The 55,103-nt window shown below is 70.5% G+C and carries 52 protein-coding genes and 1 pseudogene (1 of these 53 running past the window's edge); 31 read left to right on the top strand and 22 right to left on the bottom strand.

The window, feature by feature from the left end; translation table 11 throughout:
- The 4 genes from pnp to BXA03_RS18155 all read right to left on the bottom strand — a co-directional run.
- Positions 1 to 1,587, bottom strand: a 1,587-nt coding sequence (pnp, locus tag BXA03_RS18140; RefSeq protein WP_076510463.1) for a polyribonucleotide nucleotidyltransferase, incomplete at its 3' end; no start/stop codon positions are given.
- Between the two features lie 206 nt (positions 1,588 to 1,793).
- Complete coding sequence (rpsO, locus tag BXA03_RS18145) at positions 1,794 to 2,060, bottom strand: 30S ribosomal protein S15 (protein ID WP_017756937.1); 267 nt, start codon at positions 2,058 to 2,060, stop codon at positions 1,794 to 1,796.
- Between the two features lie 140 nt (positions 2,061 to 2,200).
- Entirely contained in the window at positions 2,201 to 3,364 is a 1,164-nt protein-coding gene (locus tag BXA03_RS18150) for a pyridoxal phosphate-dependent aminotransferase (RefSeq protein WP_076510465.1), read from the bottom strand.
- A 14-nt stretch (positions 3,365 to 3,378) separates the two neighbouring features.
- Positions 3,379 to 4,662 (bottom strand): branched-chain amino acid ABC transporter substrate-binding protein, encoded by a 1,284-nt coding sequence (locus tag BXA03_RS18155; protein WP_076510466.1) that lies wholly within the window; start codon positions 4,660 to 4,662, stop codon positions 3,379 to 3,381.
- Between the two features lie 126 nt (positions 4,663 to 4,788).
- Between BXA03_RS18155 and BXA03_RS18160 the strand changes: the two genes are divergently transcribed.
- Entirely contained in the window at positions 4,789 to 5,163 is a 375-nt protein-coding gene (locus BXA03_RS18160; protein WP_076510468.1) for an Hsp20/alpha crystallin family protein, read from the top strand.
- 98 nt (positions 5,164 to 5,261) lie between these two features.
- Here BXA03_RS18160 and BXA03_RS18165 read toward each other — a convergent pair whose 3' ends face one another.
- From BXA03_RS18165 to ptsP, 4 genes are all read right to left on the bottom strand, one after another.
- Positions 5,262 to 6,104 (bottom strand): shikimate 5-dehydrogenase, encoded by an 843-nt coding sequence (locus BXA03_RS18165; RefSeq protein WP_234983735.1) that lies wholly within the window; start codon positions 6,102 to 6,104, stop codon positions 5,262 to 5,264.
- A gap of 108 nt (positions 6,105 to 6,212) precedes the next feature.
- The gene (locus BXA03_RS18170; protein ID WP_076510470.1) at positions 6,213 to 7,991 is read right to left on the bottom strand and encodes a PTS fructose-like transporter subunit IIB; all 1,779 of its coding nucleotides are present in this window, start codon (positions 7,989 to 7,991) and stop codon (positions 6,213 to 6,215) included.
- Positions 7,992 to 8,077: 86 nt separating this feature from the next.
- Entirely contained in the window at positions 8,078 to 9,046 is a 969-nt protein-coding gene (locus tag BXA03_RS18175; RefSeq protein WP_083716170.1) for a 1-phosphofructokinase family hexose kinase, read from the bottom strand.
- Positions 9,043 to 11,601 (bottom strand): phosphoenolpyruvate--protein phosphotransferase, encoded by a 2,559-nt coding sequence (ptsP, locus tag BXA03_RS18180; RefSeq protein WP_076510472.1) that lies wholly within the window; start codon positions 11,599 to 11,601, stop codon positions 9,043 to 9,045. Before ptsP ends, BXA03_RS18175 begins: the two co-directional genes overlap by 4 nt.
- A gap of 187 nt (positions 11,602 to 11,788) precedes the next feature.
- On the opposite strand from ptsP, the gene BXA03_RS18185 reads away from it, so the two are divergent.
- On the top strand, positions 11,789 to 12,856 hold the full coding sequence (locus tag BXA03_RS18185; protein WP_076510474.1) for a LacI family DNA-binding transcriptional regulator: 1,068 nt from the start codon (positions 11,789 to 11,791) through the stop codon (positions 12,854 to 12,856).
- Here BXA03_RS18185 and tsaD read toward each other — a convergent pair.
- Positions 12,795 to 13,856, bottom strand: a complete 1,062-nt coding sequence (tsaD, locus tag BXA03_RS18190; protein ID WP_076510476.1) for a tRNA (adenosine(37)-N6)-threonylcarbamoyltransferase complex transferase subunit TsaD — start codon at positions 13,854 to 13,856, stop codon at positions 12,795 to 12,797. The genes BXA03_RS18185 and tsaD overlap by 62 nt on opposite strands.
- A 167-nt stretch (positions 13,857 to 14,023) precedes the next feature.
- Here tsaD and BXA03_RS18195 point away from each other — a divergent pair, with 167 nt between their 5' ends.
- The 13 genes and pseudogenes from BXA03_RS18195 to BXA03_RS18255 all read left to right on the top strand — a co-directional run bounded on the left by BXA03_RS18195 (position 14,024) and on the right by BXA03_RS18255 (position 28,870).
- Positions 14,024 to 15,283, top strand: coding sequence for a nitrate regulatory protein (locus BXA03_RS18195; protein WP_076510764.1), 1,260 nt, complete (start codon positions 14,024 to 14,026; stop codon positions 15,281 to 15,283).
- 420 nt (positions 15,284 to 15,703) lie between these two features.
- On the top strand, positions 15,704 to 16,951 hold the full coding sequence (locus BXA03_RS18200) for a CmpA/NrtA family ABC transporter substrate-binding protein (RefSeq protein WP_076510478.1): 1,248 nt from the start codon (positions 15,704 to 15,706) through the stop codon (positions 16,949 to 16,951).
- A gap of 34 nt (positions 16,952 to 16,985) precedes the next feature.
- Positions 16,986 to 17,930: a nitrate ABC transporter permease gene (ntrB, locus tag BXA03_RS18205; protein WP_076510480.1), complete on the top strand. Its 945-nt coding sequence runs from the start codon at positions 16,986 to 16,988 to the stop codon at positions 17,928 to 17,930.
- A complete protein-coding gene (locus tag BXA03_RS18210; RefSeq protein ID WP_076510482.1) occupies positions 17,927 to 18,766 on the top strand; it encodes an ABC transporter ATP-binding protein in 840 nt (279 codons plus the stop codon). The genes ntrB and BXA03_RS18210 overlap by 4 nt, the downstream gene beginning before the upstream one ends.
- Positions 18,767 to 18,804: 38 nt before the next feature.
- Positions 18,805 to 20,007 (top strand): annotated as a pseudogene (locus BXA03_RS18215) (NAD(P)/FAD-dependent oxidoreductase); the annotation flags it as partial.
- A gap of 119 nt (positions 20,008 to 20,126) precedes the next feature.
- Positions 20,127 to 22,961, top strand: a complete 2,835-nt coding sequence (locus BXA03_RS18220; protein ID WP_076510486.1) for a nitrate reductase — start codon at positions 20,127 to 20,129, stop codon at positions 22,959 to 22,961.
- Between the two features lie 47 nt (positions 22,962 to 23,008).
- Positions 23,009 to 23,917, top strand: a complete 909-nt coding sequence (gene ybiB / locus BXA03_RS18225; RefSeq protein WP_076510488.1) for a DNA-binding protein YbiB — start codon at positions 23,009 to 23,011, stop codon at positions 23,915 to 23,917.
- Positions 23,914 to 24,726, top strand: coding sequence for a uroporphyrinogen-III C-methyltransferase (gene cobA / locus BXA03_RS18230; RefSeq protein WP_076510490.1), 813 nt, complete (start codon positions 23,914 to 23,916; stop codon positions 24,724 to 24,726). Before ybiB ends, cobA begins: the two co-directional genes overlap by 4 nt.
- A 177-nt stretch (positions 24,727 to 24,903) precedes the next feature.
- The gene (locus tag BXA03_RS18235) at positions 24,904 to 26,037 is read left to right on the top strand and encodes a sterol desaturase family protein (RefSeq protein WP_076510492.1); all 1,134 of its coding nucleotides are present in this window, start codon (positions 24,904 to 24,906) and stop codon (positions 26,035 to 26,037) included.
- 28 nt (positions 26,038 to 26,065) lie between these two features.
- The gene (locus tag BXA03_RS18240) at positions 26,066 to 27,286 is read left to right on the top strand and encodes a BaiN/RdsA family NAD(P)/FAD-dependent oxidoreductase (RefSeq protein WP_076510494.1); all 1,221 of its coding nucleotides are present in this window, start codon (positions 26,066 to 26,068) and stop codon (positions 27,284 to 27,286) included.
- Positions 27,287 to 27,539: 253 nt separating this feature from the next.
- The gene (gene rpsU, locus BXA03_RS18245) at positions 27,540 to 27,752 is read left to right on the top strand and encodes a 30S ribosomal protein S21 (RefSeq protein ID WP_017760239.1); all 213 of its coding nucleotides are present in this window, start codon (positions 27,540 to 27,542) and stop codon (positions 27,750 to 27,752) included.
- A 202-nt stretch (positions 27,753 to 27,954) separates the two neighbouring features.
- Positions 27,955 to 28,401, top strand: coding sequence for a GatB/YqeY domain-containing protein (locus BXA03_RS18250; RefSeq protein ID WP_076510496.1), 447 nt, complete (start codon positions 27,955 to 27,957; stop codon positions 28,399 to 28,401).
- 4 nt (positions 28,402 to 28,405) lie between these two features.
- Positions 28,406 to 28,870 (top strand): NUDIX domain-containing protein, encoded by a 465-nt coding sequence (locus BXA03_RS18255; RefSeq protein ID WP_076510498.1) that lies wholly within the window; start codon positions 28,406 to 28,408, stop codon positions 28,868 to 28,870.
- Positions 28,871 to 28,945: 75 nt separating this feature from the next.
- Here BXA03_RS18255 and pmbA read toward each other — a convergent pair whose 3' ends face one another.
- Positions 28,946 to 30,316, bottom strand: coding sequence for a metalloprotease PmbA (pmbA, locus tag BXA03_RS18260; RefSeq protein WP_076510500.1), 1,371 nt, complete (start codon positions 30,314 to 30,316; stop codon positions 28,946 to 28,948).
- Positions 30,317 to 30,377: 61 nt separating this feature from the next.
- On the opposite strand from pmbA, the gene yjgA reads away from it, so the two are divergent.
- On the top strand, positions 30,378 to 31,034 hold the full coding sequence (gene yjgA / locus BXA03_RS18265) for a ribosome biogenesis factor YjgA (RefSeq protein ID WP_076510502.1): 657 nt from the start codon (positions 30,378 to 30,380) through the stop codon (positions 31,032 to 31,034).
- The gene (gene mog / locus BXA03_RS18270) at positions 31,034 to 31,633 is read left to right on the top strand and encodes a molybdopterin adenylyltransferase (RefSeq protein ID WP_076510504.1); all 600 of its coding nucleotides are present in this window, start codon (positions 31,034 to 31,036) and stop codon (positions 31,631 to 31,633) included. Before yjgA ends, mog begins: the two co-directional genes overlap by 1 nt.
- Before the next feature lie 48 nt (positions 31,634 to 31,681).
- Here the strand turns inward: mog and BXA03_RS18275 are convergent, their stop codons facing one another.
- Positions 31,682 to 32,338: a glutathione S-transferase gene (locus BXA03_RS18275; protein ID WP_076510506.1), complete on the bottom strand. Its 657-nt coding sequence runs from the start codon at positions 32,336 to 32,338 to the stop codon at positions 31,682 to 31,684.
- A 118-nt stretch (positions 32,339 to 32,456) separates the two neighbouring features.
- Between BXA03_RS18275 and BXA03_RS18280 the strand changes: the two genes are divergently transcribed.
- Complete coding sequence (locus tag BXA03_RS18280; protein ID WP_076510508.1) at positions 32,457 to 33,683, top strand: polyhydroxyalkanoate depolymerase; 1,227 nt, start codon at positions 32,457 to 32,459, stop codon at positions 33,681 to 33,683.
- 82 nt (positions 33,684 to 33,765) lie between these two features.
- Here BXA03_RS18280 and BXA03_RS18285 read toward each other — a convergent pair whose 3' ends face one another.
- Positions 33,766 to 34,233 carry a CBS domain-containing protein gene (locus BXA03_RS18285; protein WP_076510510.1) on the bottom strand — a complete coding sequence of 156 codons (468 nt, stop codon included), beginning with the start codon at positions 34,231 to 34,233 and terminating at the stop codon, positions 33,766 to 33,768.
- 158 nt (positions 34,234 to 34,391) lie between these two features.
- Between BXA03_RS18285 and BXA03_RS18290 the strand changes: the two genes are divergently transcribed.
- Positions 34,392 to 35,702: an O-acetylhomoserine aminocarboxypropyltransferase gene (locus BXA03_RS18290; protein ID WP_076510512.1), complete on the top strand. Its 1,311-nt coding sequence runs from the start codon at positions 34,392 to 34,394 to the stop codon at positions 35,700 to 35,702.
- A 1-nt stretch (position 35,703) separates the two neighbouring features.
- Entirely contained in the window at positions 35,704 to 36,507 is an 804-nt protein-coding gene (locus tag BXA03_RS18295; protein WP_076510513.1) for an alpha/beta fold hydrolase, read from the top strand.
- On the opposite strand, the gene BXA03_RS18300 is transcribed toward BXA03_RS18295, so the two are convergent.
- The 4 genes from BXA03_RS18300 to BXA03_RS18315 form a co-directional block, all read right to left on the bottom strand.
- Entirely contained in the window at positions 36,500 to 36,913 is a 414-nt protein-coding gene (locus BXA03_RS18300; protein ID WP_076510515.1) for a YgiW/YdeI family stress tolerance OB fold protein, read from the bottom strand. The two genes, BXA03_RS18295 and BXA03_RS18300, sit on opposite strands and share 8 nt — an antisense overlap.
- Positions 36,914 to 37,057: 144 nt before the next feature.
- On the bottom strand, positions 37,058 to 38,416 hold the full coding sequence (locus BXA03_RS18305) for an ATP-binding protein (protein ID WP_076510516.1): 1,359 nt from the start codon (positions 38,414 to 38,416) through the stop codon (positions 37,058 to 37,060).
- Positions 38,413 to 39,072, bottom strand: a complete 660-nt coding sequence (locus BXA03_RS18310) for a response regulator transcription factor (RefSeq protein ID WP_076510518.1) — start codon at positions 39,070 to 39,072, stop codon at positions 38,413 to 38,415. Before BXA03_RS18310 ends, BXA03_RS18305 begins: the two co-directional genes overlap by 4 nt.
- Positions 39,073 to 39,115: 43 nt before the next feature.
- Positions 39,116 to 39,526 (bottom strand): thioredoxin family protein, encoded by a 411-nt coding sequence (locus BXA03_RS18315; RefSeq protein ID WP_076510519.1) that lies wholly within the window; start codon positions 39,524 to 39,526, stop codon positions 39,116 to 39,118.
- Between the two features lie 54 nt (positions 39,527 to 39,580).
- On the opposite strand from BXA03_RS18315, the gene BXA03_RS18320 reads away from it, so the two are divergent.
- Positions 39,581 to 39,934 (top strand): Mpo1-like protein, encoded by a 354-nt coding sequence (locus tag BXA03_RS18320; RefSeq protein WP_076510521.1) that lies wholly within the window; start codon positions 39,581 to 39,583, stop codon positions 39,932 to 39,934.
- 49 nt (positions 39,935 to 39,983) lie between these two features.
- Here the strand turns inward: BXA03_RS18320 and BXA03_RS18325 are convergent, their stop codons facing one another.
- The gene (locus BXA03_RS18325) at positions 39,984 to 41,258 is read right to left on the bottom strand and encodes a YihY family inner membrane protein (protein WP_076510766.1); all 1,275 of its coding nucleotides are present in this window, start codon (positions 41,256 to 41,258) and stop codon (positions 39,984 to 39,986) included.
- On the opposite strand from BXA03_RS18325, the gene BXA03_RS18330 reads away from it, so the two are divergent.
- Genes BXA03_RS18330 through BXA03_RS18355 form a run of 6 tightly spaced genes read left to right on the top strand, consistent with a single transcriptional unit; the run spans position 41,245 to position 46,264 of the window.
- A complete protein-coding gene (locus tag BXA03_RS18330) occupies positions 41,245 to 41,727 on the top strand; it encodes a DUF2069 domain-containing protein (RefSeq protein WP_234983737.1) in 483 nt (160 codons plus the stop codon). The genes BXA03_RS18325 and BXA03_RS18330 overlap by 14 nt on opposite strands.
- A 4-nt stretch (positions 41,728 to 41,731) precedes the next feature.
- Positions 41,732 to 43,162, top strand: a complete 1,431-nt coding sequence (locus BXA03_RS18335) for an FAD-binding oxidoreductase (protein WP_076510522.1) — start codon at positions 41,732 to 41,734, stop codon at positions 43,160 to 43,162.
- A 34-nt stretch (positions 43,163 to 43,196) separates the two neighbouring features.
- Positions 43,197 to 43,982 carry a tRNA-uridine aminocarboxypropyltransferase gene (locus tag BXA03_RS18340; protein WP_076510524.1) on the top strand — a complete coding sequence of 262 codons (786 nt, stop codon included), beginning with the start codon at positions 43,197 to 43,199 and terminating at the stop codon, positions 43,980 to 43,982.
- Between the two features lie 26 nt (positions 43,983 to 44,008).
- Entirely contained in the window at positions 44,009 to 44,830 is an 822-nt protein-coding gene (locus BXA03_RS18345; RefSeq protein WP_076510525.1) for a thymidylate synthase, read from the top strand.
- Between the two features lie 13 nt (positions 44,831 to 44,843).
- Positions 44,844 to 45,344: a dihydrofolate reductase gene (locus BXA03_RS18350; RefSeq protein WP_076510527.1), complete on the top strand. Its 501-nt coding sequence runs from the start codon at positions 44,844 to 44,846 to the stop codon at positions 45,342 to 45,344.
- A 29-nt stretch (positions 45,345 to 45,373) separates the two neighbouring features.
- The gene (locus BXA03_RS18355; RefSeq protein ID WP_076510529.1) at positions 45,374 to 46,264 is read left to right on the top strand and encodes a LysR family transcriptional regulator; all 891 of its coding nucleotides are present in this window, start codon (positions 45,374 to 45,376) and stop codon (positions 46,262 to 46,264) included.
- A gap of 76 nt (positions 46,265 to 46,340) precedes the next feature.
- Here the strand turns inward: BXA03_RS18355 and BXA03_RS18360 are convergent, their stop codons facing one another.
- Entirely contained in the window at positions 46,341 to 47,114 is a 774-nt protein-coding gene (locus tag BXA03_RS18360; RefSeq protein WP_076510531.1) for a cysteate racemase, read from the bottom strand.
- Positions 47,115 to 47,233: 119 nt separating this feature from the next.
- Here BXA03_RS18360 and BXA03_RS18365 point away from each other — a divergent pair, with 119 nt between their 5' ends.
- A complete protein-coding gene (locus tag BXA03_RS18365) occupies positions 47,234 to 47,779 on the top strand; it encodes a nucleoside 2-deoxyribosyltransferase (protein ID WP_234983738.1) in 546 nt (181 codons plus the stop codon).
- A complete protein-coding gene (locus BXA03_RS18370; RefSeq protein WP_076510535.1) occupies positions 47,776 to 49,581 on the top strand; it encodes a sensor domain-containing diguanylate cyclase in 1,806 nt (601 codons plus the stop codon). Before BXA03_RS18365 ends, BXA03_RS18370 begins: the two co-directional genes overlap by 4 nt.
- Before the next feature lie 82 nt (positions 49,582 to 49,663).
- Here the strand turns inward: BXA03_RS18370 and BXA03_RS18375 are convergent, their stop codons facing one another.
- Together BXA03_RS18375 and phaC are read right to left on the bottom strand one after the other, a co-directional pair.
- Positions 49,664 to 50,842 (bottom strand): acetyl-CoA C-acetyltransferase, encoded by a 1,179-nt coding sequence (locus BXA03_RS18375; RefSeq protein WP_076510536.1) that lies wholly within the window; start codon positions 50,840 to 50,842, stop codon positions 49,664 to 49,666.
- 43 nt (positions 50,843 to 50,885) lie between these two features.
- Positions 50,886 to 52,619, bottom strand: coding sequence for a class I poly(R)-hydroxyalkanoic acid synthase (phaC, locus tag BXA03_RS18380; protein ID WP_076510538.1), 1,734 nt, complete (start codon positions 52,617 to 52,619; stop codon positions 50,886 to 50,888).
- 141 nt (positions 52,620 to 52,760) lie between these two features.
- On the opposite strand from phaC, the gene BXA03_RS18385 reads away from it, so the two are divergent.
- Positions 52,761 to 53,024, top strand: coding sequence for a hypothetical protein (locus tag BXA03_RS18385; RefSeq protein ID WP_076510770.1), 264 nt, complete (start codon positions 52,761 to 52,763; stop codon positions 53,022 to 53,024).
- Here BXA03_RS18385 and pgeF read toward each other — a convergent pair.
- The gene (gene pgeF / locus BXA03_RS18390) at positions 52,953 to 53,705 is read right to left on the bottom strand and encodes a peptidoglycan editing factor PgeF (protein ID WP_076510539.1); all 753 of its coding nucleotides are present in this window, start codon (positions 53,703 to 53,705) and stop codon (positions 52,953 to 52,955) included. The genes BXA03_RS18385 and pgeF overlap by 72 nt on opposite strands.
- A gap of 28 nt (positions 53,706 to 53,733) precedes the next feature.
- Positions 53,734 to 54,372, bottom strand: coding sequence for a maleylacetoacetate isomerase (gene maiA, locus BXA03_RS18395; RefSeq protein WP_076510772.1), 639 nt, complete (start codon positions 54,370 to 54,372; stop codon positions 53,734 to 53,736).
- Between the two features lie 79 nt (positions 54,373 to 54,451).
- On the opposite strand from maiA, the gene BXA03_RS18400 reads away from it, so the two are divergent.
- A protein-coding gene (locus BXA03_RS18400; protein ID WP_076510541.1) for a fumarylacetoacetate hydrolase family protein crosses the window boundary here: on the top strand, positions 54,452 to 55,103 show its 5' portion. 53 nt of this gene lie beyond the right edge of the window; the window shows 652 of its 705 coding nt (coding positions 1-652); the start codon lies at positions 54,452 to 54,454; its stop codon lies off the right edge, out of view.

Genomic DNA, 55,103 nt, shown 5'->3' on the forward strand with positions numbered 1-55,103 from the left:
CAGGGCGACCTGCATGATTTCCTTGGTGATGCCCTGGATCTTGATGTCCATCTGCAGGGCCGTGATGCCGTTGGTCGTGCCGGCCACCTTGAAGTCCATGTCGCCCAGATGATCTTCATCGCCCAGGATGTCGGTCAGCACGGCGAACTTGTTGCCGTCCTTGATCAGGCCCATGGCGATGCCGGCCACGTGCGCCTTCAGCGGCACGCCGGCGTCCATCATCGACAGGCAGCCGCCGCACACCGAGGCCATCGACGAGGAGCCGTTGGATTCGGTGATCTCGCTGACCACGCGGATGGTGTAGGGGAACTCGTCCTTCTGCGGCAGCACGGCCACCAGGGCGCGCTTGGCCAGACGGCCGTGGCCCACTTCGCGACGCTTGGTGGAGCCCATGCGGCCCACTTCGCCGGTGGCGAAAGGAGGCATGTTGTAGTGGAACAGGAAGCGGTCCTCGAACTCGCCGGCCAGCGCGTCGATGCGCTGCGCGTCGCGCTCGGTGCCCAGGGTGGTCACGACCAGCGCCTGCGTCTCGCCGCGGGTGAACAGGGCCGAGCCGTGCGTACGGGGCAGCACGCTGTTGCGGATCTCGATGGGGCGCACGGTGCGCGTGTCGCGGCCGTCGATGCGGGGCTCGCCCTGCAGGATCTGGCTGCGCACGATGTTGGCTTCGATCGCGAACAGCAGGTCGCTGACCTTGCCGGCATCGAATTCGGCGCCATCGGCCTTCAGCGCTTCGAAGACGCTGGCATTGGCTTCACGCAGGGCCTGCGTGCGGGCCTGCTTGCTGCGGATCTGGTAGACGGCGCGCAGCTTCTCTTCGGCCAGGCCCTTGATCTTGGATTCGAAGGCGTCGTCCTTGGCTTCGGGGGCCCAGGTGCCGTTCTCGGTCCACAACGGCTTGCCGGCTTCGCGGGTCAGCTGGTGGATGGCCTCGATGGCGATCTTGCCCTGCTCGTGGCCGAAGACCACGGCGCCCAGCATGATCTCTTCGGACAGTTGCAGCGCTTCGGATTCGACCATCAGCACGGCGGCTTCGGTGCCGGCGACCACCAGGTCCATCTGCGAGTCGGCACGGGCGGTCTTGCCCGGGTTCAGCACATACTGGCCGTTGATGTAGCCCACGCGCGCGGCGCCGATGGGGCCGCTGAACGGAATGCCCGAGACCGACAGGGCGGCGCTCACGGCGATCATGGCGGCGATGTCGGCGTCGACTTCGGGGTTGAGCGACAGCGTGTGGATGACCACGTGCACTTCGTTCAGGAAGCCTTCGGGGAACAGCGGGCGGATCGGGCGGTCGATCAGGCGGCTGGTCAGCGTCTCGAGTTCGCTGGGCTTGGCTTCGCGCTTGAAGAAGCTGCCGGGGATCTTGCCCGCGGCGTAGGTCTTCTCGATGTAGTCGACGGTCAGCGGGAAGAAGTCCTGGCCGGGCTTGGCCGACTTGGAGGCGACGACGGTGGCAAGCACCACGGTGCCGTCGATGTCCACCAGCACGGCGCCGGTGGCCTGGCGGGCGATCTCGCCGGTTTCCATGACGACGGTCTTGTCGCCCCACTGGAAGCTCTTGGTGACTTTGTTGAAGAGGCTCATGCTCTGCTCCTTGGGTGATGCGGTGCTGGCGTCGAGGCCGGCCCGCGGGTGGCGGAGTGCAGGTGCGGAACACGATGCCATTCCAGCGGGGCCCTTGCGCAAGGGGCCTGTTGGAATGACACAGCTTCGATCCGTTCTGCGGTCTCCGAAGTTAAAAACGCCTGAGCTAGCGGGCTAACTCAGGCGTTCGTGCGATGCGAAGCGGCTTACTTGCGCAGGCCCAGCTTGGCGATCAGGGCGGTGTAGCGCTCGGCGTCCTTGGACTTCAGGTAGTCCAGCAGCTTGCGGCGGCGGCTCACCATGCGCAGCAGGCCGCGGCGACCGTGGTGGTCCTTGGCATGCTGCTTGAAGTGGGGGGTCAGCTCGTTGATGCGAGCCGTCAGCAGGGCGACCTGCACTTCGGGACTGCCGGTGTCGTTGGCAGCACGGGCATTGGCCTTGACGACCTCGGCCTTCTTTTCGAAAGAAATCATGATGATGTGTCCTGTGATTCCCGACCGGGTGCGGCCTGCGGGGTTGAAACGCAGAGCCGTGGGCACGGGGTTGTTGACTTGCGACACTCCCTGGAACCGGGGATGCCGTGGAGCTTTGCAACGCGCAAAGCCTTGAAATTCTAGCAGTTTCTGGTCAGCCAGCCCGAAAGCCGCTCCACGCCCTGCACCAGTCGGCCCGTGTCGCGCGAGGCGAAGCACCAGCGCAGCCAGCCCTGGGCCTCGGGCGCGAAGGCATTGCCGGGGGCCAGGCCCAGGCCGGCTTCGGTCACCAGCCGCTTGGCCAGCGCCAGCGAATCGGCCGCGCCCTCGACCTGGAAGAATGCGTACATGCCGCCCTTGGCGGCCGACACCTTCAGACCCGGCAGGCCCTGCAGCAGCGGCACCAGCGTGTCGCGGCAGGACTGCAGGTGCGCCACCACCCGCGGCGTGATCTCCGCCTCGTGCGCCAGGGCAGCGATGCCGGCGCGCTGGCTGAACACGCTGGCGCAGGAGGTGTTGAACTCGATCAGCTTGCCCACCGCGTCCAGCAGCGTCGGCGGCACCACCAGCCAACCCAGGCGCCAGCCGGTCATCAGGAAGCTCTTCGAGAAGCTGTGCGCCACCAACAGCCGGTCGTCGGCGGTGGCGATGTCCAGGAAGCTGGGCGCGCAGCCGTTGGCGGTGTCGCCGGCGTAGTAGAGGCGCTCATACACCTCGTCGGCCAGGATCCAGGTGCCGGTCGCACGGCAGTGGTCCAGGATGGCCTGCTGTTCGGCGCGGGTCAGCGTCCAGCCGGTGGGGTTGTTGGGCGCGTTCAGGATCAGCAAGCGGGTGGCGGGCGTCACCGCGGCGCGCAGCGCGTCCAGGTCCAGAGTCCAGGTGCCGTCCACCGGCGCGAGCGGCAGGCAGCGCACCGTGGCGCCCAGGATGGCCGGTTGCGCCGTCAGGTTGGGCCAGACCGGCGTCACCGCCACCACCTCGTCGCCCGGGTCCACCAGCGCCTGCACGGCGATCATGAGCGCACTGACGCCGCCGGAAGTGACCGCGATGCGCTCCATGCCCACGGCCGGATGCAGCCGCGAGGCATAGCGGGCGATGGCCTCGCGCAGCTCGGGCAGGCCCAGGTTGTGGGCATAGAAGGTCTCGCCGCGTTCGATGGAGTCGATGGCGGCCCGGCGCACCGGCTCGGGCGTGACTTCGTCGCTCTCGCCGAACCAGAAGGCCAGCACGTCGCTGCGGCCCATGCCGGCGTTGGCGACTTCGCGGATCTTGGAGGCTTCGAGGTTGTCGATGGCTTGGCGCATGGGTGTCCTCGGGATCAAGGCCGCTGCATGCGGCAGGTGGTGGGGAGCTCGGCCACTTCAGGCGCGATGTCCTTGATGACGCGGAAGCCGTAGCCCGAGCCTTCGACGTCGAAGCTCACGCCCGGGGTGCCCTGGCGGTCCATCAGGCCCACGACCAGCGGCTGCTGGAACTGGTGGTCCGCCGCACGCATGCGCCCGCTGCGGCCGGCGAGCGACACCTTAGCGCTCTCCAGCTTGGTGGCGACGGCGGCCGCCTCGGTGCTGCCGGCCTGGGCGATGGACTGCGCCAGCGCCTCGATCATCAGCTGCATGCGCATGTGCACATAGTCGTCCGCCGGGTTCGGGAAGCGCGCGCGGAAGCTCTTGTAGAAGGCCGCCGACTCCGGCGTCGGCACGTTCGGCAGCCAGTCGGCCACCGCGATCACCTTGCCCACGCCGGCCTCGCCCAGGGCGGCCGGCGCGCCCAGGGCGTTGCCGTAGAAGGTGTAGAACTTGCCCTCGAAACCGACCTCGCGCGCCGCCTTGACCAGCAGCGTCAGGTCGTTGCCCCAGTTGCCGGTGAACACGGCCTGAGCGCCACTGGCCTTGATCTTCACGGCATAGGGCGCGAAATCCTTGACCTTGCCCATGGGGTGCAGCTCCTCGCCCACGATGCGCACGTCCGGCCGCAGCTCGGCGATGCGTCGGCGGCTTTCACGCAGCACGGCCTGGCCGAAGCTGTAGTCCTGCCCGATCAGGTAGGCGCTGCCCACGCCGCGGTCTTCCTTGAACACGGCCATCAGCGCCGCCACGCGCATGTCGGCATGGGCATCGAAGCGGAAGTGCCAGAAGCTGCAGCGCTCGTTGGTGAGGATCGGGTCCACCGCCGAGTAGTTGAGGAAGAGCAGGCGCCGGCGCGGGGCGCGCTCGTTGTGCTTGTCCACCGCATCCAGGATGGCCGCAGCGGTGGCCGAGGAGTTGCCCTGCAGTACCGCCTGCGCGCCGTTGTCGATGGCGGAGCGCAAAGCGGACAGCGCCTCTTCGGTCTGCCCCTTGCTGTCGTAGCGGTCCAGCTGCAGCAAACGCGCACCGCCTGGCAGCGGAACGCCACCGCGCGCGTTGACGCGCTCCACGGCCCAAAGCAGGTTGCGGAACACGGCCTCGCCCGTGTTGGCGAAGGGGCCGCTCAGGCTCTCGACCAGCGCAAGGCGGATGGGCGCCCCACCCTGCGCGCGGGCCACGCCGCCGAGGGTGGATGCACATAGCGCCGCCGCGCCGCTTTTCAAGACGCGACGGCGAGAAATAAAGGTCTGGGACATGCTCTTGAAAGCCGCTGGGAGGGTGCCTAGATAGGCCTCAAGCGGCACTCACGACTGAAAGGCCGCGCAGTGTAAGGGGCGCATCGTGCGCCTCTGGATCGACCCTCTTTCAGACTGGAGAAACACATGCTGTTCGCACCCGCCATCCGTTCCGCCGCCCTCGCCTCGCCCCGCAGCTTCGACCGCGGCTTCGAGCGCTTCGTCAACGACGCCTTCTTCCCGACCGCCCGCGGCGTGCAGGTCGAAAGCACCGAGCAGGGCTGGACCCTGAGCCTGGACGTGCCCGGCATCGCCCGTGAAGACCTGGGCGTGGGCATCGAGGGCCAGGTGGTGCGCATCGAGACCCGCGCCGAAGCCAAGCGCCAGTACAAGGCCGCCTACGAACTCCCGCAGGAGATCGACGCTGGCGCCAGCGAAGCCAAGCTGGAGAACGGCGTGCTGACCCTGAAGCTGGCCCGCCTCGCGCCGGTGAGCAAGGTCACGCAGCTGAGCATCGCCTGAGTCTTGCGTTGGACGGGGGCGCTCAGCGCGCCCCATGAAGAACGGCCTCCTCGGAGGCCGCTTCTTCGTGGTCAGCGCAGGCGCTGCATGCGTGTCGCTCAGCCGGCCCGCGCGAAGGCGGCGGCCTCGGCCACCCGCGCCGCATCCGGCCGCACGCCCGTGTAGAGCGCGAACTGCTCCACCGCCTGCAACACCATCACCTCCTCGCCCGTGATCACGGGCCGGCCCAGCCGGCGCGCAGCGCGCACCAGCGGTGTCTCGGAGGGCAGGGCCACGACGTCGAACACCCAGGCCGCCTCGGCGATCAGTGCATCGGGAAAGGCCTGCGCCTCGGACTCCGGCGCACCGGCCATGCCCAGCGGCGTGACGTTGACCAGCACCGCACCGGGCGCCTTCTCCGGCAACTCGGCCAGCCACTGCAGCCCATGCAGATTGGCCACCGCCCGGCCGCTGTCGGCATTGCGCGCCACCAGTGTGCCGGGGCCCAGGCCATGGTCGACCAGGGCCGCGGCCACCGCCCGACCCATGCCTCCGCTGCCACGCAGCACGAAGGGCGTGCCCGCTGGCACGCCATGCGACTTCAGCAGTGCCGCGACCGCGATGTAGTCGGTGTTGTAGGCCACCAGCCGCCCGTCCGTGTTGACGATGGTGTTGACCGACTGCAGCCGCGCGGCCGAGGGCGTCAGCTCGTCGAGCAGCGGGATGCAGGCCTCCTTGAAGGGCATGGAAACCGCGCAGCCCCGCACGCCCAGCGCGCGCACGCCGCCGATGGCGGCGGGCAGATCGGTGGTGCTGAAGGCCTTGTACACATAGTCCAGGCCGAGGGCCTGGTAGAGGTGGTTGTGCAGCCGGGTGCCGAAATTGCTCGGCCGGCCCGACAGCGACATGCACAGTCGGGTGTCGCGGCTGAGGGTCAGGCGCATGTCCTTCGCAGCACTCATGGATGGCTCTCCTTGGAAATCAGGCGGCGCAGCTTAACGCGCCAAAAAAAGGCGGCGGGCCCGCGCATGCACAGGCCCGCCGCTGGCGGAGGAAAGCGGCGCGCGCGATCAGGCCGCTGCCACCACCACCTTCTTCTTGAACGCGCCCAGCGCCAGCGCCGTCACCACGCTGCCGATCAGGATGGCCAGCGCGTACAGGACGACATGGTTGACCGCATTGGGAATGGCCAGCACGAACACGCCGCCGTGCGGCGCCTGCAGGGCGATGCCCCACATCATCGACAGCGCACCGGCAGTTGCCGAGCCCAGCACGCAGGCCGGGATCACGCGCAGCGGATCGCGCGCCACGTAGGGAATCGCGCCCTCGGTGATGAAGGCCAGGCCCAGCACCGCGGCGGCCTTGCTGGCCTCGCGCTCGTCGGGCGTGAAGCGGCTGGCGAACAGGCGGCAGGCCAGCGCGATGCCCAACGGCGGCACCATGCCGGCGGCCATGGCGGCGGCCATCGGCGTGGCCACGCCCGAGGCGATCAGCGTGGTGGAGAACACATAGGCCGCCTTGTTGATCGGCCCGCCCATGTCGGCCGCCATCATGGCGCCCAGAGTGATGCCCAGCAGCACGGCGCTGCTGGTCTGCATGCCCTTGAGCCAGTCGGTCAGCGCCGCCATGATGGCCGCCACCGGCTGGCCGATGACCAGCATCATGGCCACGCCCGTGATGGCAGCGCCCAGCAGCGGCAGCAGCAGCACCGGCTTGAGGCCCTCCAGTCCGCGCGGCAGGCGGATCCAGCGGTTGAGCGCATTGACCGAATAGCCGGCGATGAAGCCGGCCGCGATGCCGCCCAGGAAGCCCGCGCCCACCGTGCCCGCCAGCAGGCCGCCGATCATGCCGGGCGCGATGCCGGGCCGGTCGGCGATGGAGAAGGCGATGTAGCCGGCCAGCGCCGGCACCATCAGCGCGAAGCCGCCCTTGGCGCCGATCTGGAACAGCGTCCAGCCCAGCGTGCCCTTGTGCGCGTCGTCGTAGACATAGATGCCGCCCAGCGCGAAGGCCAGCGCGATCAGCAGGCCGCCCGCCACCACGAAGGGCAGCATGAAGGAGACGCCGGTCATCAGGTGCTTGTAGGGACCGGTGGCCGCCACCTTGCCCGCTGGCTTGGCACCGGCCGCGGAACCGGAAGCTGCAGCTGCGCCCTCCCCGCCCCAGACGGCCGCCTCGGCCTGCGCCTTGGCGATCAGGCCCTGCGCATCGTGGATGGCGGCCTTGGTGCCCGAGGAATGCAGGCGCTTGCCGGCGAAGCGGCTGCGGTCCACCTGGGTGTCGGCGGCGATCAGCACCAGGTCGGCCTCGGCGATGGCCTGGGCGCCCAGCGTGTTCTGCGCGCCGACCGAGCCCTGCGTCTCCACCTGGATCTGATGACCCAGCGCCTTGGCGCCCTGCTCCAGCGCCTCGGCGGCCATGAAGGTGTGGGCCACGCCGGTGGGGCAGGAGGTGATGGCGACGATCTTCAGCGGCCTTGCCGCTGCGGCTGCTACGGCTGTCATGGGCGCCGCGGCAACAGGCGCCGAAGCCGGCGCGCCGGCCAGGGCCAGCGCCTGGCGCAGCACGGCGCCGGCATCGCGGAACACGGCGTCGGGCGCCACGTCCAGCACGCGGCCGGCGGGCAGCGCGCTGCGGTCCACGGCGGCACCGGCGTCGGCCGCCACGATGACAGCCGAGGCCTGGGCGAGTTCGGCGGGCGAGAGCTTGCCCTGGGTGCCGAGCGAGCTATGCACCTGCAGCTTCAGGTCGTGCCCGAGCTGGCGGGCGGCGTCGGCCAGCACCTCGCCCAGCATGAAGCTGTGGGCGGGGCCGGCCTGGCTGGCGGCAATGGCGATGAGTGAGGCCATGGTGTCTCCTGGCGGGGTCTTGGTGGGGTGAGTGACAGAAGGGAAAACGGAATCTGGAATGAGGTGCGAGCGGGCTTTGGCGCCGGTCAGACCGGCTGCAGCGCGATGCGCGCGGCCAGGGCCTCGATCTCGGCGCGCGGCGGCAGGCCGGGCGCGATGCGCTGGATGCGGGCGGCGGCGCAGGCCATGCCGAAGACGCCGGCCTCGGGGAAGGCCTGGCCGTCGACCAGCGCCGCCAGCGTGCCGGCCACCAGCGCATCGCCAGCACCGACGGTGGTGGCCACCGGCACGCGCGGCGGCAGGGCCAGCCAGCAGCCGCCCTCGCCCGCGATGACGGCGCCGTCGCCGCCCAGCGAGACGACCACCAGCCCCACGCCGCGCGCGCGCAGCGCCAGCGCGGCGCGCGCCACGTCGGCCGCCGCAGGCAGCGGCTGGCCGACCAGCTCTTCCAGCTCGGCGCGGTTGGGTTTGAGGAAGTCGGGCGCGGCCGGCAGCCGGTCGAGCAGCTCGCCCAGCACCTTGCCGCCGGTGTCCACCATCAGGCGGGCGCCGCGGGCGCGCAGTGCCTCGGCCAGGCGCACGAGGCTGTCGACGCCCACGCCGGGCGGCAGGCTTCCGGCCAGGGTGCACCAGGTGCCCTCGCCCACCAGCGGCGCCAGGCGCGCCAGCAGCGCGGCCTCGGCCTGCGCGGTGGCGTCGGTGTCGAAGGCGATGCCGGCCAGGTTGATGTCGGTGCTGTCGCCGCGCGCGGCGTCGGCCAGCTTGATGTTGGTGCGGGTGCGGCCCGGCACACGCACCATGGCGTCGGCGATGCCGCGCTCGGCGAAGGCGCGCTCGAAGCGCTGCGGGTTCTGGTCGCCCAGCCAGCCCGATGCCGCCGTGCGCAGGCCCAGCGCGGCGGCGACGGCCGCGACGCCGATGCCCTTGCCGCCGGCCTCGAACTGCTCGGCCCGGGCGCGGTGCACGGCGCCGGGCTCCAGCCGGTCGAGCGAGACGGTGTGGTCGATCGCCGGGTTGGGCGTGACCGTGATCAGCTGCATCGCGGTGGGCGTCATGCCGCCACCTCGTCGCCGGCCGGCGCGGTGTCGCGCAGCTGGGCGGCCAGGGCGCGCACGGCGTCGCCGTCGTCCATGTCCAGCGCCGCGCGGGCCAGGGCCTGCAACTCGGCCAGGCTGTGGCGGCGCAGCAGGGCCTTGACGCCGGCGATGTCGCCCACGCTCATGCTCAGTTCCTGCACGCCCAGGCCGGCCAGCAGGGCCGCGCCCAGCGGCTCGCCGGCCAGGCCGCCGCACACGCCCACCCAGCGACCGTGGCGGCGGGCGCCTTCCACCGTCTGGGCGATCAGCCGCAGCACGGCCGGATGCAGGCTGTCGGCCATGGTGGCCAGCTGCGGATGCTGGCGGTCCACCGCCAGCGCGTACTGCGTCAGGTCGTTGGTGCCGATGGAGAAGAAGTCCACATGCGCCGCCAGCCGGTCGGCCATCATGGCGGCGGAAGGCACCTCGATCATGATGCCCACCGGGATGCGCCGGCCGCCCTGCTCGGGCGCCAGGCCCAGCGACTGCTGCACCTCGGCCAAGCGCTCGCGCAGGCGGCGCACTTCGTCGAGCGTGCTGATCATGGGGAACATCAGCGACAGCGGCCCGTCCTGCGCGGCGCGCACCAGGGCGCGCAGCTGCGGCAGCATCAGGTCGTCGCGGGCCAGGCACAGGCGAGCGCCACGCAGGCCCAGGAAGGGGTTCTCTTCCACCGGCAAATCCAGGTGCGGCACCTGCTTGTCGCCGCCGATGTCCAGCGTGCGCACGATCAGCGGCCGGCCGCCCAGGGCGCGCACCATGTCGCGGTAGACGGCGTACTGCTCTTCCTCGTCGGGCACGTGGTCGCGCTCCAGGAAGAGGAATTCGGTGCGCATCAGGCCGACGCTTTCGGCGCCATGGTCCAGCGCCTTGGCCACCTGCTCGGGCTTGTTGATATTGGCGGCGATCTCCAGGCCGTGGCCGTCCAACGTGGTCACGGGCTGCAGGCGGCTGCGGGCCTCCTCGGCCTGTCGGCGGGCCAGGCGGTCGATCATGGCCTGGACCTCGGCCAGGGCCTCGTCGCTGGGGCCGATGTGCAGCTGGCCGCGGTAACCGTCGAGGATGGCGCGCTCGCCGCTGCGGGCGGCCAGCACGGCCGGGCCGGCGGCCACCACGGCCGGCAGGCCCAGGGCGCGCGCCAGGATGGCCGTGTGGGCGGTCGGGCCGCCGCGGGCGGTGCAGAAGCCCTTGACGCGCTGCACGTCGATCTGCGCCGTGACGGAGGGCGACAGGTCGTCGGCCAGCAGCAGGCTGTCGGCCGGCCAGCGCGACGGGTCCTGCCCGGCGGCGCCGGCCTCGCCCACCAGGGCGCGCAGCACGCGGTCGCCCACGTCCTGCAGGTCGGCGGCGCGGGCGGCCAGCACCGGGTCGGCCACGGCGCGCTGCGCCGCCACATGGCCGGCCAGCGCATGGCGCCAGGACCAGGCGGCGCCGTGGCCCTGCACCACCAGGCGGGTGGCGTCGCGCAGCAGGTCGGCGTGGGCCAGGATCTGGCGATGCGCCTCGAAGATGCCGGCCTGCTCGGCGGCGTTCTTGCGGCGGGCGCCTTCGGCCAGGTCGATCAGTTCGGCCTCGGCGGCGGCCAGGGCCGCGTCGAGCGCCGCAGCGGCGGCGGCCACGCCCTGGCCGGGCTGGTCGGCCACCTCCAGCGCGGGGGCGTCGGCCATCACCAGCGTGCCGATCACGAGGCCAGGGCTGGCCGCGATGCCGCCGATGTGCTGGCGCGCCTCGGGCTGCCAGCCGGCCAGTTCGCGGCCCAGGCCGTGGGCCTGCTTCTCGCGGGCGGCGGCCTGCTCGGCCTGGCGTTTTTCGTCCTGCGCCAGGCGCACGATCACGTCCTTGAGGGCGGCCAGCGCCTGCGCGGCATCCGGGCCGGCGGCCGAAATGCGCAGGCGCGCGCCGCGGCCTGCGCCCAGGCCCAGCAGCGCGGGCATGCTGCGCGCATCGGCCACGGTGTCGCCATGGCGCACGCGCAGCTCGGCCAGGAAGCGCGAAGCCACCTGCGCCCACTGCGTGGCGGGCCGGGCATGCAGGCCGTTCGGGTAGTCGAGCACCACGTCCTGGGCCATCGGCAGGTCTTCGGGCACGGCGGTGGCGACGGGCGCGGCGCCGTCGCGGGTCAGGGCGGCCACGATGTCGTCGGCATTGCCGGTGGCGGCCAGGCCTTCGAGGCGCTGGCCATCGGCCATCAGCCGGGTCAGGCGACGCAGCACGGCGATGTGCTGGTCGGAGGCGGCGGCCACCGCCACCACGAGCTGCACGCGGTGGTCGGGCGCGTCCCAGGCGACGCCGCCCGGAATCTGCACCACGGCCAGGCCGGTGCGGCGCACCAGGCCCTTGTCTTCCACCATGCCATGAGGCACGGCCAGGCCGCGGCCCATGTAGGTGGTGGCGACCTGCTCGCGCCGCAGCAGGCTGTCGGCATAGGCGGGGTCGCAGAAGCCGGCCTGGACCAGCAGGGTGCCGGCGGCGCGAATGGCGGCCTCACGGTCGGCGACCGCGGCGGCGAGTTGGACTTGCACGGGTAGATCCATACCGTCTCCTGTAAATTTTGGAATCGATACCAATGGCGGAATTATCGAAGTGGGTGCTTGGCTGTCCATCGAAACCCGCTGATTTGCCTCAAAAATCAGGGTAAACACTGAGATTGAGGTCTTGAAATCTGGGCGGCAGTTTCCGACTCAGAATGCAGAATCCTGGTAACGATTCCAGTCATTTGACATGACACAGCCACTTTCCCACCGCCAGAGCGCCAGCATCAAGGATGTCGCCGAGCGCGCCGGTGCCTCCACCACCACTGTCTCGCGGGTCCTGAGCCATCCCGAGGCGGTGCGGCCCGACCTGCGCCAGCGGGTGCAGCAGGCCATCGACGAACTGGGCTACCGGCCCAACCTGGCCGCACGGCGTCTGCGGCAGCAGCGGGCCTCGCTGATCGGGCTGATCGTCTCGGACATCCGCAACCCCTTCTTCACCGAGATCAGCCGGGCGGTGGAGGACATCGCCTACCGCCACGGCCTGCGCCTGATCCTGTGCAACAGCGACGAAGACCCGGCCAAGGAACAGTCGTACCTGGAGCTGATGGCCGACGAGCAGGCCAGCGGCGTGATCCTCTCGCCCACGTTGGAGCTGACGCGGCGATTCCGCGCCGGGCAGCACCCCTTTCCGGTGGTGATGGTCGACCGGGCGCCCGAAGGCAGCACGCCCAGCGATCTGGTGCTGCTGGACAACGCCCCCGCCGCCCGCCGCCTGACCGAGCACCTGATCGCCCAGGGCTGCCGACGCATCGCGCTGCTGGCCGGCTCGCGCAGCAGCACCGGCCGCGAGCGCCAGGCCGGCTATGAGGCCGCCATGCGCGAGGCAGGCCTGGCCCCGCAGGTGGTGGCCCTGCGTCCCCTCGCGGCCGAAGGCCAGGCGGCCGCCGCCACGCTGCTGGCCCAGGCCGAGCGCCCGGACGCCTTGCTGGCCACCAACGGTCTTCTTTTGTTAGGGGCCTGGAAGGCGGTGCGCGAGGCCGGCCTGGCCATGCCGGAGGACGTGGCCATCGCCGGCTTCGACAACAACGACTGGACCACTCTGCCCGAGCCCGCCGTCACCGTGATGGCCCAGCCCACCGCCGACATCGGCCGCACCGCGGCCGAACTGCTGCTGCAGCGCATGGCCGAACCCGGCCGGCCGCCGCGGCGCATCGTGCTCGAAGGCGAACTGCTGGTGCGCGGCTCGAGCGTGCTCAGGCCGTCGGCGACGGTTGCGCCGCCTCGGCCAGCGCATCCAGCGGCCAGCGCGGCTTGACGTCGAAGGCGTAGCGCGCCTCCGGCTGCGACAGGCCGGACTGGATGCGCATGGCCGCCGCCAGGGCGATCATGGCGCCGTTGTCGGTGCACAGCGCCAGTTCCGGGTAGTGAACGCGTACCTTGCGCTTGGCGCAGGCGGCATCCAGTTGCTCGCGCAGCAGCCGGTTGGCGCCCACGCCGCCGGCCACCACCAGGCGCTTGAGGCCGGTACGCTCCAGCGCCGCGAGCGACTTGCGCACCAGCACCTCGACGATGGCCGCCTGGGTCGATGCGGCCAGGTCGGCCTTGCGCGCTTCCAGTTCGGTGCCGAGCTTCTTCGTCTGCGTGAGCACCGCCGTCTTGAGGCCGGCGAAGGAAAAGTCCAGGTCGCCGCTGTGCAGCAGCGGACGCGGCAGCTTGAAGGTCTGGGCATCGCCGCCCTCGGCCAGCTTCGACAGCCAGGGCCCGCCGGGATAGGGCAGGCCCATCAGCTTGGCGCTCTTGTCGAAGGCCTCGCCGGCGGCGTCGTCGATGGTCTCGCCCAGCAGCTCGTAGCGCCCGACGCCTTCCACCCGCATCAGCTGCGTGTGGCCGCCGGACACCAGCAGGGCCACGAAGGGGAACTGCGGCGGGTCGGCACTGAGGAAGGGCGAGAGCAGGTGCCCCTCGAGGTGGTGCACGCCCAGCACCGGCCGGCCCAGCGCCGCGCCCAGGGCGCAGGCCACGCCCGCGCCCACCAGCAGCGCGCCGGCCAGGCCGGGGCCGCGGGTGAAAGCGACGACGTCGATGTCGGCCCGCGTCCACCCGGCTTCGGTCAGCACAGCCTCGGTGAGGGGCAGCACGCGGCGGATGTGGTCGCGGCTGGCCAGCTCGGGCACCACGCCGCCGTAGGCCTGGTGCATGGCGATCTGGCTGTGCAGGGCGTGGGCCGCCAGGCGCGGCACGCCGCCGTCGGCCAGGGTCTCGACGAGGGCCACGCCCGTTTCGTCGCAGGAGGATTCGATGCCCAGGATGCGCATCGCGGCAGTGTAGGCGGCGCTTCTGCGCAGGACCGGGCGGCAACCCCATGCCCCTGCGCCGGCCCGGCGCGCAAGGCCGGCCGTCGGCAGGGTCGCCCGCCGAGGGGCATGGAATTTGCGGCATGCTCTCGCCCCCCGCGTTTTTCTGCTTCATTGCCGCCTCACCCATGACGACCAGCCTTGGCTTCCTGATCGCCGCCCGCCGTTGCGAGATCGACGAGCTCGACCAGCTCGCCCGCACCAGCGAGCTGGTGGGCACGCTGGGCCGGCTGGTGCATGCGCTGCAGCGCGAGCGCGGCATCACCAATGTCTTCCTGGGCTCGGGCGGCCAGCGCTTCGCCGCCGAGCGCGCCGCGCAGGTGGCCGACTGCCTGGCCCGGGAACAGCAGGTCCGCGCCGCCCTCGATCCGCTGGTGGACGACCCGCGGCGGCTGGCCGGCGGCGCGCGGCTCTTTCCCCGCGTCGCCTATGTGCTGCAGGGGCTGGACGCCCTGCCCGGCCTGCGCGCGCGCATCGAAGGCCTGGCCGTGGGGCCCGACCTGGCCACCGCCGCCTTCGTGAAGCTGATCGCCGGCCTGCTGGCGGTGGTGTTCGAGGCGGCCGACGGCGCCACCGACCCGGACATCTCGCGCTGGCTGGTCGCCATGTTCAATTTCATGCAGGGCAAGGAGTTCGCCGGCCAGGAGCGCGCCTTCGGCGCCGCCGCCTTCCTGCGCGGCGGCAACGACGACGCCCAGCGCCAGCAGTGGCTGCACCTGATCGAATCGCAGGAGCGCTGCTTCGGCCTGTTCTGCGAGTTCAGCGACGAGACGCTGCGCACCCAGTGGCAGGCCAGCCAGGCGCCGGCCCAGTTGGCCGAGCTGGAACGCCTGCGCCGCATCGGCTGCACCTCGCCGGCCGGCACGGTGCTGGACGCCAACCTCAGCCCGCTGTGGTTCGAGGGCTGCACGCGCCGCATCGACGCCATGCAGGCCATCGAGGACGGCCTGGCGTGCGAACTGCGCGCGCTGTGCGGCCACAAGATCGGGCAGGCCCGCGCCGAGCTCCAGCGCTACGAGGCGCTGCAGGCCGAGGCCGTGACGCCCGGCGACTTCTTCGCCGACGCCGCGGCCGAGACCGCCGAAGCCCCCGCCGCCGGCTACGGCCGCAACCTCGAGCGCTCGGTGCTGCAGATGGTGCAGGAGCAGTCGCGCCGCCTCCAGGCCATGAACGACGAACTGCAGACCGTGCGCGCCTCGCTCAACGAGCGCAAGGTGGTCGAGCGCGCCAAGGGCTTGCTGATGGCCCACCGCCAGCTCAGCGAGGAAGAGGCGCACAAAATGCTGCGCCAGACCGCCATGAACCAGAACCGCCGGCTGGTGGATGTGGCGGAGTCGGTGCTGGCCATGGCCGACTTCCTGCCGCTGGGCGGCAGCGCCTCGCGCTGAGCCGGGCCCCTGCCCAGCCGCGCCCCAGGTTGACACAGACCCGGCGCTGACGCCCGCACCGCAGCTGCTTTTGGTGCACAGCAGCAATCCGCGGTGCACGTCCGTGGCGCATGGCGGTTGCCTCGGGGACGCCTGCAGCAGTGGGCTCGGCAAGCCCTCTCCGGCCCTTCTCCCTCTGACGACGCCACCTTGGACCGCGCACCGGCCCATCCTGGCACACCGCTTGCGTAGTCCTGACCACAGACCGGAAACGGTCGTCCGGCAGGCGGCGCCCAAAGGCGGGCACGGCAGGCCGGACACAGGACAAAGGCGTCCTCTCCCGCTGGCTCCATGGCATGCACCGCATGCGATGGGCCCGGCGCGGCGAGGACGCCTTTTTGTTTTCCCCCTTCGCTGCCCCTCTTGCCCCGGAGTCTGCCCATGACCGACGCCCACCGCCCCGCCCCGCTGAGCCGCCGCCGCGTGCTGCAGGCCGCCGCCGCCAGCGCCCTGACCATCGACCCTGCCCTGCGCGCCTGCGTCTGGGCCCAGGGCTCTGACAAGCCCGAGAAGGAGGAGGTCAAGATCGGCTTCATCCCGCTGACCGATTGCGCGAGCGTCGTGATGGCCTCGGTGCTGGGCATCGACAAGAAGTACGGCGTGAAGATCGTCCCGAGCAAGGAAGCCAGCTGGGCCGGCGTGCGCGACAAGCTGGTCAATGGCGATCTGGACTTCGCCCACGTGCTCTACGGCCTGGTCTACGGCGTGCACCTCGGCATCGGCGGCCCCAAGAAGGACATGGCCGTGCTCATGACCCTCAACAACAACGGCCAGGCCATCACGCTGTCCAAGAAGCTGGCCGACAAGGGTGCGGTGGACGGCGCTTCGCTCGCCAAGCTGATGGCCGCCGACAAGCGCGAATACACCTTCGCCCAGACCTTCCCCACCGGCACCCATGCCATGTGGCTGTACTACTGGCTGGCGGCCAACGGCATCAACCCGATGAAGGACGCCAAGTCCATCGTGGTGCCGCCGCCGCAGATGGTGGCCAACATGCGCGTGGGCAACATGGACGGCTTCTGCGTCGGCGAGCCGTGGGGCCACCGCGCCATCATGGACGGCATCGGCATCACAGCCGTGACCACGCAGGACATCTGGAAGGACCATCCCGAGAAGGTGCTGGGCACGTCCGCCGACTTCGTCAAGAAGTACCCCAACACGGCCCGCGCCGTGACGGCAGCCATCCTGGAGGCGGGCAAGTGGATCGACGGCGGCCTCTCGAACAAGAACAAGATGGCCGAGACCATCGCCGAGAAGAGCTACGTCAACACCAGCGTGGACGCCATCAACCAGCGCATCCTGGGCCGCTACCAGAATGGCCTGGGCAAGACCTGGGACGACCCGAACTACATGAAGTTCTACAACGACGGCGCGGTGAACTTCCCCTACCTCTCGGACGGCATGTGGTTCCTCACCCAGCACAAGCGCTGGGGCCTGCTCAAGGAGCACCCGGACTACCTGAAGGTGGCCACCGAGATCAACCGCATCGACATCTATAAGCAGGCCGCCGCCGCCACCAAGACGCCGGTGCCCGCCAGCCCGATGCGCAGCAGCAAGCTCATCGACGGCGTGGTGTGGGACGGCAAGGAGCCGGCCAAGTACGCCGATTCGTTCAAGGTCCGCGCCTGAGGCCGCACCCTCCATCCACCAGGAGCCCATCACCATGGTTGCCGCCGTCTTCCATCTTCCGCGCGAGGCCGACATCGCGGCCCCGTCCCCGTCCGTGCATGTGCCGGCCAAGCCGCTGACCGTGGCGTCTGCGCCCGACGCGCCCGTTGCCCCGGCTGCGCCCGCCCAGCCGGCCAAGGCCGCGCGAGCCCCGCGCGACTTCAGCGGCCTGTGGCTGCGCATCGTCCCGCCGCTGCTGGGCTTCGGCCTGCTGCTGCTGGTGTGGGAGCTGGTGGCCGCGCGCAGCGGCGGCAGCTTTCCGGGCCCGGCCGAGACCTGGAAGCAGGCGGTGCAGGTCTTCGCCGACCCGTTCTACAGCAACGGCCCCAACGACCAGGGCGTGGGCTGGAACGTGCTGGCCTCGCTGCAGCGCGTGGCGGTGGGCTTCGGCCTGGCGGCGCTGGTGGGCATTCCGGCGGGCTTCGCCGTCGGCCGCTCGGTGTTCCTGGCGCGCATGTTCAATCCGCTGATCAGCCTGCTGCGCCCGGTGTCGCCGCTGGCCTGGCTGCCCATCGGCCTGCTGGTGTTCAAGGGCGCCAACCCGGCCGCCATCTGGACCATCTTCATCTGCTCGATCTGGCCGATGGTCATCAACACCGCGGTGGGCGTGCAGCGCGTGCCGCAGGACTACATGAACGTGGCCCGCGTGCTGGACCTGTCGGAATGGAAGATCCTCACCCGCATCCTGTTCCCCGCCGTGCTGCCCTACATGCTGACCGGCGTGCGCCTGGCCGTGGGCACCGCCTGGCTTGTGATCGTGGCCGCAGAGATGCTGACCGGCGGCGTGGGCATCGGCTTCTGGGTGTGGGACGAGTGGAACAACCTCAACGTCAAGAACATCATCATCGCCATCTTCGTGATCGGCATCGTGGGCCTGCTGCTGGAGATGGCCCTGGTCAAGCTCGCCACCGCATTCACCTTCGAAGAGGTCAAGTCGTGAACACCGCCGTTTCCACCGCTACCTCCACTGCCGCAGACGCCAGGTTCATCCAGATCCAGGGCGTCGAGCAGGCCTTCAAGACGCCCAAGGGCCGCTTCGTCGCGCTGCAGGGCATCGACCTGACCGTCGCCAAGGGCGAGTTCGTGGCACTGATCGGCCACTCCGGCTGCGGCAAGAGCACGCTGCTGAACCTGATCGCCGGCCTGACGCGGCCCACGCAGGGCGCGCTGCTGTGCGCCAACAAGGAGATCGCCGGCCCCGGCCCCGAGCGCGCGGTGGTCTTCCAGAACCATTCGCTCCTGCCCTGGCTGACCTGCTTCGAGAACATCTACCTGGGCGTGGAGCGCGTCTTCGGCGCCTCCGAGTCCAAGGCACAGCTGCGCCAGCGCACCACCGACGCCCTTGCGCTGGTGGGACTGACGCCTGCCACCCACAAGCGGCCCGGCGAGATCTCCGGCGGCATGAAGCAACGCGTGGGCATCGCCCGCGCCCTGGCCATGGAGCCCAAGGTGCTGCTGATGGACGAGCCCTTCGGCGCCCTCGACGCCCTGACCCGCGCCAAGCTGCAGGACGAGCTGCTGGCCATCGTGCAGAAGACGCAGAGCACCGTGGTCATGGTCACGCACGACGTGGACGAGGCCGTGCTGCTGTCCGACAAGATCGTGATGATGACCAACGGCCCGGCCGCCACCATCGGCGAAGTGCTGGCGGTCGACCTGCCCCGCCCGCGCAACCGCGTCGAGCTGGCCGAAGACCGCGACTACGTGCACTACCGCAAGGCGGTGATCGACTTCCTCTACACCCGCCAGGGCCACGTGGAGAAGCAGGCCGCCTGAGGGCCGCCCCGCGGGAATACGGCACGCAGGAGACAGGGATGCGGCAGAAACTGGTGGTGATCGGCAACGGCATGGCCGGCATGCGCACGGTGCAGGAGCTGCTGGCCATCGCGCCAGGGCTCTACGACATCACTGTCTTCGGCGCCGAGCCGCATCCGCACTACAACCGCATCCTGCTGTCGCCGGTGCTGGCCGGCGAGCGCAGCCTGCAGGACATCGTGCTGAACGACTGGGACTGGTACCGCGAGCAGGGCATCACCCTGCATGCGGGCCGTACCGTCACGCAGGTGGACCGCGCCCGCCGCATCGTGCGCGCCGACGACGGCACCGAGGCCGCCTACGACCGGCTGCTGCTGGCCACCGGCTCCCAACCCGTGCTGCTGCCGGTGCCGGGCGCCGGCTTGCGCGGCGTGCTCGCCCACCGCGACATCGCCGACACCGAGGCCATGATCGAGGCCGCCCGCACACACCGCCATGCCGTGGTGATCGGCGGCGGCGTGCTGGGGCTGGAGGCCGCCAGCGGCCTGGCCCGGCGCGGCATGGCCGTGACGGTGGTGCACCGCAACGACTGGCTGATGGAGCGCCAGCTCGACGCCGAGGCCGCCACGCTGCTGCGCCAGACGCTGGAAACACAACAAGGCCTGAACTTCCGCCTGGGCGCGCAGACCGAGGCGCTGCTGGACGACGGCCAGGGCCGCGTGCGCGCGGTGCGCCTGACGGACGGCAGCGAGCTGCCCGCGGACCTGGTGGTGATGGCCATCGGCATCCGGCCGCACATCGCGCTGGCGCAGCAGATGCGCCTGCATTGCGAGCGCGGCATCGTGGTCAGCGACACGCTGCAGACCGTCACCGACGGCCGCATCTATGCCGTGGGCGAATGCGCCCAGCACCGCGGCGTGGCCTACGGCCTGGTGGCGCCGCTGTTCGAGCAGGGCCGCGTGGCCGCCAACCACCTGGCGCAGATGGGCATCGGCCGCTACGAGGGCAGCACCGTCTCGGCCAAGCTCAAGGTGACGGGCGTGGAACTGCTGTCGGCCGGCGACTTCATGGGCGGCGAAGGCACCGAGCAACTGCTGCTGCGCGACCCCGACAGCGGCGTCTACCGCAAGCTGGTGCTCAAAGACGAGCGGCTGGTCGGCGCCTGCCTTTACGGCGATGCCGAGGGCGGCGGCTGGTACCTGGACCTGCTGCGCGAAGGCCACAGCGTGGCGGGGCTGCGCGAGCAGCTGATCTTCGGGGAGCCCGCCCATGGCTAAGGAAACGCGCTCCACCTGCCCTTACTGCGGCGTGGGCTGCGGACACGCCTGCGGCGGTCCACTTCGCGGCGAATGTGAACACCGCAGCCTGTCCCTGTCGAGCCATGTCTGAAACGAAATCCACCTGTCCCTACTGCGGCGTGGGCTGCGGTGTGGTGATCCAGACCGAAGGCGACCGCATCACCGGCGTGCGCGGCGATCCGTCCCACCCCGCCAACTTCGGCCGCCTGTGCACCAAGGGCAGCACGCTGCACCTGACGGCATCGCCCACCATCTCGCAGCAGGCGCGGCTGCTGGCACCGGCGCTGCGCCCCAAGCGCGGCGAGACGCCCCAGGCCATCGGCTGGAACGAGGCCCTGGACCTGGCAGCCGAACGCTTCGCCCACGTGATCGCCGAAGACGGGCCCGACGCCGTGGGCTTCTACCTCTCGGGCCAGCTCCTCACCGAGGACTACTACGTCTTCAACAAGCTGGCCAAGGGCCTCGTCGGCACCAACAACCTGGACACCAACTCGCGCCTGTGCATGAGCAGCGCCGTGGCCGGCTACAAGAAGACGCTGGGCGCCGACGCCCCGCCCGCCTGCTACGACGACGTGAAGGACGCCGGCTGCCTGTTCGTCGCCGGCAGCAATGCGGCCTGGGCCCATCCCATCTTCTTCCGCCGCATCGAGGAAGCGAAGCGTGCCAACCCCGCCATGAAGATCGTGGTGGTCGACCCACGCCGCACCGACACCTGCGAAATCGCCGACATGCACCTGGCCCTTCAGCCAGGCAGCGACGTGATGCTCTTTCACGGCCTGCTGCACGTGATGCTGCGCGAGGGCTGGACCGACGTCGCCTTCATCGCCGCCCACACCCAGGGCTTCGAAGCGCTACGCGAGACGGTGCGTGACTGCACGCCCGAGCGCGTGGCCGAGGTCTGCGGCCTGGCCGTGGCCGACATCGAGCAGGCCGCACGGCTCTTCGCCACCGGCGGCAGCGGCGATGTGGCGCATCGTGCGCCCACGCTCAGCCTCTACTGCATGGGCCTGAACCAGTCCTCGCACGGCACGGACAAGAACGCGGCGCTCATCAACCTGCACCTGGCCACCGGCCAGATCGGCCAACCGGGCGCCGGGCCCTTCTCGCTCACCGGCCAGCCCAATGCCATGGGCGGGCGCGAGGTGGGCGGCCTGTCGAACCTGCTGCCGGCCCACCGCGACATGGCCAATGCCGCGCACCGGGCCGAGGTGGCCGCCTTCTGGGGCGTGCCGGCCATCCCGGCCACGCCGGGCCTGAGCGCCATCGAGATGTTCCGCGCCGCCGCCGAAGGCCGGGTGCGCGCGCTGTGGATCGCGTGCACCAACCCGGCCCAGTCCATGCCCGACCAGGCGCTGGTGCGCCGGGCCCTGGAACGCTGCGAATTCGTCGTGCTGCAGGAGGCCTTCGCCACCACCGCCACCGCGGGCTTCGCCGACCTGCTGCTGCCCGCCACCACCTGGGGCGAGAAGGACGGCACGGTCACCAACAGCGAGCGGCGCATCTCGCGCGTGCGGCCCGCCGTGCCAGCGCCGGGCGAGGCGCGCCATGACTGGGCCATCGCGGCCGACTTCGGCCAGCGGCTGCAATCGCGGCTGGCCCTGCAGGCACGGGCGCCCGCCACGCCCGCCCTCACCGCCTACGACACGCCCGAGCAGGTCTGGAACGAACACCGCGCCACCACCCGTGGCCGCGACCTCGACATCACCGGCCTCTCCTACCCCCTGCTGGACGAACTCGGCCCGCAGCAGTGGCCCATGCCCGAAGGGCAGGCGGCCGGCACGGCGCGCCTGTACCAGGACGGCGTCTTCGCCACGCCCGACGGCCGCGCCCGCTTCAGCCCCGAGCCCTGGCGCCCGCTGGCCGAGGCACGCGATGCCGACTGGCCCTATTCCCTCAACACCGGCCGCCTGCGCGACCAGTGGCATGGCATGAGCCGCACCGGCACGCTGGGCCGCCTCTTCGGCCATGTGGCCGAACCGGCGCTGCAGATGGCGCCGCAGGACATGGCCCGCGAAGGCCTGGCGGCGGGCGACCTGGTCGAGGTCGCCTCCCGCCGCGGCAGCGCGGTGCTGCCGGTGCAGCCCGATGCCACGCTGGCGCCGGCGCAGACCTTCCTCGCCATGCACTGGGGCGAGGAATTCCTCGGCGGCCGGGACGCGCAGGGTCGCGAGATGACCGGCGTCAACGGCCTGACGACGCCCACCTTCTGCCCCACCTCCAAGCAGCCCGAACTCAAGCACGCGGCCGTACGCATCCGCCGCGCGGCCCTGCCCTGGACGCTGCTGGGCATCGCCTGGCTGCCGGCCGACCGGGCGCTGGCCGTGCGGCAGGCATTGCGCGAGGCGGCGCGCGACCTGCGCTTCGTCAGCTGCGTGCCCTTCGGCGACGAGGGTGCGGGCGGCGGCGAAGGCGGCGTGCTGCTGCGCGCCGCGGCCGATGCGCCGCCACCGGCCGCGCTGGTGGACCGCATCGAAGCCCTGCTCGGCCTGTGCGACGGCCAGGCCCTGCGCTATGCCGACCCGGCCCGGGGCCACCGCCGCGCGGTGCGGCTGCAGCGCGATGGCGAGCAGGCCCATGTGCGCGCCGTGCTGCTGGCCGGCGACACGCGGGCCGAGGGCTGGCTCAAGACCCTGATCCAGGACCGGCTGCCGGCGCAGGACTTCGGGCGCCGCCTGCTCTCCTACCAGGCCACGCCGCCGGTGGCCGTGGTGTCGCGCGGCAAGACCGTGTGCAACTGCTTCGGCGTGGCCGAACAGGACATTGCCGGCCACCTGGCCGCCTGCGAGGGCAGCGAGGCGGCCCGGCTGTCCAGCCTGCAGCAGGCACTGCGCTGCGGCACCAACTGCGGCTCCTGCGTGCCCGAACTGCGGCGCATGGTGCGCGAGACGCCGGTGCGCCTGCAGCGCCGTGCGGCATAAGCGCCTGCGCATTCCGGCATAAGCGCTGCGGGACAATTCGGACACCCATGGGAAGCATTGCGCACTACATCAAGGACATCGGCCGCGGCGCCCGCGGTGCGAAGCCCCTCGCCCGCGAACAGGCGGCGGACCTCTTCGGCCAGGTGCTGGACGGCAGCGTCACCGACCTGGAGATCGGCGCCTTCTGCCTGGCCATGCGCGTCAAGGGCGAGACCACGCAGGAGATGGCCGGCTTCCTCGACGCCACCCATGCGCGGCTGGCCTGCGTGCAGAGCCTGGCCGGGCCGGTGGTCGTGCTGCCGAGCTACAACGGCGCGCGCCGGTTGCCGGTGCTCACGCCCCTGCTGGCGCTGCTGCTGGCCCGCGAAGGCCTGCCGGTGCTGGTGCACGGCAGCCGCACCGAAAGCAGCCGCGTCACGGCCGCCGAGGTGCTGGCCGAACTGGGCCATGCCGAAGCGACGACGCTCACGCCGCTGGACGCGGGCCAGATCGCCGTGGTCGATACCGGCCTGCTGCATCCCGGCCTCAAGCGCCTGCTGGAGGTGCGCCGCGTGGTCGGCCTGCGCAATGCGGGCCACAGCGTGGTCAAGCTGATGCAGCCGGTGGCCGGCCCGGCGGTGGTAATCGGCAGCTACACCCATCCCGCTTTCGGCACGGTGATGACCGAGCTGTTCGAGCTACTGGGCATGACGGCCATGCTCTCGCGCGGCCTCGAAGGCGAGGTGGTCGTGGACCCGCGCCGCACGCTGCACATCGAAGGCTTCGTGCGCGGCCAGCGCCAGCCGCTGCAGACGCAGCAGCCCGGCACGCTGGCCGAGATCCCGGGCCTGCCGGCCGAACTGGACGCCGCCGTCACCGCCGCCTACACCCGCCGCGTGCTGGCGGGCGAACTGCCCCTTCCCGAAGCGATCGCCGCCCAGGTCGCGCACATCCGCCATCTGGCTGCCCACGCATGAACACGCCCACCAACGCCTCCCGCCCTCTCGGCCGCTGCACCCTCGTCGGTGCTGGCCCTGGAGATCCGGAACTGCTTACCCTGAAGGCCGTGAAGGCCATCCAGGCCGCCACCGTGCTGCTGGTGGACGACCTGGTCAACGACGAGATCCTGCAATGGGCGCGGCCCGACGCGCGCATCGTGCACGTCGGCAAGCGCGGCGGCTGCAAGAGCACGCCGCAGGCCTTCATCGAGAAGCTGATGATCACTGCGGTGCAGGAAGGCGAGACCGTGGTGCGCCTCAAGGGCGGCGACCCCTTCGTCTTTGGCCGCGGCGGCGAGGAGGTCGAACACCTGCGCGAAGCCGGCATCGCCTGCGAGGTGGTCAACGGCATCACCGCCGGCCTGGCCGCCGTCACGGCCCTGGGCGTGCCCCTGACCCACCGCGACCATGCGGCGGGCGTGGTGTTCGTCACGGGCCATGCCAAGACCGGCGCGGCCGACAGCGCCCGCCACGACAGCACCGACTGGGCGGCCCTGGCCGCCACGGCGCGGGGCGCCCGGCTGACGCTGGTGATCTACATGGGCGTGGCTGGCGCGGCCCACATCCAGCAGCAGTTGCTGGCCGGCGGCCTGCCGGCCGCGACGCCGGTGGCGGTGGTGCAGCACGCCAGCCTGCCGCGGCAGCGGCAGATCGTCGCCACGCTGGGCACGCTGGTCCCCGAACTGGCACAGAGCGGCCTGGGCAGTCCGTCCATCATCGTGGTGGGCGACGTGCTGCGCGGCATGGCGGCGGCTGGCGCGCCGGCCGCCTCCCGCTTCGGCACCTGAGCACATCCTCCCCGGCAGCCCACGGGCGGCCTCGCGCAGGCACCCAGCCGTCCGCCCGGCGGCGCGAGAACTCGCGCCTGGCCGCGACTTTTCAGAGCAGGCGTCCCCGCCCTTGCATGCATGGGCCCCTCCTAGAATCCGCGCGCCCGAAAACAGCAGACAGGAGGACCACACAACATGCTGCACATCGACCGGCTTCAGGATCTGGCGGAAAGCTACGGCACCCTTCAACGCGGCAAAGGCATGGTGACAGGCGTCATCGCCCTGTCGCTCGGCATTCTTTGCTTCCTGGGCGTGCTCGCCTTCCACTTCCCGCAGTACCTCACCACACCCGAGCTTCGCAAGAGTTACAACGTCGACGCCATCCGCTACGTGATGCTGGCAGCGATGGTGATCGCTGGCGGCCTGGCGCTGGTGAACATCCTGTTCAACCGCACCCGCTGGCTCTCTTCCTTCGCCTTCCTGCTCGTCGTGCTGTCGGCCGTGCTGGGCGGCCACAAGGTGCCGGTGCACCCGGACTTTCCAAGCGGCACGCCCTATATCGGGCTGGACTGGTTCATCCTCGACCTGCTGGGCTCGGCCCTGCTCTTCATCTTCATCGAGAAGCTGTTCGCGCACCGCAAGGACCAGCCCGTCTTCCGCGCCGAGTGGCAGACCGACCTGCACCACTTCATCGTCAACCACATGATCGTGGGCTTCGTCCTCCTGGCGACCAACCTGCTGGTGCACCGCTTCTTCGGCTGGGCCGCCAATGATGGCCTTCGGGGCTGGGTTCAGGGCTTGCCCTTCTGGGCCGGACTGCTGCTCATCGTCCTCGTGGCCGACTTGGTGCAGTACTGGACCCACCGCGCTTACCACGAGGTGCCGCTGCTATGGCGCCTTCACGCGGTCCATCACAGCGTCAAGAGCATGGACTGGCTGGCCGGCTCGCGCCAGCACATCCTGGAGCTGCTGATCACCCGCACCCTGGTACTGGCACCCATCTACGTGCTTGGATTTTCGAAAGAGGTGATCGATGCGTACATCGTCATCGTGGGCTTCCAGGCGGTCTTCAACCATTGCAACGTGAGCGTGCGGCTGGGCCCGCTGCGCTATCTGGTCGTGACGCCCAACTTCCACCACTGGCACCACAGCCAGGACGAGGAAGCCTTGGACAAGAACTACGCCGCGCACTACGCTTTCCTCGACCACCTGTTCGGCACCGCCGTGAAGAGCAGCAGGATGTGGCCCGAGCGCTACGGCGTGCTCGGCGACTACGTGCCCAACGGCTTCCTGCGCCAACTGAAATTCCCCTTCGTCTGGAAAGGCTGATCCTGGTGTCCATTTCTTCGACTGCCGCATGACGGCGTCCTTCGACGCCATCGTCATCGGCGCCGGCGCCGCCGGGCTCTTCTGCGCGGCGCAGGCCGGCCAGCGCGGCCTGCGCGTGCTGCTCATCGACCATGCCGAACGCGTGGCCGAGAAGATCCGCATCTCCGGCGGTGGCCGATGCAACTTCACCAACCGCGAACTCGACCCGCGGGCGCCGCAGCGCCATTACCTGGGCGAGAACCCGCATTTCTGCCGCTCGGCGCTGGCCCGCTACACGCCGGCCGACTTCATCGCCCTGGTCGACCGCCACGGCATCGCCTGGCACGAGAAGCACAAGGGCCAGCTCTTCTGCGACGGGCCCTCGCAGCAGATCATCGACCTGCTGCTGGCCGAATGCGCCGATGGCCACGTCGAACACTGGCAGCCCTGCGCCGTGCAGTCGGTCGTCTTCGACGCCGACGCTGGCCCCTACCGGCTGCAGACCGCGCGCGGGCCGGTGGAGGCGCCGCAGCTGGTCATCGCCACCGGCGGACTGGCCATCCCGCAGATCGGCGCCACCGACTTCGGCTGGCGCATCGCCGCGCAGTTCGGTCTCAGGACCATTGCCCCGCGGCCCGCGCTGGTGCCGCTGACTTTCGGCGGCCAGGCCTGGGCGCCCTATGCGCAACTGGCCGGGCTGGCGCTGCCGGTAGCCATCAGCACCGGCAGCGGCAAGGCGCGCATGCGCTTCGACGAGGACCTGCTGTTCACGCACCGCGGCCTGTCGGGCCCGGCCATCCTGCAGATCTCCAGCTACTGGCAGCCGGGCACGCCGCTGACGCTGGACTTTGCGCCCAACACCGACGTGCAGGCCCGCCTGACCGAGGCCAAGCGCGATTCGCGCAAACGGGTGGCCAACGAACTGGCGACGCTGGTGCCCTCGCGGCTGGCCGACGCCTGGACCGGCGAGGACCCGGGCCTGCAGCGGCCCATCAACGAGGCGGCCGACAAGTCGCTGGCCCGGCTGGCCGAGCGCATCAGCCGCTGGTCGCTGGTGCCCGACGGCACCGAGGGCTACAAGAAGGCCGAGGTCACGGCCGGCGGCGTGGACACGCGCGAGCTGTCCTCGCAGACCCTGGAAGCCGCGCGCCAGCCCGGCCTCTTCTTCATCGGCGAGACGGTGGACGTGACCGGCTGGCTGGGCGGCTACAACTTCCAGTGGGCCTGGGCCAGCGCCCACGCCTGCGCGCAGGCGCTGCGGGCCGGCTGAATGCGCCAGCCACAGCCGGCGCAGCGCGGCGCCGCGGGCTTGCCTGATGGCAGCGCCTCGGCCCCGGCGTCTCCAGCATCGCGATGGGTACGGTCGCCGGCCTCCCGACGCAGCTTGAGCGGCAGCCCCGAACCTGCTACATTAGCGGGCTAACTCTGGCCTACCCCTCAGCGGGCCGCACATCTTTCGAGTTGAGGACCACCGGCCGGGGGCCTCGATCTTCCCTGGTCACATTCAACATCTCTTTGAATCAATGACCACCATCCGCGTTAAAGAAAACGAGCCCTTCGACGTCGCACTGCGTCGCTTCAAGCGCACCATCGAGAAGATCGGCCTGCTGACCGACCTGCGCGCTCGCGAGTTCTACGAAAAGCCGACCGCCGAGCGCAAGCGCAAGAAGGCTGCGGCCGTCAAGCGCCACTACAAGCGCGTGCGCAGCATGCAGCTGCCCAAGAAGCTGTACTGATCGATCCGCGGGCAACGCCGGCACGTCCTCGACGCCGCCGGTCACGCACCACGCAAGCCGCGCCGGGGAAACCTGCCGCGGCTTTTGTTTTTCTGCCGCCGGCCGAGCGCCGGCGAAGACACCGCCCGGTCCACGGGCCCAGGCCGCACGCCACGGGGAGCGCGCCGCCTTTTCCTCCATTCCCCTGCAGCAAGGACGCACCATGAGCCTCAAGGCCCGCATCACCGAAGACATGAAGACCGCCATGCGCGCCAAGGAAGCCGAGCGCCTGGGCACCATCCGCCTGCTGCTGGCCGCGATGAAGCAGAAGGAAGTGGACGAGCGCATCGAGCTGGACGACGCCGCCGTCGTCGGCGTCATCGACAAGATGATCAAGCAGCGCAAGGACTCCATCGCCGCCTTCACCCAGGCCGGCCGCACCGAGCTGGCCGACAAGGAAGCGGCCGAGGTTGTCGTGCTCGAGGCCTACCTGCCCCAGCGCCTGGGCGCCGACGAGATCGCTGCAGAAGTGAAGGCCATCGTGGCCGAGCTGGGCGCCAGCGGCCCCGGCGACATGGGCAAGGTGATGGGCGCCGCCAAGCAGCGCCTGGCCGGCAAGGCCGAAATGGGCCAGGTGAGCGCGGCCGTCAAGGCGGCCCTGGCCGGCTGACCGCATGAATGCGCCAGTCGCCGCGCCCATCGGCAAGGCCTGCGCCTGCGTGGTGGACGCGCGCGGCCGGCTGCTGGTCTTCCACCATCCGGGCGACCGCGGCATGCAGCTGGTCAAGGGCACCATCGAGCCCGGCGAGTCGCCGGAGGATGCCGTGCGCCGCGAGCTGCTGGAGGAATCCGGCCTGCGCTTCGACGGCCCGCTGCAGCCGCTGGGCACGCTGCTGCGCCACTGCGACGCGGGCCACGAGGGCAACGACCACACGCATGAACAGCTGTGGCACCTGTTCCTGATGCGCATCGAGGCACTGCTGCCGGAGCGCTTCGAACACACGGCCCACGGCAGCCCGGAAGAGGACGGCCTCGTCTTCGACTTCCGCTGGCTGAGCGAAGGGGAGCCGCTGGACGGCTTCACCCTGCCCTACCGGCAGGCCATCGAACGGGTCTGGCAGGCGCTGCGGGTCGCCTGAGGCCCGCCTCCCTCACCGACACCCGGGCACCGCCGGATAGGCGACTGACGGCGCTACGGCGCTGGCAGCATTCGCTCAGGCCCCGGCCACCTTCATCCGGTCGATCAGCATCGAGCCGACCGTCTTGGCGCCGTAGTTGTAGGCGTCGGCCCCCACGGCCTGGATGCCCATCAGCATCGACTTGAGGTTGCCGGCGATGGTGATCTCCTGCACCGGGAAGGCGATCTGCCCGTTCTCGACCCAGAAGCCGCTGGCGCCGCGCGAGTAGTCGCCGGTGACGTAGTTGACGCCCTGCCCCATCAGCTCGATGACGAACAGGCCGGTGCCCAGCTTGCGCAGCATGGCGTCCAGGTCGTCGGCCGGGTCGGTCAGGCGCGAGCGCAGCGTCAGGTTGTGCGAGCCACCGGCGTTGCCCGTGGTCTTCATGCCCAGCTTGCGGGCCGAATAGGTGGACAGGAAGTAGCCTTCCAGCCGGCCAGCGTCGACCACCGTGCGCGCCCGGGTGATCACGCCCTCGTCGTCGAAGGGCGCGCTGCCCTTGCCACGGCGGATGTGCGGGTCTTCGGTCACGTCGATATGCGAGGGCAGCACGTCCTTGCCCAGCGAGTCGAGCAGGAAGGTACTGCGCCGGTACAGCGATCCGCCACTGACGGCCTGCACCAGTCCGCCCAGCAGGCCGGCGGCCAGCGGCGACTCGAACAGCACCGGGCATTCGGTGGTCTTGATCTTGCGCGACTTCAGGCGGCTCAGCGCCCGCTCTGCGGCATAGCGGCCCACCGCCTGCGGCGAGGCCAGCTCGTCCGCCGAGCGCATGGAGCTGTACCAGGCGTCGCGCTGCATGTCGTCGCCGCGGCCGGCGATGGGCGCCACCGAGATCGAATGCCGCGAACTGGCGTAGCCGCCGCGAAAGCCGTGCGTGTGCGCGCTGAAGAAGTGGCTTTGCTGGGCCGAGACGCCCGCACCTTCGCTGTTGGTGATGCGACGGTCGGTGCTCAAGGCTGCGGCCTCACATTCGAGCGCGAGCTTGGCAGCACCCTCGCTGTCGATGGCCCAGGGATGGAAGAGGTCCAGCTCCGGGTGGTCCTTGGCGATGTCCGCCTCGTCGGGCAGGCCGCCGACCGGGTCCTCGGCGGTGAAGCGGGCGATGTCGTACGCCGCCTGCACCGTCTGGCGGATGGCCGCTTCCGAGAAGTCGGAAGTGCTGGCGTTGCCGCGCCGGTTGCCCACGTAGACGGTGACGCCCAGCGACTTGTCGCGGTTGCGCTCCACGTTCTCGAGTTGGCCCTTGCGCACCGAGACGCTCAGTCCGCAGCCTTCGGACGCCTCCGCGCCGGCGTCGGTGGCACCCAGCTTCTTGGCATGCGCCAGGGCGGTGTCGACCAGGTTCTCGAAGTAATCTCGGCTGTAGGCGAAGCCGCTTTCCGCGCGCGAAGTGGTGGTGCTCATGTGAGGGACAATGATAGCGACGCGCCCCCGATGGCCGGGCGGCGCACCCAATTCCCCCGCCATGCCCCGCAAACCCAAAAAAGGCTACTTCGTCCGTGGCCAGTTCGTCGCCGAAGGCAGCGAACTCGACATCGAATACAAGCGCGAACTCAAGGGCGGCATCGAGACCAGCAAGACCGATCTCAAGCGCGAAAGCGCCGAGCTGCAGGCGCTGGGCGAGGCCCTGCTCACGCTGCGTGGCGAGGCGCGCGAGCGTCTGCAGCTGCCCGACCAACTGATCGAGGCCCTCAAGGAACTCGGCCGCATCACCAACTTCGAAGGCCGTCGGCGGCAGTCGCAGTTCGTCGGCAAGCTCATGCGCAAGCTGGACGCCGAGACGCTGGAGGCGGTGCGCACCGCCCTCGACGAGCAGGCCCGCGGCCCCGCCCAGGCCACCGCCATGCTGCACGAAGCCGAGCAATGGCGCGAGCGCCTGCTGGCCGACGACGACGCCCTGGGCGCCTGGATCGAGACCCACCCCGGCAGCGACGCCCAGCAGATGCGCGCCCTGGTGCGCCAGGCCCGCAAGGACCACCAGGCCGGCAAGCCCGGCGAGGCGCCCCGCCAGGGGAAGGCCTTCCGCGAACTGTTCCAGCGCATCCGCGAGCAGCTGTCGGTGCATGGCGACGACGACCATGCCGACCAGGCCTCGGCCCAGTCGCGCGAGGAAGACGCCTGATGGCCGCCGCCGGTTTCGAGTCGGTCAGGATCGGCATCGTCTCGGTCAGCGACCGCGCCAGCAGCGGCGTCTACGAGGACAAGGGCCTGCCCGCGCTGCAGGACTGGCTGACGCGGGCGCTCAAGAACCCCATCGCCTTCGAACCCCGCCTGATCCCCGACGAGGCCCCGCGCATCAGCGCCGCGCTGATCGAGCTGGTGGACGCCGGCTGCAGCCTGGTGCTGACCACCGGCGGCACCGGCCCCGCACCGCGCGACGTGACGCCCGAGGCCACGCTGGCCGTCGCGCACAAGGAGATGCCCGGCTTCGGCGAGCAGATGCGGCAGATCGGCCTGCGCTTCGTGCCCACGGCGATCCTGTCGCGCCAGGTGGCGGTGATCCGCGATCGCAGCCTGATCATCAACCTGCCCGGCCAGCCCAAGTCCATCGCCGAGACGCTGGAAGGCCTCAGGACGGCCGATGGCAGCCAGATGGTGCCTGGCATCTTTGCGGCCGTGCCCTACTGCATTGACCTGATCGGCGGGCCCTACCTCGAGACGCACGACGACGTCTGCAAGGCATTCCGGCCCAAGTCGGCGATCCGGCCGGCCCGCGACTGAGCGTCTTTCGTTCCTGCCCGCCTGGGCCCACCCGGCGCGGGGACACGCTCAGAACTCCGCGTCGAGCTCGTCGATCTCTTCGGGCTCCTGCATGGCCGCGGCCATCCATTCGCGCATCGCGGGCAGTTCCAGCACTTGCTGACTGTAGGAAGCGCACAGGTCGTCCAGCGCCACGCCGTAACTGCGAAAGCGCGTGACCACCGGCGCATACATCGCATCGGCCAGGCCCGGCCGGTCGCCGAAGAGGAAGGGGCCGCCATAGGTCGCCAGGCACTCGCGCCAGATCGCCACGATGCGGTCGATGTCGGCCTGGGCGCGCGACCACACCTTGAAGTCCTTGAAGCGGGCCTTGATGTTCATGGGCAGCGCGCCGCGCAGGGCAGAAAAGCCCGAATGCATCTCGCCGCAGATCGCACGGCAGTGGGCGCGGGCGGCTGCATCCGTGGGCAGCAGGCCGGCCTTGGGAAAGTTCTCGTGCAGGTACTCGCCGATGGCCATCGTGTCCCAGACCCGGATGCCCCGGTGCTCCAGCGAGGGCACGAGCATGGACGAGGACAGCAGCAGCATCTCCGCCTTCATGGCCGGATCGTCGGGCGGAATGACCTTCTCGACGAAATCCAGACCCGCCAGTCTGCACATCAGCCACCCGCGGAGGGCCCACGCGCCGTAGTTCTTGCTGCTGATGGTGAGAACGGCCTTGGCCATGTCGAATGCTCCAGTCGGTGACTCCGGCCCCACGACCTGCAAAGCCTGTGCCAGAACAGTGCATGGTCCCTGCCGCGCCTGCGCACCGGCATGGCCCGCAACTTGCCTTGATGGGGACATGCTGTACCAGGCCTATCAAATGCAGGCCGACCTGCTGTCGCCGCTGCGCCAGCTGTCGCACTTCTTCGGACATGCGCTCTTTGCCGCGGGCAACGAGCGCACCGTGCCCCGGCGACTGTCGGCGGCGATGGACGTCTTCGATCGGCTCAAGCTCACCCACCAGCGCCCGGACTACGGCATCCGCGAGGTCACGATCAACGGCGAGGCCGTGCCCGTGGTCGAGGAAAAAGCCCTCCAGGCTCCCTTCGGCACACTGCTGCGCTTTCGCAAGCTGCGGCCGGCCGATGCACCAGCGGAGCCCCCCGTGCTGCTGGCTGCACCGTTGTCGGGCCATTTCGCCACCCTGCTACGCGAAACGGTGCGCACCCTGCTGCGCGACCACGACGTCTACATCACCGATTGGCACAACGCACGCGACGTGTCGCTGGCCCATTGCCGCTTCGGCCTGGACGAGTACACGCTGCAGCTGATGGACTTCCTGCGCGCGGTCGGGCCGGGCGTGCATCTGGTGGCGGTGTGCCAACCCTGCGTGGCCGCCCTGGCCGCCACCGCGCTGATGGCCGAGGACGACGACCCCGCCACCCCGCGCAGCCTGACGCTGATGGCCGGGCCGGTGGACTGCCGCATCAACCCGACGCAGGTCAACCGCCTGGCCACCGAGCGCCCCATCGACTGGTTCGAGCGCAACCTGATCAGCCATGTGCCGCTGCCACATGCTGGCTTCATGCGCCGGGTGTACCCCGGCTTCGTCCAGCTCTCGGCCTTCATGAGCATGAACACGGAACGCCACAAGGAGCAGTTCCGACGCCTCTACGCGCACATCGTCGAAGGCGAAATGGACAAGGCCCAGGCGATCCGCACCTTCTATGAGGAGTACTTTGCCGTGAACGACCTGCCGGCCGAGTTCTACCTGGAGACGGTGGAGCGGGTCTTCCAGACCTACGACCTGCCGCGCGGCGAACTCACCGTCGCCGGCCGCCGCGTCGATCCGCGGGCCATCCGCCGCACGGCCCTGCTCACCGTGGAGGGCGAGCGCGACGACATCTGCGCCGTGGGCCAGACGGTGGCGGCGCAAGACCTGTGCAGCAGCATCCGGCCCTACCTCAAGGCGCACCACCTGCAGGCGGGCGTGGGCCACTACGGCGTGTTCAGCGGCAGCAAGTGGAATGCGCAGATCTATCCGCGGGTGCGCGAGACGATCCATCAGGCCGCTGAACTGGGGTGACGTACTCCGGTTGCCTCCCCACGGCAGTAAAAAAGCCGCGTGCCCCAGCGGGCGACGCGGCTTGTCCTGACGCTGCCTCGCTTCAGAGCGAGGGCTGGTTCTGCGCGTTCTCTTCTTCCGCCGGCCAGTCGCGGATGTAGGCCTTGAGCATCTTGTTCTCGAAGTTCTGGCTGTCCACCACGGCCTTGGCCACGTCGTAGAAGCTGATCACGCCCATCAGCATGCGCTTGTCCATGACCGGCATGTAGCGGGCGTGGCGCTCCAGCATCATCCGGCGGACCTCGTCGAGGTCGGTGCCGTTGGTGCAGGTCAGGGGCGCGTCGTCCATGGCCGTGCGCACCCGGGTGTCACCGACGGCACCCCCATTGCGCTGGATCTGCAGGATCACCTCGCGGAAGGTGAGCATGCCGACCAGGTCACCATGGGACATGACCACCAGCGAGCCGATGTCCTTCTCGGCCATGATGTCCACGGCCTCGGACAGCGGATCGTCTGGGCCGATGGTGTAGAGCGTGTTGCCCTTCACGCGCAGGATGTCGCTGACTTTCATCGGGTGCTCCTCAAGAAACCGTCCTGAAAATATAGCCCACAATCCCGCGGGACTGGCGCCCGGCCTCGACACTTTTCGCAGCTTCGGCACGCGGGCGCTGACAAGGAGACACGCTTGATACCTCGCATTTCCGCACGGCCCGTGCGCGGAGCCCAGCCATGAGCGGCTATTCCGACCCCGGCTTCGACACCCTCGCGCTGCATGCCGGCGCCGCGCCCGACCCGGCCACCGGCGCCCGCGCGGTGCCCATCCACCTGACGACTTCCTTCGTCTTCGAGTCCAGCGACCATGCGGCCGCGCTCTTCAACCTCGAGCGCGCCGGTCACGTCTACAGCCGCATCAGCAACCCCACCAACGCGGTGCTGGAGCAGCGGGTGGCCGCGCTCGAAGGCGGCATCGGCGCCATCGCGACCGCCAGCGGCCAGGCCGCGCTGCACCTGGCCGTGGCCACGCTGATGGGCGCGGGCTCGCACATCGTGGCCAGCACGGCGCTCTATGGCGGCTCGCAGAACCTGCTGCACTACACGATGCGCCGCTTCGGCATCGAGACCACCTTCGTCAAGCCGGGCGACATCGACGGCTGGCGCGCCGCCATCCGGTCGGAGACGAAGCTGCTCTTCGGCGAGACCGTGGGCAACCCCGGCCTGGACGTGCTGGACATTCCCACCATCGCGCAGATCGCCCGCGAGGCCAAGGTGCCGCTGCTGGTCGATTCGACGCTCACCTCGCCCTACCTCATCAAGCCCTTCGACTGGGGCGCGGACCTGGTCTACCACTCGGCCACCAAGTTCCTGTCGGGCCACGGCACGGTGATCGGCGGCGTGCTGGTGGACGGCGGCAGCTTCGACTGGGAGGCCGCCGGCCGCTTCCCGGAGCTGACGCAGGGCTACGACGGCTTCCACGGCATGGTGTTCAGCGAGGAGAGCACGGTGGGCGCCTTCCTGCTGCGCGCCCGGCGCGAAGGGCTGCGCGACTTCGGCGCGGCCATGAGCCCGCACACCGCCTGGCTGATCCTGCAGGGCATCGAGACGCTGCCGCTGCGCATGGAGCGCCATGTGGCCAACACCGAGCGCGTTGTGCAGTTCCTGGCCAGTCATCCCTTCGTCTCACGCGTGGGGCATCCACTGCTGGAATCGCACCCCAGCCATGCGCTGGCCGGCCGGTTGTTGCGCGGCGGCGCGCGCGGCGCGGGGGCGGTGTTCAGCTTCGACATCAAGGGCAGCCGGGCGCAGGGCAAGGCCTTCATCGAGGCGCTGCGGCTGTTCAGTCACCTGGCCAACGTGGGCGACTGCCGTTCGCTGGTGATTCATCCGGCCAGCACCACGCACTTCCGGATGAACGACGAGGCACTGGCTGGCGCCGGCATCGGCCAGGGGACGATCCGCCTGTCCATCGGCCTGGAGGACGCAGACGACCTGATCGACGACCTCAAGCGCGCCCTCAAGGCCGCCGAGAAGGCGGGAGCCTGAGATGGAGCTGCAGGTCAACGGCCACCGCGCCTACGCCTATACCGGCGGCAAGCCCTTCGACGCCGCCAAGCCCACCGTCGTCTTCATCCACGGCGTGCTCAACGACCACAGCGTGTGGATCCTGCAGAGCCGCTGGTTCGCGCACCACGGCTGGAACGTGCTGGCGGTCGATCTGCCCGGACATTGCCGCAGCGAGGGCGCGCCGCCCGCGTCGGTCGAGGCGGCGGCCGATTTCGTGCTCGCGTTGCTCGATGCCGCTGGCGTGGCGCGCGCCGCGCTCGTGGGCCACAGCTTCGGTTCGCTGATCGCGCTGGAGGCCGCGGCGCGGGCACCCGATCGCGTCACGCACCTGGCGCTGGTGGGCACGGCCTACCCGATGGCGGTGTCGCCAGCGCTGCTGGAGAGTTCGCTGAACGCGCCGCAGAAGGCCATCGACATGGTCAACGTGTTCTCGCATTCCATGCTGGCGCCGCCGCCCTCCTCGCTCGGGCCGGGCACCTGGCTGATGGGTGGCTCGCGGGCGCTGATGCGGCGGGTGCTGGCGAGCAACACGGCCGTCAACGTCTTCCACACCGGCTTCAAGGCCTGCAACGACTATGCGGGCGGCGAGGCGGCGATGGAGAAGGTGCGCTGCCCAGTGCTGTTCCTGCTGGGCGGCGCCGACCAGATGACGCCGCCCCGCGCCACCAAGGCGCTGCGCGACAAGGCGCCGGGCGCCCGCATGGTGACGGTGAAGGCCGGGCATGCGCTGATGAGCGAGGCGCCCGACGCGGTGCTGTTCGCGCTGCGCGACTTCCTCAGTTGAGGACGATCAGGCGCTCGACCTCCACCTCGGTGGTGCGCAGGCCCTTCTCGAATTCGCCGTGCAGCTCGACGCGCTGCTCGGCGCCGAGCGTTCGGCCGGCCGGGAAGTGCTGCGGTTCGATCTCCACGCGGATGCGGCCGGTGTCGTCGGCGAAGGTGTAGTTCTCGCCGCCGTCGTGCGACACGATGCGGCCCTGCAGCCGCACCTGCTGGTCGTCACGGCCGCTGTCGAGCAACTGGCGCACGCTGCTGACGGGCACGGTGCTGGGGCCGCCGTAGCCGCCGGGTGCAGCGGCCACCGGGGCCGGCGCGGCGCCCGGCGCGGAGGCCGCACTGCCTGCGGCGCCGGCCGTACCCGCAGCAAGCAGCGAGAGGGCGAGGGTCGAGGCAAGGATGGAAGAACGCATGGTGCAAGGCTCCTGGAAAGGGTCGGGACGGGGCCGGGTCGGCGGAACCGATCCGGTGGGACGAAGGCTGTGCCCGGAATCCCGGGCCAGTGAAGTCATTGGGCGGCCCGAAGATGAAGGCCAACTGATGGCCCTCGGCGCTTCTCAGCGCGGCGGGAAGTCCACGACAGCCGAGAGCCCTTGCCCATCCAGCCCTTCGTCGAAATGCAGCCGCGCCCCGTGCAGCGCCGCGATGCGCGCCACGATGGACAGGCCCAGGCCGTTGCCCGGCTGGCCGCTGCCCAGCACGCGGAAGAAGCGCTCGCCCAGCCGCTGGCGCTGCGCGGGCGGCACGCCGGGCCCATCGTCGCGCACAGCCAGGCGCGTGCCGCCGCCGGGCAAGGCGGCGCTTTCCACACGGATGCGCGCGTCGGGGCCGCCGTAGCGGCGGGCGTTGTCGACCAGGTTGCGCACCAACGTGGCCAGCAGCGCGGGATGGCCGACGATGACCGGAACGGACAGTGCCGTCTCGACGCGCGCGGCGTCGGCCGCTTCCTCGGCTGGGTCGCTGCGCCCCGGTCCGGCCCCCGCCAGCACGTCATCCACCAGGGGCGCCAGCGACACCGGCTCGACCGCCTCCAACGTCTTCACCGGATCCAGCCGCGCCAGCGCCAGCAGGCTTTCGACCAGCTGCGTGCTGCGGTCCACATCGGCGCGCAGTTGGCGCGCTTCCTCCGCCGGCAGGTGGCCCTGGCGGGCGAGCAGTTGCACGCGGTTGCGCAGGGCCGCCAGCGGCGTGCGCAGCTCGTGCGCGGCGTCGCTGGTGAAGCGGCGCTCGCCTTCCATCGCGACGGCCAGCCGCGCCAGCAGGCCGTCCAGCGCGCCGAGGATGGGGCGCAGCTCCTGCGGCATGCCTTGCGCATCGACGGGTGTCAGGTCTTGCGGCGACTTGGCGGCGATGCCGGCCGCAGCGGTCTCCAGCGGCCGAAGCAGCCGACGGATGACGAACCAGCACACGCCCACGAGCAGCAGCAGCAGGCCCAGCGCCGGCCAGGCCAGGCGCTCGGCGATGTCCTCCAGCAGGTCCAGCCGCTCTTCCCAGGGCTGGCCGACCTGGGCCTGCAGGCCGGTGGCGGGGTCGCGCAGCACATGCACGCGCCAGTAGTGGCCGTCCACCCGCACGTCGTAGTGCTCGTCGTCGCCCTTGAGCTGTGCGACGAAGGGCGCGGCCGGCGCATCCCTGCCCCGCTGTAGCACGCGGCCGTCGGGCGACACCAGCTGGTAATAGATGCGCAGGCGCAGCCCATCGCCGCGCGCACCGGCCGTGGCCGCCGCGGCAGGCTCGCGGCCCAGGCGCAGCACGAGCTGGGCGCTTTCCTCCAGCGCCTCGTCGAAGGTCTCGCTCACGCCGTGCCACGCCACCTGGATGACGATGGCCAGGCTGACCAGCCAGACCACCACGCTGGCGGCCACGACGGTGGCCAGCAGGCGGCGGCGCAGTGACCAGGGGCGGTCCGCCCTCATGCGGGCGCCAGGCCGTAGCCCTGGTTGCGCACCGTCGTGATGAAGCCGCTGCCCAGCTTGCGCCGCAGGTTGTAGATGTGGACTTCGATGGCGTTGCTTTCCACCTCTTCGCCCCAGCCGTAGAGCGCCTCCTCGATCTGCGCGCGGCTCAGGATGTGGGTGGGCCGGCGCATCAGCGCTTCTAGCACGGCAAACTCGCGCGCGGTGAGCGACACGGGGGCGCCGTCCCGCGTCGCGCGCTTGGCGACCGGGTCGAGCGCGACGCCGCCATGCTGCAGCACCGGCGTGGGCTGCCGGGCCTCGCGCCGCAGCGCCGCGCGCACGCGGGCGGAGAGTTCCTCCAGGTCGAAAGGCTTGACCAGATAGTCGTCGGCGCCCAGGTCCAGGCCCTCGATGCGGTCGGCCAGCGTGTCGCGCGCGGTGATGAGCAGCACGGGCAGCGTGGCGCCGCGGCCCCGCAGGGCCTGCAGCACGCCATCACCATCGAGTCCGGGCAGGCCGCGGTCGAGCAGCACGCACTGGTAGTCGTGCGTGGCCAGCGCCGTCACCGCCTGGTCGCCGCGCTGCAGCCAGTCCACGGCGTGGCCGTCCATCTGCAGCCACGACTGCACGGTGGCGCCCAGCGAGGCATCGTCTTCGACCAGCAGGATCCGCATGGGCGCAGGCTAGGACGAGTGGATGAAGGGAATCTGAGGCCCTTCAGCGATCTTCCACGGCGAAGGCATCGTCCTGCCGCGACCCCAGTGCCTGCAGCAGCGCGGTGACGGCGGCGTCGGCCGGCCGGGCCGCGGGCGGCGACTCCAGCATGCGCGCCAGGGTGCCGGCATGCGGCAGCATCGGGCCCAGGAAATGCACGCCCTGCGGCCCCGCCAGCAGCAGCGTGGGAAAGGTCTCGACGTCGAATTCGTCGGCCAGGTCGGCGTGGTCCTCCACGTCGACCCAGGCGAAGCGCAGCTGCGGATGCGTGCGCTGGGCCTCGGCGAACAGGGCGCGGTAGTCGCGGCAGGTGCCGCACCATTCGGCGCACAGGCACACGGCCCAGGTGGAATCGGCTGCGGTGGCGTCGGTCACGGTGCGGGCGTCGGGGTCTTGGGGAGGGGCTTTGGCCATGGAAAAGGCCGTCGCTATTATGGGCAACGCCCTCCGAGGCGACAGGAGACCGCGATGAATCCCTCCCCCGCCGCCACGCGCACGCCGGCCGGTGCCGCCGTCGATCCGCGCCAGTTCTCGAGCTTTGCCGAGTTCTATCCCTTCTACCTGAGCGAGCATGCCGACCGCACCTGCCGTCGCCTGCATTTCATCGGCTCCACGCTGGCGCTGGCCAGCCTCGCGGTGCTGGTGGTGACGGCCAACCCGTGGTGGCTGCTGGGGGCGCTCTTCGCGGGCTACGGCTTCGCCTGGGTCGGCCACTTCGCCTTCGAGAAGAACAAGCCGGCCTCGTTCAAGCGGCCGCTCTACAGCTTCATGGGCGACTGGGTGATGTACCGCGACATCTGGGCGGGGCGCGTCAAGCTCTGATTGGGCCCAGGCCAACCAGGCCCGGGGCCGGCAACACCGCGTGGGCGCGTCACGCGCTGATGCCGTCCGCGAGCGGGACGCCTTCGGTCGGCGCTGGCAAACGCTCCGAGGCCAGCGCATCGGCCAGCATCAGCCGCGCCAGTGGACCCCGCTCCCACAGCGGCTCCAGCACCGGCTTGCGGGGCAGCAGCAGCGCCTCGACCATGGGCGCCAACGGGGTCGTGACCGGGTCCACCAGAAGCACATAGCGCGGATCGCCGCTCTGCGGCTCCTCGGCCAGCGGCGCAACCCAGTCGAGCGATACCAGCGTGTCGATGACCGGGGTCAGCTGCAACACGTCGGCCCGCAGGCGCTTGGCCATCTCCTGCGCCCCCATCCCGCGGGCTGGCCCCTTGCGGGCCTGGGCCAGCAGGCGAAGCGCCTCGATGCCGAGTTGCATGGGCCAGCCCGGCCGCCCCCCGCGCCGGGCCACGCCGGCCAGCAGGATGGGCAAATAGGCCGCGATCACCGCCCCCAGCAGCACGATTACCCAGGCGGTGTAAATCCAGATCAGCAGGATGGGCGCGGTGGCGAAGGCGCCATAGAGCACCGAATACGTGGGCACGAAGCTCAGATACCAGGCCAGCACCCGCTTGGCCACCTCGATGGCCGCCGCCACGAACAGACCACCCGCCCAGGCATGGGCCCACCGCACCTGCGTGTTGGGCACGAAGTGGTAGAGCGAGGCCATGCCCAGCGCCAGCAGCAGGAACTCCGCCCCGTCGAACAGCCAGCGCAGGTTGAGCCCCGACTCGCCGATCAGTCCGCGCGAGGCGCTGAAGACATAGGCCGTGGTGGACAGGCTGACCGCCAGCAGCAGCGGCCCGAGGGTGATCGATGCCCAGTAGATGAGCACCCGCTGCGCGAAGGGCCGCGGCCGCGGCACGCGCCAGATGCCGTTGAGCGTCTTGTCGATGGTCAGGATCAGGGCGATGGCGGTGATCAGCAGCACACCGAGGCCCACGATGCCCAGGCCGCTGGCCGCGCTCGCGAACTGCGTGAGATAACCCAGCACCTGCCGCGCGATGTTCTCGGGGATGAGGCTTTGCACCAGCCAGCGCTGCAGCCGGTCCTGCAGCGTGGCGAAGATGGGGAAGACGGTGAACAGCGCCAGCGCCACCGTGAAAAAGGGCACCAGGGCGATGGTGGTGGTGAAGGTGAGGCTGCCGGCCGTCAGGGCCAGCCGATCGTCGCGGAACCGCTCGCCCAGCACCGCCGCGGTGCTGCGCCACGGAAAGCGCGTGAGATCCCTCCAGAGCCGATGGCGAATCATGCTGGGTATCATGCCACCGCCCTTCGACACCGACGCCGCGCCCGTCTGCCGCGGCGTCTTTTCCTCCCCCGGTTTGAACACGTCCTTCGCCCCTCCCTCGGCCTCCGTCGTCGCCACGCGCGTGCTGGCGGTGGGCTGCCTGCTGGGGCTCATCGGGCTGGGCCTGGCCTGGGAGCTCTGGCTGGCGCCGCTGCGCCCCGGCGGCAGCTGGCTGGCGCTCAAGGTGCTGCCGCTGCTGGTGCCGCTGGCGGGGCTGCTCAAGTGGCGCCTGTACACCTATCGCTGGCTGAGCCTGATGATCTGGCTCTACTTCACCGAAGGCGTGGTGCGCGCCTGGAGCGACACGCTGCCGACGAGCCGCGCCCTCGCAGGCATCGAGATCGTGCTGTGCCTGCTGCTCTTCGTGGCCTGCGCCTGGCATGTGCGCCTGCGGCTGCGGGCCGGCCAGCGGATGCGCGCTGCCGACCCATCGACCTCCTGACCTCATGACGACCCCTGCCCTGATCGAATCGCTGCGCGCCATCGTCGGCCCCGCCCATGTGCTCACCGATGGCGACCTCACCGCCTACGAGCAGGACTGGCGCAAGCGGGCGCGCGGCAAGGCGCTGGCCGTCGTGCGCCCCGGCAGCACGGCCGAGGTGGCAGCCGTGGTCAAGGCCTGCGCCGCCGCCGGCACGGCCATCGTGCCGCAGGGCGGCAACACCGGCCTGGCCGTGGGCTCCATCCCCGACGAGAGCGGCAGCCAGGTGGTGCTGAGCCTGGCGCGCATGGCCGCCGTGCGCGAGATCGACGCGGCCAACCTCACCATCACCGTCGAGGCCGGCTGCGTGCTGCAGGTGCTGCAGGAGACCGCCGCCAAGGCCGGCTTCCTGTTCCCGCTCAGCCTGGCGGCCGAAGGCAGCTGCACCATCGGCGGCAACCTGGCGACCAACGCGGGCGGCACCCAGGTGCTGCGCTATGGCAATGCGCGCGAGTTGTGCCTCGGCCTGGAGGTGGTGACCGCCCAGGGCGAGGTGTGGGACGGCATCAGCGGCCTGCGCAAGGACAACACCGGCTACGACCTGCGCGACCTGATGGTCGGCAGCGAGGGCACGCTGGGCATCATCACGGCCGCCACGCTCAAGCTCTTTCCGCAGCCGGCGGCGCGGCTCACGGCCTGGGCGGCAGTGGGCTCCTTCGATGACGCGGTGCAGCTGCTGGGCCAGGCCCAGCGCCACCTGGGCGCGGGCCTGACAGGCTTCGAGGTGATGGGCCGCTTCGCCCTCAGCCTGGTGCGCCGCCACATGCCGCAATTGCGCGTGCCCTTCGCCGACGCGGCGGGCGACGGCCATCCCTACTTCGTGCTGCTGGAGAACTCCGACAACGAGTCCGAGGAGCATGCCCGCACCCGCTTCGAATCGCTGCTGGAGGCGGCCTTCGAATCCGGCTGCGTGGCCGATGCCGTGGTGGCCGAGAACCTCTCGCAGGCGCATGAGCTCTGGCACATCCGCGAGAGCATTCCGCTGGCCCAGGCCGAGGAAGGGCTCAACATCAAGCACGACATCTCGCTGCCGGTGTCGCGCATCCCGGCCTTCTGCGCCGAGACCGACGCCCTGCTGGCGCGCGAGATCCCGGGTGTGCGGCTGGTCAACTTCGGCCACCTGGGCGACGGCAACCTGCACTACAACGTCCAGGCGCCCGCCGAGGGCGATGCCAAGGCCTTTCTGCGCGAACAGGAGAAGCGGGTGAACGAACTCGTCTACGCCCAGGTGCAGAAGTTCGGCGGCTCCTTCTCGGCCGAGCACGGCATCGGCAGCCTGAAGGTCCAGACCCTCGAACAGCACAAGTCGCCCGTGGCGCTGGGCATGATGCGGGCCATCAAGTCGGCGCTGGACCCCCAGGGCCTGCTCAATCCGGGCCGGGTCCTGGCCGCCTGAACGCCTGCGCGAACCGGAACCCGCGCCCCCCTGCATGCCCCATGCCGTCGCCCGCCTGCGTGCCGACCGTCTCGCGCGCAACACCAAACCGTTCATGGCGCGCGGCGGCTTCAAGCGCGAGCGGTGTCCGGCCTGCCGCCTGGTGCCCAGCCACTGCATGTGCGCCCTGCGGCCGACGCTGGCCGTGCGCGCGGGGGTGTGCCTGCTCATGGCCGACATCGAACCGCTCAAACCCACCAACACGGGCTGGCTGGTCGCCGACGTGGTGCCCGACACCTTCGCCTTCGGCTGGACGCGGACGCAGCCCGACCCGGCCCTGCTGGCGCTGCTGCGCGACCCGCAATGGCAGCCGCTGGTGGTGTTTCCCGGTCAGTACGCCGCGCCCGAGCGTGTGGTCGAGGCCGTGCCTCCGGCTGTGGGGGCGAATGGCGAGGACGGGCGCCGCCCGCTCTTCGTCCTGTTGGACGCCACATGGACCGAGGCGCGCAAGATGTTCAGGCGCAGCCCCTACCTCGATGCCTTCCCGGTGCTGAGCCTGTCGCCGACCAAGTCGTCCCAGTACCGCCTGCGCCAGACCTGCCACGAGCACCACCTCTGCACCAGCGAGGTCGCCGCGCTGTGCCTCGAACTCGCCGACGAGCCGATGGCGGCCCGCGTGCTCGACGCCTACCTGGACGTCTTCACCCATCACTACCTGCAGGCGAAGAACCAGCAACCGGTCGACCCGGACGGCAGCGCCCGGCAACGGCTGCGCGCCCTGTCATCCGCGCAGGCCGCCGATCCCGGCGCCAGCGACACGCGCCCGGAGGGCGCCTTCTAGAATCCGGCCTGCTTTTGCGACCGCCCATGACCCGCGCCGACACCCACCCCATCCGCTCCCAGTACGAAGACTTCATGCGCCATGTGAACACGCATGGTGTCTTCAAGAGCGACCGCACCGGCACCGGCACCAAGAGCGTGTTCGGCCACCAGATGCGCTTCGACCTGCGCGAAGGCTTTCCGCTGGTGACCACCAAGAAGGTCCACCTCAAGTCCATCATCCATGAGCTGCTGTGGTTCCTCGCCGGCTCGTCCGACAACAACTGGCTGCGCGAACGCGGCGTGACCATCTGGGACGAATGGGCGCGCGAGGACGGCGACCTCGGCCCCGTGTACGGCGTGCAGTGGCGCAGCTGGCCCACGCCCGACGGCGGCCACATCGACCAGATCGCGCAGGTGGTCGAACAGCTCAAGACCAACCCCGACTCGCGCCGCATCATCGTCAGCGCCTGGAACGTGGCCGATCTCTCGAAGATGGCGCTGATGCCCTGCCACGCCTTCTTCCAGTTCTACGTGGCCGAGGGGCGGCTGTCGTGCCAGCTCTACCAGCGCAGCGCCGACATCTTCCTGGGCGTGCCCTTCAACATCGCCAGCTATGCGCTGCTGACCCACATGCTGGCGCAGCAGTGCGATCTGGAGGTGGGCGACTTCATCTGGACCGGCGGCGACTGCCACATCTACAGCAACCACGCGGAGCAGGTGGCGCTGCAGCTCTCGCGCGAGCCGCGGCCCTACCCGACGCTGCGCATCAAGCGCCGGCCGGCCAGCATCTTCGACTACCAGTTCGAGGACTTCGAATTCGAGGGCTACGACCCGCACCCGGCCATCAAGGCGCCGGTGGCGGTCTGATCCAGGCGCTGCCATGTCGACGGGCCGGCTGAACCTGATCTACGCCCGCGCCGCCAACGGCGTCATCGGCAAGGACAACGCGCTGCCCTGGCACCTGCCGGAGGACATGGCGCACTTCCGCACGCAGACCCGCGGCTGCCCGGTCATCATGGGCCGTCGCACCTGGGATTCGCTGCCGCCGCGCTTCCGGCCATTGCCCGGCCGCACCAACATCGTGGTGACGCGCCAGGCGGACTGGCAGGCCGAGGGTGCCGTGCGCGCCGGCAGCCTGGCCGAGGCCATCGCCGCCGCGGGCGATGCGCCGGAACTGTGGGTGATCGGCGGCGCGCAGCTCTATGCCGAGGCGGAGCCGCTGGCCACCCGTGCGGTCGTCACCGAGATCGACTGCGACTTCGAGGGCGATGCCTTCGCGCCGGTGCTCGGTGCTGGCTGGCGCGAGACGGCGCGCGAGACCCACACCAGCGCCGCGCCGGACGCCCTGCCCTTCGCCTTCGTGACCTACGAGCGGGGCTGACGGCCGCCCGGCGTCCGCTGCGTCCGCCGATGAAACTCAAGCACCTCGAGGTCTTCCACGCCGTCATGCTGACCGGCAGCGTGAGCGCCGCCGCGCGGCTGCTGCATGTGACGCAGCCGGCCGCCACGCAGACGCTGCAGCACGCCGAACTGCAGCTGGGCTATGCCCTCTTCACGCGGCAGCGCAACCGGCTGGTGCCCACGCCCGAGGCGCAGGCGCTGTATGCGGAGGTGCAGCCGCTGATGGCGCAGCTGGAGCGGGTGCGCCGCGTGGCGCTGGCGCTCGGCCGCGATTCGGGCACGCCGTTGCGGGTGCTGATCGTGCCCTCGCTCGCCGTGCGGGCGCTGCCCGATGCGCTGGCCGTCTTCAAGCGGCGGCATCCCGACATGCCGGTCGCCATCCGCACGCTGCATTCGCGCGAGATCGCCCAGGCGATGGCGCTGCACGAGGGCGATGTTGGCATCGTCTATGGCAGCGCGCCGCATCCGGCCCTGCACGAAGAGGCCATCGCCAGCGGGCGGCTGGTGTGCGTCTCGCGCGTGGACCATGCCGGCGCCGACACCCGCGCCACCGTAGCCCTGGACGAGGTGCTGCGCAGCCCCATCATCCGCATCGACGAGCGCGATCCCATCGGCACCATGCTGGCCGAACAATGGTCGAGGCTGGGCGTGGCGCCCACCGGCGGCATCACGGTGCAGACGCACCACATCGCGCTGGTGCTGGCCGAGCAGGGCTTCGGGCCGGCCATCGTCGACTCCTTCACCGCGCAGGCCCGGCGTGACGAGGCCCTGCATGTGCGCACGCTGCTGCCGGAGATCGCGGTGGAGGTGCGGGCGCTGCTGCCGCAAGGCGTGCGCTCGCCGCGGCCGGTGGCCGACTTCCTGAAGGCGCTGCGCGCCGTCACGGCCGGGAACGCCTGAACCGGCGTTCGGCACCCACGGCCGGACGGCCTCACGCCCGTACGCCCGGGCGGCGCCGGCCTGTCTAAACCGAGAGTCAGGCCGGCGCGTGTTCGCGCATCCGCATCCGCGCGCGTTCGGCCAGCGCCCAGGCCACCGTGGCCCGCGCCAGCGCCGCCGTGGCGTCGATCACGGGCAGCCCGGCGCGGTCGGCATCGAGCACCAGCGGGATCTCGGTGCAGCCCAGCACCAAGGTGCGCGCACCCCGGTCAGCCAGCGCCCGGGCTGCCTGGCCGAGGCAGGCGGCGCCCTGCGCCAGATCGCCGGCCTTGACGGCCTGGATGCCCGGCATCACCCATCGCGTCAGCTCATCCGGCGTGGGCAACTGCCAGCGTGTGGACGCGCCGGCGCGCCGGACGTACAGCCCCGATTCCAGCGTGGCGCGCGTGGCCAGCAAGCCGATCGCGCCCTCCGTCGGCGTCTGTCGGGCCGCTTCGGCCAGCGCGGCATCCACCAGGTGCAGCATCGGCAGGCCGAGCGCTGCCTGCAGCGGCTCGAACCACAGGTGGGCGGTGTTGCAGGGCATGACCAGCAGCCGCGCGCCGGCCTCGGCGAGTCGCCGTCCGCTGGCCACCAGCGCCGGGAGCGGCGACACCCCCTCGCCGAGGTAGGCGGCCGTCCGGTCGGGAATCTGCGGGATGGAGCTGACCAGCAGCGGCAGGTGATCCTGGTCGCAGCGGGCGGGCGTCGCCGCCAGCACCTTGTGCATGAAATCCAGGGTGGCCAGCGGACCCATGCCGCCCAGGATGCCGATGGGCGGCGCTTCGACGCGGCGCGGATCCAGGGTCGAGGAAGAGAAGGCAGCACACATGGGCGGAATGCTAGGCGGCCACCCCGTCGTGCGGCCATCGCGTCTGCGGCGGCAGCCATCAGCGCGGCTTATGGTCTTCGTCATCACCAAAGGCCCGCGGGGCCGCGAAAATGCGCGCGATGAATGCAGACTCCCTGCGCCCGCGCGTCTATCTGGCGGGCCCGGACATCTTCCGGCCGGACCATCCGGCCGTGTTCCATGAACTGAAACGGCTGTGCAGCGCCAGTGGCCTGGAGGGCGTGGCGCCTTCCGACGCCGAACTCGACCTGGCCGGTGCGAGCGGCGGCGACGAGGAAGCCCGACGCATCTGCCAGGGCAACATCGACCTGATCCGCAGCTGCAACGGCGTGATCGCCAACCTGCAGTGCTTCCGCGGGCTGGAACCCGACTCGGGCACGGTGTTCGAAGTGGGTTTCGCGGTCGCCCTGGACAAACCCGTGTTCGCCTACGGCGTGCCGGCCGGCAGCTATGCCGAGCGCGTGCAGGCCGAGCGGCCCTGCAGCGCCGACGCCGAGGGCATGCTGCGCGAGCAGGCGGACGGCACCGAGGTCGAAGGCCGGGGCCAACGGCTGAACCTGATGCTCACCGGCTCCACCGTGCTGGCCGCGGATGCGGCCGACGCGATCCGGCGACTGGCCCTCGTGCTGGGAGCCCACGCCCGATGAGCCCGGTGGCGGCCGCGCTGGTGCGCTTCTGGTTCAGGCTGTGCCTGCCCATGCTGCTGGGGCTTGGCCTGACCGCCTGGGCCGCGGCACAGGCCGTCGCCCCGGCGCCATCGCCCGCCGAGCGACTCGAACCCGTGGCGATCGGGGAGCACGCAGGCGGCCTGCCGCTGGCCTGGCATCTGCAGGTACTGGACGACACCAGCCGCACGCTCACGCTCGACGAGGTGCGCCGGCCCGAGTGGCAGTCGCGCTTCACCTTGCCGGACGATCCGTTGCGGGGCCGCGAGGCCGACCGCGTGTTGTGGTTCAAGTTCCAGCTGCGGCTGGCCGATCCGGCAGATGCGCCGCAGGAATGGCTGCTGCTGGTGCCTTCGGTCTCCACGCACGAGATGCGCTTCTACGGCCCCTTCGCGCCCGACGGCCACGCGCTGGCCGAGCCCGTGGTGACGGGCATGCGGCATCCGTGGCGCACGCGTCCGGCCTCCTCCGAGCAGATGGCCTGGCGCTTCCACCTGCCGGACGCGCAGCCCTACACGGTGTATGTGCGGGCGGAATCCACCTTCGCCCGCGTCTACGACATACGCGTGTGGCGCACCGCCGACTACCTGGAATCCACCCAGGACAAGCGGATGTTCGACGGCATCAGCTACGGCATCCTCATCGGCCTGCTGGTGTACGGGCTGGTGCTGCTGCTGGTTTTCGGCGAGGCCATCTACGTGTACTACCTGCTGTCCTGCCTGTGCGCGCTGGGCGCGCTGGCCGGCATCAACGGGCACCTGCTGCGCTATCCGTTCGCCAACTGGCCGGCGGCGGCTGGCGTGTCGTACACGCTCATGCCGGCCCTGTGGGCCATCTGCAAGCTGCAGTTCGGGCGGCGACTGCTCAACCTGCGGCAGTTCGCGCCCTGGCTCGACCGACTGGTGGTCGGCCTGCTGTTTGCGCTGAGTGTCGCGGCCGTCTACGGGCTCTTCGGGCGGCATCCGCTGCTGACCTTCAACCTGGTGCAGGCCTCGGTGGTGCTGGCCTCGGCCGTGCTGCTGGCCGGCGCCCTGGTGGCGGGCCGGCGCCGCTACTGGCCGGCCGTGCTGTACTGCGTGGGCGTGGCGCTGCTGCTGCTGGCGGTGTGCGCCATCATCTTCGCCGCCTGGGGCTGGCTGAACTGGCGGCCCGGCCAGATGAACCTGACCCAGGGCGCGCTGGTGCTGGAACTGGTCGTCTTTGCCGTGGCTGCCGCCTCGCGTCTGCGGCTGGTGCTGCGCTCGGAGCAGGCCCTGGCGGCGCACAACCTGGAGCTGATCGATGCCCTGCGCACCGACCCGCTGACCAGCGTGGCCAGCCGGGCCGGGCTGGAGGTGCAGGCCAACCGCTGGCTGCGCGAGGGCCAGCCCTTCGCCGTGCTGTTGCTCGACCTGGACGGGTTCAAGGCGGTGAACGACCGCCACGGCCATGCGGCCGGCGACGCGGTGCTCGCGGCCCTTGCCGCGCGCCTGCGCGAAGCGGTGCGCGACTCGGATCTGGTGGCCCGGCTGGGTGGCGACGAATTCGCCCTGCTGGTGGCGGGCGACCCGCACCCCGACGCGCTGACCGGCCTGGCGCAGCGCCTGCTCGCGCAGTCCTCCTTGCCCGTGGACTGGGAAGGCCAGGGCCTGCGCGTCGGCATGAGCATCGGCATCGCCCGCCGGCCACAGGACGGCGACAGCCTGGATGCCCTGCTGCGCGCTGCCGACCGCGCGATGTACCACAGCAAGCAGCAGTCCGAAGCGCCCGGCTTCAGCTTCGCGGGCGACATGCCCGCGGCCTGAAAGCACAAGGCCCGGACATGCCGGGCCTTGTGGTTGGCATCGGAGCGGCCGTGCCGGTATGCGGCCAGCCGTCGGCGCCGGATCAGCGCTCGATGGTCAGCGCCACGCCCATGCCGCCGCCGATGCACAGCGAGGCGATGCCCTTCTTGGCATCGCGGCGGGCCATCTCATGCAGCAGCGTGACCAGGATGCGGCAGCCGGAGGCACCGATCGGGTGGCCCAGCGCAATGGCGCCGCCGTTGACGTTGACCTTGCTGGTGTCCCAACCCATTTCCTTGTGCACGGCGCAGGCCTGGGCCGCGAAGGCCTCGTTGATCTCCAGCAGATCCAGATCCGCCGCCTTCCAGCCGGCGCGCTCCAGCGCCTTCTTCGAGGCCGGCACGGGGCCCATGCCCATGATGGCCGGATCCAGCCCCGAGGTGGCGAAGCTGGCGATGCGGCCCAGCGGCGTCAGGCCCAGGGCGGCGGCCTTCTTGGCGCTCATCACCACCACGGCGGCGGCGCCGTCGTTCAGGCCCGAGGCATTGCCTGCCGTCACGCCACCGGCCTTGTCGAAGGCCGGACGCAGGCCGGCCAGCCCTTCGGCGTTGGTTTTGCGGTTGATGAACTCGTCGGCGTTGAAGACGACAGGGTCGCCCTTCTTCTGCGGGATGTTGACGGCCGTGATCTCGTCCTTGAACTTGCCGGCATCCTGCGCGGCGGCGGCCTTCTGCTGGCTGGCCAGGGCCAGTTCGTCCTGTGCGGCGCGGCTCACGTCGTACTGCTTGGCCACGTTCTCGGCCGTGATGCCCATGTGGTACTGGTTGTACACGTCCCACAGGCCGTCCACGATCATGGTGTCGACCAGCTTCCAGTCGCCCATGCGCTGGCCGTTGCGCGAGTTGGGGAGCACGTGCGGGGCCAGGCTCATGCTTTCCTGGCCGCCGGCCACCACGATCTCGCTGTCGCCGGCGTTGATGGCCTGCGCGGCCAGCATCACCGCCTTCAGGCCCGAGCCGCAGACGGCGTTGATGGTCAGGGCCGGCGTCTCCTTGACGCCGCCGCTCTTGAGCCAGGCCTGACGGGCCGGGTTCTGGCCGGCGCCGGCAGCCAGCACCTGGCCCATGATCGCCTCGCCCACCTGGCCGGCCTCGACCTTGGCGCGTGCCAGGGCTTCCTTGATCACGATGGCCCCCAGTTCGGTGGCCGGAATGCCGGCCAGCGAGCCGCCGAACTTGCCGATGGCGGTGCGGGTGGCCGAGACGATGACGATGTCTTCCATGGTGCTCTCTCTTCAGTGAAATCGAATGGGGATGGGTGGGGAATCAGGCCTTGGCCTTGACGTAGCGGCCGGGCGCGGGCTCGATGGCCTTGTAGCCTGCACCATTGCCGTAGGCCTTGGGCGCGGCGATCTGCTTGCCGGCATGGCGCTTGAGCCAGGCGTCCCAGTCGGTCCACCAGCTGCCCGGGTACTCGGTGGCGCCTTCCAGCCACTCGGCATGCGTGGGCGGGAAGGTGTCGTCCTCGCGCAGCCAGTGGCTGCGCTTCTTCTTGGCGGGCGGATTGATCACGCCGGCGATGTGGCCCGAGGCGCCCATCACGAAGCGCATCGGTCCCGACAGCAGCTGCGTGGTGGCATAGGCGCCACCGATGGGCACGATGTGGTCCTCGCGCGAGCCGTAGATGTAGGCGGGGATGTCGATGCGGCCCAGGTCCACCTTCTCGCCGCAGACCGTGACCGCGTCCTTGTCGGCCAGCTTGTCTTCGAGGTAGGTGTTGCGCAGGTACCAGGCGTACATGGGCCCGGGCAGGTTGGTGGCGTCGCTGTTCCAGTAGAGCAGGTCGAAGGGCGGCGGCGACTCGCCCTTGAGGTAGTTGCCCACCACGTAGTTCCAGACCAAGTCGTTGGGCCGCAGGAAACTGAAGGTCGCCGCCAGGTCGGCGCCGGGCATCAGGCCACCATTGCCCATCTGCATCTCGCGGAAGCGCACGAAGGCCTCGTCGATGAAGACGTCAAGGATGCCCGTGTCCTCGAAGCGCAGCAGCGTGGTGAGGAAGGTGACCGAGGCCGCCGGCTTCTGCCCGCGCGCCGCCAGCACGGCCAGCGCCGTGCCCAGGATGGTGCCGCCCACGCAGAAGCCCAGCGCGTTGATCTTGCCGCCGCGCTTGTCCTGGCCGCTGATGGCCTGCACGGCGCCGATGGCGGTGATGGCGCCCTTCTCGATGTAGTCGTCCCAGGTCGTGTGGGCCAGCGACTCGTCTGGATTGCGCCAGCTCACGACGAAGGTGCGGTGGCCCTGCTCGACGGCATGGCGCACCAGGGAGTTGTCGGGCTGCAGGTCGAGGATGTAGAACTTGTTGATGCAGGGGGGCACCAGCAGCAGCGGGCGCTCGTGCACCTTGTCGCCCAGCGGCTTGTATTCGATGAGCTGGAACAGCTCGTTCTCGAAGACCACCGCGCCTTCGGTGGTGGCCACGTTGCGGCCCACTTCGAAGGCGCTCTCGTCGGTCATGCTGACATGGCCCTGGCGCATGTCGTGCATGAGGTTCTGCATGCCGCGGGCGATGCTCTCGCCCTGGGTCTTGAGCGCCTTCTGCTGCGCCTCGGCATTGAAGGCCAGGAAATTGCTGGGCGCCGAGGCGGCCATCCACTGTTCGACCGCGAAGCGCAGTCGCGACTGGGTCTTGGCATCGGCCTCGACCGCCTCGGTCATGGCCAGCAGGGTGCGGGCGTTGAGCAGGTACACGGCGGCCGAGAAGGCGGCCATGGGGTTGGCGGCCCAGCCCTCGCCGGCGAAGCGCTTGTCGCCGGGCGGCGGGACCGACAGACCCTGGCGCCACAGGGCGCCCGCCTCTTCGACATACTGCTGCTGGATGGCCTTGAGGCGGCCGGGATCGAAGGAGAAGCGCGGCAACTCGGGCTGCGCGGCGCCACCGAAGCTGCCGCCGTTGCCGAGCTGGCCAAAGGCGCTCATCGCCTTGCCCCAACCATCGGTCAATGCCTGCTGAAACGGCCCGAACATGGCGTTCATCTGGGCCTTCGCGTCTTGCTGGTTCATGGAGTCTCCGGTGCCTCACCTGACGGATGGTCGGGGGAGTATCCTGCATTTTCGAGACCCTTCTTCGCCCGGAAAGCCTACCTCTAAAGCCGCCCCGTGTTCCTCCATCTCGTCGTGATCGCCTGGCTCTACGTGGCCGTGATGATGGCCGTGGCCGAAGCCACGAACTCCAATGGCAGCCTGCTCGGCGCCATCGTCACCTTCGTGCTGTACGGGCTGCTGCCCATGGGCATCGTGGGCTACATCCTGTCCACGCCCGCGCGGCGGCGGGCGCGGCGTGCACGCGAGGCGGCCGAGGACGGCTCAGGCCACCCTGCGCCGGAGCCGACGGGCTCAGTCGCGCCAGATCAGGGCGGCGAACCGTCCGCTGACGCGCCCGTCGCGCCGATACGAAAAGAAGACTGAGGGATTGCCGACGGTGCACCAGGCGGGGCTGCCGTCGTTGCCGTGGACGTCGTGCACGCCCAGCATGCCCAGGCGACGGCGCGCCAAGGCTGGCAGGTCGGCCATCCATTTGCCCTCGGCGGCGCCCGGCAGGAAGCAGGCGTGAGCGCCGTCGTCGCGCGCCAGAAAGGCGGCCCGCACCTCGGGCCCCACCTCGAAGGCCGTCGGACCGATGCAGGGCCCGAGCCAGGCCAGCAATTCGCTGCCAGCGTCGAAGGCGGCGCAGGCGCTGTCGAGCACGCCTGCGGCCAAGCCGCGCCAGCCGCAATGGGCGGCGGCCACCCGCCGGCCCATGGCATCGGTCAGCAGCACCGGAAGGCAGTCGGCCACCATGATCGTGCAGGCGATGCCGGGCTCGGCGGTCGTGCAGGCATCTGCCTCCAGGCCATCCGGGTTGTGTTCCTCGAGCGATGCGCAGGCCGTGCCATGCACCTGCTGCAGGTAGACGGGACGCACACCAGCGGCCTCGGCCAGCCGGGCGCGGTTCTCGGCCACCGCCGCCGGGTCGTCACCTACATGCGTGCCCAGGTTCAGGCCCGCCCAGCCGCCACCCTGCGCGCTTCCCGAGACGCCGCCGTCGCGCGTGGTGCACAGGGCATGCACGCCAGGCGGCGCCGGCCAGTCGGGGCAGATCAGCTGCATGCCCGCGCTCCGGCCGTGGATCGACGGCTCATTCCGCGTCGGGACACTGCGACGGCTGCGCGGCCTGGAAGGCAGGCAGTTCCATGCAGGCGTCGAACGCCGCCATGGTGCGCGGCAGGCCCGACAGGTCGCTGTCGAAACGGCGGGCATTGAAGATCTGCGGCACCAGGCAGCAATCGGCCAGCGTGGGCGTGTCGCCCCAGCAGAAGCGGCCTTCGGGCGAGGCGGCCAGCTGGCGCTCGAAGGCCACCAGCCCGTCGCGCACCCAGTGGCGGTACCAGTCGTTCTTGGCCTCTTCGCTCACCTTGAGATCGCGCACCAGGTACTTGAGCACGCGCAGGTTGTTCAGCGGATGGATCTCGCAGGCGATGGACTGGGCCAGGGCGCGGACGTGGGCGCGGGCTGCGACGTCGCGCGGCAGGAGTGGGGGTTCGGGGTGCAGCTCGTCCAGGTACTCGATGATCGCCATGGACTGCGAGAAGCGCTGGCCGTCGTCGGTCTCCAGCAGCGGCACCAGCTGGTCGGCCGAGATCTGCGCGTACGGCGCGGCCTTGTGGTCGCCGCGGGCGATGTGCACCGGCACGTAGTCGTAGGCCAGGCCCTTGAGCTGCAGGGCGATGCGCACGCGGAAGGAGGCCGAGGAGCGAAAGTAGTTGTGCAGCTTGATCATGGTCGCCGAGCATACGACGGCGCCGCCTCTGGCACACTCGCCCTTCCCTTCCCCAACCCTCCCAAGAGCAGTCTCCATGGCTTCCCAGGATTTCGTCTTTGCGCCGGCACCGGTGGTGTCGGTTCCCGTGGCGGGCAGCGCCGCGCGCTTCCCGATCCATCGCATCTACTGCGTCGGTCGCAACTACGAGGAGCATGCCAAGGAGATGGGCTTCACCGGCCGCGAGCCGCCCTTCTTCTTCATGAAGCCTGCCGATGCGGCCGTGGTGGTCGATGCCGGCACCACCGGCACCGCGGCTTACCCCACGCTGACCAAGAACCTGCACCACGAGATCGAGCTGGTGGTGGCCATCGGCACCGGCGGCAAGAACATCGCTGCGGCCGATGCGCACAAGCACATCTTCGGCTACGCCGTGGGCCTGGACATGACCCGCCGCGACCTGCAGAACGACATGAAGAAGCAGGGCCGCCCCTGGGACATCGGCAAGAGCTTCGAGCAGAGCGCGCCCATCGGCCCGATCGTGCCCAAGGCCGAGGCCGGCGACATCGAGAAGGCCGCTATCTCGCTGCAGGTCAATGGCGCCGACCGCCAGCGCAGCAACGTGAGCCAGCTGATCTGGAACATCGCCGAAACCATTGAGCACCTGTCGGCCGCCTGGGAGCTGCAGCCCGGCGACCTGATCTACACGGGCACGCCCGAAGGCGTGGCCGCCGTCGTGCAGGGCGACC

Source organism: Pseudacidovorax sp. RU35E (assembly GCF_900156165.1).
Taxonomy (GTDB): Bacteria; Pseudomonadota; Gammaproteobacteria; order Burkholderiales; family Burkholderiaceae_C; genus Xenophilus.

Excerpts from the sequence above, each read along its gene's own strand:
- BXA03_RS18220 (WP_076510486.1), top strand. The coding sequence starts at position 20,127 with ATGTCTGAAACGAAATCCACCTGTCCCTACTGCGGCGTGGGCTGCGGT.
- BXA03_RS18165 (WP_234983735.1), bottom strand. The coding sequence starts at position 6,104 with ATGAGTGCTGCGAAGGACATGCGCCTGACCCTCAGCCGCGACACCCGA.
- BXA03_RS18315 (WP_076510519.1), bottom strand. The coding sequence starts at position 39,526 with ATGGCCAAAGCCCCTCCCCAAGACCCCGACGCCCGCACCGTGACCGAC.
- BXA03_RS18385 (WP_076510770.1), top strand. The coding sequence starts at position 52,761 with ATGATGGCCGTGGCCGAAGCCACGAACTCCAATGGCAGCCTGCTCGGC.
- rpsO (WP_017756937.1), bottom strand. The coding sequence starts at position 2,060 with ATGATTTCTTTCGAAAAGAAGGCCGAGGTCGTCAAGGCCAATGCCCGT.
- BXA03_RS18295 (WP_076510513.1), top strand. The coding sequence starts at position 35,704 with ATGGAGCTGCAGGTCAACGGCCACCGCGCCTACGCCTATACCGGCGGC.
- BXA03_RS18175 (WP_083716170.1), bottom strand. The coding sequence starts at position 9,046 with ATGACGCCCACCGCGATGCAGCTGATCACGGTCACGCCCAACCCGGCG.
- BXA03_RS18150 (WP_076510465.1), bottom strand. The coding sequence starts at position 3,364 with ATGCGCCAAGCCATCGACAACCTCGAAGCCTCCAAGATCCGCGAAGTC.
- BXA03_RS18305 (WP_076510516.1), bottom strand. The coding sequence starts at position 38,416 with ATGAGGGCGGACCGCCCCTGGTCACTGCGCCGCCGCCTGCTGGCCACC.
- BXA03_RS18155 (WP_076510466.1), bottom strand. The coding sequence starts at position 4,662 with ATGTCCCAGACCTTTATTTCTCGCCGTCGCGTCTTGAAAAGCGGCGCG.
- BXA03_RS18370 (WP_076510535.1), top strand. The coding sequence starts at position 47,776 with ATGAGCCCGGTGGCGGCCGCGCTGGTGCGCTTCTGGTTCAGGCTGTGC.
- BXA03_RS18195 (WP_076510764.1), top strand. The coding sequence starts at position 14,024 with ATGACGACCAGCCTTGGCTTCCTGATCGCCGCCCGCCGTTGCGAGATC.
- BXA03_RS18300 (WP_076510515.1), bottom strand. The coding sequence starts at position 36,913 with ATGCGTTCTTCCATCCTTGCCTCGACCCTCGCCCTCTCGCTGCTTGCT.
- BXA03_RS18330 (WP_234983737.1), top strand. The coding sequence starts at position 41,245 with ATGCTGGGTATCATGCCACCGCCCTTCGACACCGACGCCGCGCCCGTC.
- BXA03_RS18280 (WP_076510508.1), top strand. The coding sequence starts at position 32,457 with ATGCTGTACCAGGCCTATCAAATGCAGGCCGACCTGCTGTCGCCGCTG.
- BXA03_RS18240 (WP_076510494.1), top strand. The coding sequence starts at position 26,066 with ATGACGGCGTCCTTCGACGCCATCGTCATCGGCGCCGGCGCCGCCGGG.
- BXA03_RS18350 (WP_076510527.1), top strand. The coding sequence starts at position 44,844 with ATGTCGACGGGCCGGCTGAACCTGATCTACGCCCGCGCCGCCAACGGC.
- BXA03_RS18185 (WP_076510474.1), top strand. The coding sequence starts at position 11,789 with ATGACACAGCCACTTTCCCACCGCCAGAGCGCCAGCATCAAGGATGTC.
- phaC (WP_076510538.1), bottom strand. The coding sequence starts at position 52,619 with ATGAACCAGCAAGACGCGAAGGCCCAGATGAACGCCATGTTCGGGCCG.
- BXA03_RS18310 (WP_076510518.1), bottom strand. The coding sequence starts at position 39,072 with ATGCGGATCCTGCTGGTCGAAGACGATGCCTCGCTGGGCGCCACCGTG.
- BXA03_RS18335 (WP_076510522.1), top strand. The coding sequence starts at position 41,732 with ATGACGACCCCTGCCCTGATCGAATCGCTGCGCGCCATCGTCGGCCCC.
- BXA03_RS18235 (WP_076510492.1), top strand. The coding sequence starts at position 24,904 with ATGCTGCACATCGACCGGCTTCAGGATCTGGCGGAAAGCTACGGCACC.
- BXA03_RS18275 (WP_076510506.1), bottom strand. The coding sequence starts at position 32,338 with ATGGCCAAGGCCGTTCTCACCATCAGCAGCAAGAACTACGGCGCGTGG.
- BXA03_RS18360 (WP_076510531.1), bottom strand. The coding sequence starts at position 47,114 with ATGTGTGCTGCCTTCTCTTCCTCGACCCTGGATCCGCGCCGCGTCGAA.
- BXA03_RS18160 (WP_076510468.1), top strand. The coding sequence starts at position 4,789 with ATGCTGTTCGCACCCGCCATCCGTTCCGCCGCCCTCGCCTCGCCCCGC.
- BXA03_RS18290 (WP_076510512.1), top strand. The coding sequence starts at position 34,392 with ATGAGCGGCTATTCCGACCCCGGCTTCGACACCCTCGCGCTGCATGCC.
- BXA03_RS18255 (WP_076510498.1), top strand. The coding sequence starts at position 28,406 with ATGAATGCGCCAGTCGCCGCGCCCATCGGCAAGGCCTGCGCCTGCGTG.
- rpsU (WP_017760239.1), top strand. The coding sequence starts at position 27,540 with ATGACCACCATCCGCGTTAAAGAAAACGAGCCCTTCGACGTCGCACTG.
- BXA03_RS18365 (WP_234983738.1), top strand. The coding sequence starts at position 47,234 with ATGAATGCAGACTCCCTGCGCCCGCGCGTCTATCTGGCGGGCCCGGAC.
- tsaD (WP_076510476.1), bottom strand. The coding sequence starts at position 13,856 with ATGCGCATCCTGGGCATCGAATCCTCCTGCGACGAAACGGGCGTGGCC.
- BXA03_RS18345 (WP_076510525.1), top strand. The coding sequence starts at position 44,009 with ATGACCCGCGCCGACACCCACCCCATCCGCTCCCAGTACGAAGACTTC.
- BXA03_RS18250 (WP_076510496.1), top strand. The coding sequence starts at position 27,955 with ATGAGCCTCAAGGCCCGCATCACCGAAGACATGAAGACCGCCATGCGC.
- BXA03_RS18375 (WP_076510536.1), bottom strand. The coding sequence starts at position 50,842 with ATGGAAGACATCGTCATCGTCTCGGCCACCCGCACCGCCATCGGCAAG.
- pmbA (WP_076510500.1), bottom strand. The coding sequence starts at position 30,316 with ATGAGCACCACCACTTCGCGCGCGGAAAGCGGCTTCGCCTACAGCCGA.
- BXA03_RS18285 (WP_076510510.1), bottom strand. The coding sequence starts at position 34,233 with ATGAAAGTCAGCGACATCCTGCGCGTGAAGGGCAACACGCTCTACACC.
- BXA03_RS18320 (WP_076510521.1), top strand. The coding sequence starts at position 39,581 with ATGAATCCCTCCCCCGCCGCCACGCGCACGCCGGCCGGTGCCGCCGTC.
- mog (WP_076510504.1), top strand. The coding sequence starts at position 31,034 with ATGGCCGCCGCCGGTTTCGAGTCGGTCAGGATCGGCATCGTCTCGGTC.
- ntrB (WP_076510480.1), top strand. The coding sequence starts at position 16,986 with ATGGTTGCCGCCGTCTTCCATCTTCCGCGCGAGGCCGACATCGCGGCC.
- ybiB (WP_076510488.1), top strand. The coding sequence starts at position 23,009 with ATGGGAAGCATTGCGCACTACATCAAGGACATCGGCCGCGGCGCCCGC.
- ptsP (WP_076510472.1), bottom strand. The coding sequence starts at position 11,601 with ATGGATCTACCCGTGCAAGTCCAACTCGCCGCCGCGGTCGCCGACCGT.
- BXA03_RS18355 (WP_076510529.1), top strand. The coding sequence starts at position 45,374 with ATGAAACTCAAGCACCTCGAGGTCTTCCACGCCGTCATGCTGACCGGC.
- yjgA (WP_076510502.1), top strand. The coding sequence starts at position 30,378 with ATGCCCCGCAAACCCAAAAAAGGCTACTTCGTCCGTGGCCAGTTCGTC.
- pgeF (WP_076510539.1), bottom strand. The coding sequence starts at position 53,705 with ATGCAGCTGATCTGCCCCGACTGGCCGGCGCCGCCTGGCGTGCATGCC.
- BXA03_RS18170 (WP_076510470.1), bottom strand. The coding sequence starts at position 7,991 with ATGGCCTCACTCATCGCCATTGCCGCCAGCCAGGCCGGCCCCGCCCAC.
- cobA (WP_076510490.1), top strand. The coding sequence starts at position 23,914 with ATGAACACGCCCACCAACGCCTCCCGCCCTCTCGGCCGCTGCACCCTC.
- BXA03_RS18200 (WP_076510478.1), top strand. The coding sequence starts at position 15,704 with ATGACCGACGCCCACCGCCCCGCCCCGCTGAGCCGCCGCCGCGTGCTG.
- BXA03_RS18325 (WP_076510766.1), bottom strand. The coding sequence starts at position 41,258 with ATGATACCCAGCATGATTCGCCATCGGCTCTGGAGGGATCTCACGCGC.
- BXA03_RS18340 (WP_076510524.1), top strand. The coding sequence starts at position 43,197 with ATGCCCCATGCCGTCGCCCGCCTGCGTGCCGACCGTCTCGCGCGCAAC.